The organism is Rothia mucilaginosa (genome assembly GCF_001061665.1).
GTDB classification, from domain to species: Bacteria; Actinomycetota; Actinomycetes; order Actinomycetales; family Micrococcaceae; genus Rothia; species Rothia mucilaginosa_A.
The window spans coordinates 115344-172369 of the sequence record NZ_JVSP01000014.1 but is presented as its reverse complement, the minus strand read 5'-3'; the positions used below and the strand labels follow the sequence as shown (position 1 = coordinate 172369).

General features: G+C 61.7%; 50 protein-coding genes, 3 tRNA genes, 1 pseudogene and 3 riboswitches (2 of these 57 cut by a window edge). Of the genes and pseudogenes, 22 read left to right on the top strand and 32 right to left on the bottom strand.

Features of this window, described 5'->3' with window-relative positions:
• The 9 genes from ADJ95_RS07095 to ADJ95_RS07055 all read right to left on the bottom strand — a co-directional run.
• On the bottom strand, positions 1-259 hold the beginning of the coding sequence (locus ADJ95_RS07095; protein WP_049334016.1) for an ABC transporter substrate-binding protein. The gene continues 707 nt to the left of window position 1, outside the view; the window shows 259 of its 966 coding nt (coding positions 1-259); the start codon lies at positions 257-259; its stop codon lies beyond the left edge, outside the window.
• A 5-nt stretch (positions 260-264) separates the two neighbouring features.
• Positions 265-963: an ABC transporter permease gene (locus ADJ95_RS07090; RefSeq protein ID WP_049333941.1), complete on the bottom strand. Its 699-nt coding sequence runs from the start codon at positions 961-963 to the stop codon at positions 265-267.
• A gap of 3 nt (positions 964-966) precedes the next feature.
• Positions 967-1731 (bottom strand): ABC transporter permease, encoded by a 765-nt coding sequence (locus ADJ95_RS07085; protein WP_049333940.1) that lies wholly within the window; start codon positions 1729-1731, stop codon positions 967-969.
• On the bottom strand, positions 1728-2678 hold the full coding sequence (locus ADJ95_RS07080; protein ID WP_049333939.1) for an ABC transporter ATP-binding protein: 951 nt from the start codon (positions 2676-2678) through the stop codon (positions 1728-1730). Before ADJ95_RS07080 ends, ADJ95_RS07085 begins: the two co-directional genes overlap by 4 nt.
• Before the next feature lie 257 nt (positions 2679-2935).
• Positions 2936-3008: transfer RNA gene (locus ADJ95_RS07075), tRNA-Phe, on the bottom strand.
• Positions 3009-3081: 73 nt separating this feature from the next.
• A tRNA-Asp gene (locus ADJ95_RS07070) sits at positions 3082-3155 on the bottom strand.
• A 69-nt stretch (positions 3156-3224) separates the two neighbouring features.
• Positions 3225-3297: transfer RNA gene (locus tag ADJ95_RS07065), tRNA-Glu, on the bottom strand.
• Between the two features lie 1485 nt (positions 3298-4782).
• Entirely contained in the window at positions 4783-6186 is a 1404-nt protein-coding gene (locus ADJ95_RS07060) for an FAD-dependent oxidoreductase (RefSeq protein WP_049333938.1), read from the bottom strand.
• Between the two features lie 277 nt (positions 6187-6463).
• On the bottom strand, positions 6464-6853 hold the full coding sequence (locus ADJ95_RS07055; protein WP_049333937.1) for a DUF2218 domain-containing protein: 390 nt from the start codon (positions 6851-6853) through the stop codon (positions 6464-6466).
• Between the two features lie 389 nt (positions 6854-7242).
• Between ADJ95_RS07055 and ADJ95_RS07050 the strand changes: the two genes are divergently transcribed.
• The 4 genes from ADJ95_RS07050 to ADJ95_RS09145 all read left to right on the top strand — a co-directional run bounded on the left by ADJ95_RS07050 (position 7243) and on the right by ADJ95_RS09145 (position 12053).
• Complete coding sequence (locus ADJ95_RS07050) at positions 7243-8709, top strand: NCS2 family permease (RefSeq protein WP_049333936.1); 1467 nt, start codon at positions 7243-7245, stop codon at positions 8707-8709.
• A 319-nt stretch (positions 8710-9028) separates the two neighbouring features.
• Entirely contained in the window at positions 9029-10477 is a 1449-nt protein-coding gene (locus ADJ95_RS07045; RefSeq protein ID WP_049333935.1) for an NCS2 family permease, read from the top strand.
• Between the two features lie 140 nt (positions 10478-10617).
• The gene (locus ADJ95_RS09150; protein WP_044143869.1) at positions 10618-11301 is read left to right on the top strand and encodes a hypothetical protein; all 684 of its coding nucleotides are present in this window, start codon (positions 10618-10620) and stop codon (positions 11299-11301) included.
• Between the two features lie 116 nt (positions 11302-11417).
• Entirely contained in the window at positions 11418-12053 is a 636-nt protein-coding gene (locus ADJ95_RS09145) for a hypothetical protein (RefSeq protein WP_239662815.1), read from the top strand.
• A 102-nt stretch (positions 12054-12155) separates the two neighbouring features.
• Here the strand turns inward: ADJ95_RS09145 and ADJ95_RS07035 are convergent, their stop codons facing one another.
• Entirely contained in the window at positions 12156-12584 is a 429-nt protein-coding gene (locus tag ADJ95_RS07035; protein WP_049333933.1) for a YchJ family protein, read from the bottom strand.
• 183 nt (positions 12585-12767) lie between these two features.
• Complete coding sequence (locus ADJ95_RS07030) at positions 12768-14195, bottom strand: LLM class flavin-dependent oxidoreductase (protein WP_049333932.1); 1428 nt, start codon at positions 14193-14195, stop codon at positions 12768-12770.
• Positions 14196-14299: 104 nt separating this feature from the next.
• A riboswitch (SAM riboswitch) is annotated at positions 14300-14408 on the bottom strand.
• A gap of 176 nt (positions 14409-14584) precedes the next feature.
• A riboswitch (SAM riboswitch) is annotated at positions 14585-14681 on the top strand.
• Between the two features lie 5 nt (positions 14682-14686).
• On the opposite strand from ADJ95_RS07030, the gene ADJ95_RS07025 reads away from it, so the two are divergent.
• The 4 genes from ADJ95_RS07025 (at position 14687) to ADJ95_RS07010 (ending at position 20065) form a co-directional block, all read left to right on the top strand.
• Positions 14687-15526: an ABC transporter ATP-binding protein gene (locus ADJ95_RS07025; protein WP_049333931.1), complete on the top strand. Its 840-nt coding sequence runs from the start codon at positions 14687-14689 to the stop codon at positions 15524-15526.
• A gap of 119 nt (positions 15527-15645) precedes the next feature.
• On the top strand, positions 15646-16707 hold the full coding sequence (locus tag ADJ95_RS07020; RefSeq protein ID WP_049333930.1) for an aliphatic sulfonate ABC transporter substrate-binding protein: 1062 nt from the start codon (positions 15646-15648) through the stop codon (positions 16705-16707).
• Positions 16707-17534, top strand: a complete 828-nt coding sequence (locus ADJ95_RS07015; protein ID WP_049333929.1) for an ABC transporter permease — start codon at positions 16707-16709, stop codon at positions 17532-17534. Before ADJ95_RS07020 ends, ADJ95_RS07015 begins: the two co-directional genes overlap by 1 nt.
• 270 nt (positions 17535-17804) lie before the next feature.
• Positions 17805-17922: riboswitch (SAM riboswitch) on the top strand.
• 4 nt (positions 17923-17926) lie between these two features.
• A complete protein-coding gene (locus tag ADJ95_RS07010) occupies positions 17927-20065 on the top strand; it encodes an AMP-binding protein (protein ID WP_049333928.1) in 2139 nt (712 codons plus the stop codon).
• Positions 20066-20234: 169 nt separating this feature from the next.
• Here ADJ95_RS07010 and ADJ95_RS07005 read toward each other — a convergent pair whose 3' ends face one another.
• Positions 20235-21323, bottom strand: a complete 1089-nt coding sequence (locus tag ADJ95_RS07005) for a C4-dicarboxylate ABC transporter substrate-binding protein (protein ID WP_049333927.1) — start codon at positions 21321-21323, stop codon at positions 20235-20237.
• 293 nt (positions 21324-21616) lie between these two features.
• Here ADJ95_RS07005 and ADJ95_RS07000 point away from each other — a divergent pair, with 293 nt between their 5' ends.
• From ADJ95_RS07000 to ADJ95_RS06990, 3 genes are all read left to right on the top strand, one after another.
• On the top strand, positions 21617-22489 hold the full coding sequence (locus ADJ95_RS07000) for a hypothetical protein (RefSeq protein ID WP_049333926.1): 873 nt from the start codon (positions 21617-21619) through the stop codon (positions 22487-22489).
• Positions 22490-22892: 403 nt separating this feature from the next.
• Positions 22893-23585: an SDR family oxidoreductase gene (locus ADJ95_RS06995; RefSeq protein ID WP_044151027.1), complete on the top strand. Its 693-nt coding sequence runs from the start codon at positions 22893-22895 to the stop codon at positions 23583-23585.
• A 449-nt stretch (positions 23586-24034) separates the two neighbouring features.
• Positions 24035-24643 (top strand): DUF1269 domain-containing protein, encoded by a 609-nt coding sequence (locus tag ADJ95_RS06990; protein ID WP_044150839.1) that lies wholly within the window; start codon positions 24035-24037, stop codon positions 24641-24643.
• Between the two features lie 176 nt (positions 24644-24819).
• On the opposite strand, the pseudogene ADJ95_RS06985 reads toward ADJ95_RS06990, so the two are convergent.
• Positions 24820-24957, bottom strand: a pseudogene (locus ADJ95_RS06985) (C4-dicarboxylate ABC transporter substrate-binding protein); the annotation flags it as partial.
• Positions 24958-25112: 155 nt separating this feature from the next.
• A complete protein-coding gene (locus tag ADJ95_RS06980; protein ID WP_049333925.1) occupies positions 25113-26684 on the bottom strand; it encodes a DHA2 family efflux MFS transporter permease subunit in 1572 nt (523 codons plus the stop codon).
• A 225-nt stretch (positions 26685-26909) separates the two neighbouring features.
• Between ADJ95_RS06980 and ADJ95_RS06975 the strand changes: the two genes are divergently transcribed.
• Positions 26910-27599 (top strand): NAD(P)H-binding protein, encoded by a 690-nt coding sequence (locus ADJ95_RS06975; RefSeq protein WP_049333924.1) that lies wholly within the window; start codon positions 26910-26912, stop codon positions 27597-27599.
• Between the two features lie 68 nt (positions 27600-27667).
• Complete coding sequence (locus ADJ95_RS06970; protein WP_399539751.1) at positions 27668-28009, top strand: acylphosphatase; 342 nt, start codon at positions 27668-27670, stop codon at positions 28007-28009.
• A 36-nt stretch (positions 28010-28045) separates the two neighbouring features.
• Here the strand turns inward: ADJ95_RS06970 and ADJ95_RS06965 are convergent, their stop codons facing one another.
• Positions 28046-28678 carry a GNAT family N-acetyltransferase gene (locus tag ADJ95_RS06965; RefSeq protein ID WP_049333923.1) on the bottom strand — a complete coding sequence of 211 codons (633 nt, stop codon included), beginning with the start codon at positions 28676-28678 and terminating at the stop codon, positions 28046-28048.
• Between the two features lie 226 nt (positions 28679-28904).
• Here ADJ95_RS06965 and ADJ95_RS06960 point away from each other — a divergent pair, with 226 nt between their 5' ends.
• The 3 genes from ADJ95_RS06960 (at position 28905) to ADJ95_RS09140 (ending at position 30747) form a co-directional block, all read left to right on the top strand.
• On the top strand, positions 28905-29486 hold the full coding sequence (locus tag ADJ95_RS06960; RefSeq protein WP_049333922.1) for a peroxiredoxin: 582 nt from the start codon (positions 28905-28907) through the stop codon (positions 29484-29486).
• Between the two features lie 3 nt (positions 29487-29489).
• Positions 29490-30020 carry a carboxymuconolactone decarboxylase family protein gene (locus ADJ95_RS06955; RefSeq protein ID WP_049333921.1) on the top strand — a complete coding sequence of 177 codons (531 nt, stop codon included), beginning with the start codon at positions 29490-29492 and terminating at the stop codon, positions 30018-30020.
• 286 nt (positions 30021-30306) lie between these two features.
• Complete coding sequence (locus tag ADJ95_RS09140) at positions 30307-30747, top strand: GNAT family N-acetyltransferase (protein ID WP_080974965.1); 441 nt, start codon at positions 30307-30309, stop codon at positions 30745-30747.
• A gap of 127 nt (positions 30748-30874) precedes the next feature.
• Here the strand turns inward: ADJ95_RS09140 and ADJ95_RS06950 are convergent, their stop codons facing one another.
• Positions 30875-31510, bottom strand: a complete 636-nt coding sequence (locus ADJ95_RS06950) for a hypothetical protein (protein ID WP_049333919.1) — start codon at positions 31508-31510, stop codon at positions 30875-30877.
• A 97-nt stretch (positions 31511-31607) separates the two neighbouring features.
• The gene (locus tag ADJ95_RS06945; RefSeq protein WP_239662814.1) at positions 31608-32903 is read right to left on the bottom strand and encodes a multidrug effflux MFS transporter; all 1296 of its coding nucleotides are present in this window, start codon (positions 32901-32903) and stop codon (positions 31608-31610) included.
• A 427-nt stretch (positions 32904-33330) separates the two neighbouring features.
• On the opposite strand from ADJ95_RS06945, the gene ADJ95_RS06940 reads away from it, so the two are divergent.
• Entirely contained in the window at positions 33331-34140 is an 810-nt protein-coding gene (locus ADJ95_RS06940) for a trimeric intracellular cation channel family protein (RefSeq protein ID WP_049333917.1), read from the top strand.
• 93 nt (positions 34141-34233) lie between these two features.
• Here the strand turns inward: ADJ95_RS06940 and ADJ95_RS06935 are convergent, their stop codons facing one another.
• From ADJ95_RS06935 to ADJ95_RS06900, 8 genes are all read right to left on the bottom strand, one after another.
• Positions 34234-34983 (bottom strand): amino acid ABC transporter ATP-binding protein, encoded by a 750-nt coding sequence (locus tag ADJ95_RS06935; RefSeq protein WP_049333915.1) that lies wholly within the window; start codon positions 34981-34983, stop codon positions 34234-34236.
• Positions 34976-35650 carry an amino acid ABC transporter permease gene (locus ADJ95_RS06930; protein ID WP_049333913.1) on the bottom strand — a complete coding sequence of 225 codons (675 nt, stop codon included), beginning with the start codon at positions 35648-35650 and terminating at the stop codon, positions 34976-34978. Before ADJ95_RS06930 ends, ADJ95_RS06935 begins: the two co-directional genes overlap by 8 nt.
• Before the next feature lie 29 nt (positions 35651-35679).
• Positions 35680-36498 (bottom strand): transporter substrate-binding domain-containing protein, encoded by an 819-nt coding sequence (locus ADJ95_RS06925; protein ID WP_049333911.1) that lies wholly within the window; start codon positions 36496-36498, stop codon positions 35680-35682.
• A gap of 268 nt (positions 36499-36766) precedes the next feature.
• The gene (locus ADJ95_RS06920; RefSeq protein ID WP_049333909.1) at positions 36767-37612 is read right to left on the bottom strand and encodes a transporter substrate-binding domain-containing protein; all 846 of its coding nucleotides are present in this window, start codon (positions 37610-37612) and stop codon (positions 36767-36769) included.
• A gap of 72 nt (positions 37613-37684) precedes the next feature.
• A complete protein-coding gene (locus tag ADJ95_RS06915; protein WP_049333906.1) occupies positions 37685-38845 on the bottom strand; it encodes a trans-sulfuration enzyme family protein in 1161 nt (386 codons plus the stop codon).
• 298 nt (positions 38846-39143) lie between these two features.
• Positions 39144-40295 (bottom strand): trans-sulfuration enzyme family protein, encoded by a 1152-nt coding sequence (locus ADJ95_RS06910; protein WP_049333904.1) that lies wholly within the window; start codon positions 40293-40295, stop codon positions 39144-39146.
• A 459-nt stretch (positions 40296-40754) separates the two neighbouring features.
• On the bottom strand, positions 40755-41261 hold the full coding sequence (locus ADJ95_RS06905; protein ID WP_005509183.1) for a CoA-binding protein: 507 nt from the start codon (positions 41259-41261) through the stop codon (positions 40755-40757).
• A complete protein-coding gene (locus tag ADJ95_RS06900) occupies positions 41261-42718 on the bottom strand; it encodes an O-acetylhomoserine aminocarboxypropyltransferase/cysteine synthase family protein (RefSeq protein ID WP_049333901.1) in 1458 nt (485 codons plus the stop codon). Before ADJ95_RS06900 ends, ADJ95_RS06905 begins: the two co-directional genes overlap by 1 nt.
• Before the next feature lie 395 nt (positions 42719-43113).
• Here ADJ95_RS06900 and ADJ95_RS06895 point away from each other — a divergent pair, with 395 nt between their 5' ends.
• Positions 43114-44715: an ATP-binding protein gene (locus tag ADJ95_RS06895; protein WP_049333899.1), complete on the top strand. Its 1602-nt coding sequence runs from the start codon at positions 43114-43116 to the stop codon at positions 44713-44715.
• Positions 44716-44808: 93 nt separating this feature from the next.
• Here ADJ95_RS06895 and ADJ95_RS06890 read toward each other — a convergent pair whose 3' ends face one another.
• Positions 44809-45708, bottom strand: a complete 900-nt coding sequence (locus ADJ95_RS06890; protein WP_049333898.1) for a YwqG family protein — start codon at positions 45706-45708, stop codon at positions 44809-44811.
• Positions 45709-45977: 269 nt separating this feature from the next.
• Complete coding sequence (locus ADJ95_RS06885) at positions 45978-47000, bottom strand: iron-siderophore ABC transporter substrate-binding protein (protein WP_065423996.1); 1023 nt, start codon at positions 46998-47000, stop codon at positions 45978-45980.
• A gap of 157 nt (positions 47001-47157) precedes the next feature.
• On the opposite strand from ADJ95_RS06885, the gene ADJ95_RS06880 reads away from it, so the two are divergent.
• The 3 genes from ADJ95_RS06880 (at position 47158) to ADJ95_RS06870 (ending at position 50411) form a co-directional block, all read left to right on the top strand.
• Positions 47158-48405: a FecCD family ABC transporter permease gene (locus ADJ95_RS06880; protein WP_049333893.1), complete on the top strand. Its 1248-nt coding sequence runs from the start codon at positions 47158-47160 to the stop codon at positions 48403-48405.
• Positions 48406-48445: 40 nt separating this feature from the next.
• Positions 48446-49495: a FecCD family ABC transporter permease gene (locus ADJ95_RS06875; RefSeq protein WP_053088820.1), complete on the top strand. Its 1050-nt coding sequence runs from the start codon at positions 48446-48448 to the stop codon at positions 49493-49495.
• A gap of 232 nt (positions 49496-49727) precedes the next feature.
• Positions 49728-50411, top strand: coding sequence for a hypothetical protein (locus ADJ95_RS06870; protein ID WP_049333889.1), 684 nt, complete (start codon positions 49728-49730; stop codon positions 50409-50411).
• A 66-nt stretch (positions 50412-50477) separates the two neighbouring features.
• Here the strand turns inward: ADJ95_RS06870 and ADJ95_RS06865 are convergent, their stop codons facing one another.
• From ADJ95_RS06865 to ADJ95_RS06845, 5 genes are all read right to left on the bottom strand, one after another.
• Positions 50478-51503 (bottom strand): magnesium and cobalt transport protein CorA, encoded by a 1026-nt coding sequence (locus tag ADJ95_RS06865; protein WP_049333886.1) that lies wholly within the window; start codon positions 51501-51503, stop codon positions 50478-50480.
• A gap of 204 nt (positions 51504-51707) precedes the next feature.
• Complete coding sequence (locus ADJ95_RS06860) at positions 51708-53000, bottom strand: adenylosuccinate synthase (RefSeq protein WP_049333885.1); 1293 nt, start codon at positions 52998-53000, stop codon at positions 51708-51710.
• 225 nt (positions 53001-53225) lie between these two features.
• Positions 53226-53723 (bottom strand): DUF4870 domain-containing protein, encoded by a 498-nt coding sequence (locus ADJ95_RS06855; protein ID WP_049333883.1) that lies wholly within the window; start codon positions 53721-53723, stop codon positions 53226-53228.
• A gap of 174 nt (positions 53724-53897) precedes the next feature.
• Entirely contained in the window at positions 53898-54083 is a 186-nt protein-coding gene (locus ADJ95_RS06850; RefSeq protein ID WP_152691723.1) for a hypothetical protein, read from the bottom strand.
• Between the two features lie 92 nt (positions 54084-54175).
• Positions 54176-54607, bottom strand: coding sequence for a hypothetical protein (locus ADJ95_RS06845; protein ID WP_049333879.1), 432 nt, complete (start codon positions 54605-54607; stop codon positions 54176-54178).
• Positions 54608-55001: 394 nt separating this feature from the next.
• Between ADJ95_RS06845 and ADJ95_RS06840 the strand changes: the two genes are divergently transcribed.
• Positions 55002-57026, top strand: the 5' portion of a protein-coding gene (locus tag ADJ95_RS06840) for a S8 family serine peptidase (protein ID WP_053088819.1). It continues 2016 nt past the right edge of the window; only the first 2025 of its 4041 coding nucleotides appear in the window; it begins with the start codon at positions 55002-55004; its stop codon lies off the right edge, out of view.

The window sequence follows — 57026 nt, the reverse complement described above, 5'->3', positions numbered from 1 at the left end:
CGCGGGCGCCGATGCTCAGCTGGGTGCGGGCGTTGAATCCCGCCCGGGCGAGGGCTCCGGCGTAGATTTCGGCGAGGATTTGGGATTCGGCGAAGGCCGCTGAGCCGACGATGATTCCTTCGTGTTCGCCGCTGAAGACTTTATCGCCGCTGAGCCCGCAGGCGCTGAGGATACCCGCCATGCCGAGTGCACCGGCGGCGGTGAGAGCAGTGCGACGAGATACGGTACGGCGCGAGAAGGTTTTAGGTGCCTGATTCATCGGGTTCATGCCTTCTTCCGGTTGATGGTGAGCCCCGCGGGAGTGAGCACACGCTGAACAAGACCCATGAGCGCATCCACGGCGAAGGCGAGAAGCGCTACGAGCAGGGTTGCGACGAGCATGCGCGGGTAATCGCGCACGGCGAGCCCGTCGAAGAGGTACCTGCCGAGGGTTCCGCCGCTCAGGTAGGCGACGATGGTCGCGGTTGCGATGACTTGCACGAGTGCGGAGCGGAGCCCGCCGAGCATCATGTTGGCGGCGAGCGGGATTTCGAGGCGGGTCAGAATCTGCCATTCGGTGAGTCCCTGGGCGCGGGCTGCGTCCACGAGGTCTTCCGGTACGGCGGCGAGGCCTTCAAGAACTCCGGCGAGCAGGGGTGCCGCCGCAATAATAATGAGCACGATGAGGGAGGGCAGGGTCGAGACACCCAGCCAGAGCGCCAGGATGGTGAGCAGACCGAGCGCGGGTAGCGCGCGGGTGGCGGCTACGGCGCTCATGAGCAGGTTGCTACGGCCGCGGTTGGTGCCGTAACCCGGGCGGTGGTGTCCAGCCCAGAGACCGAGAGGCATGACGATGAGTGCCGCGCAGGCGGTGGCGAGGGCGGTGACGCTCAGGTGTTCGAGCAGGCGCACGAGGATTCCGCCGCTTCCCTGCCAGTTGGCGCCGTCCATGAGGTAGGCGAAGGTTCGTTCTATGACGTTCACGGGTTATGCCTTCCTTTCGGGGCTGCGGCGGTTCGCAACCGTAGCCGCCTGCCAGGGCGTAAGTGCCCTCGTCAGAAGGATAAGGAGCAGGTCGAGGACCAGTGCCAGCAGCAGGCTGAGGATTACGCCAGCCAGGATTTCCGAAGGGATATTGCGCGCGAGGCCGTCGGTGAATAGCGTGCCGAGCGAGGGTACACCGATGAGGGCACCCACGGACACCATCGCAATATTTGCCACGGTTGCCACGCGGATTCCCGCCATAATGACGGGCGTAGCGAGGGGCAGGTAGAGCTCCATCAGCGCCTGTCGGGGCGTGTATCCGAGGGCGCGTGCAGATTCGTGCACGCTATCGGGTACGGAGTCGAAGGCATCCACACCGGAGCGCACCATGAGCGAGAAGGAGTAGACGCTCAGGGCGACGAGCACGTTCAGCGGGGAAATAATGGAGGTTCCCAGGATGAGCGGCATCAGCACGAACAGTGCGATCGAGGGGATGGTGTACAGCAGCGAGGAGAGGTGCATGAGGGTTCGCGCACCGATGCGGCGTTCGGAACCGCGGTCACGGCGACGGCTCGCGTAGTAGGCGACCGGCAGCGCGACGAGAGCACCAATCGCGACGGGCACGACGCCCTGGTAGAGGTGGCTGAGGGTCAGCTCGAGGATACGCTGACTATTGGCGGCGACCCATTCCCAGTGCATGTCGCTTGCGGTGAGGGGTGATGCGGCAATAGGTGGTGCCGCCAGCACACTGCTTTCTAGAAGGCTCATTCGCTTTTCTCGCCTTCTGCCGCGCTATTCTGCTCTTCTCGGGAGGCGGCAAGTCGGCGTGCACGCGCCTGGCGCACCGTCTGCTCGTCCAGCAGACCGGCAACGGAGCGGCTCACGAAGGAGCGCACAAAATCATCGGCGGGGCTGTACAGAATCTCTTCGGGAGTGCCGAACTGCGCGAGGCGACCGCCCTCCGCGAAGACGGCGATTGTATCGCCGAGCAGGAGCGCCTCGTCAATGTCGTGGGTGACGAACACGATCGTCTTGGCGAGGCGAGCCTGTAGGCGCAGCAGCTCTTTCTGCAGGCCGGTGCGTACCACGGGATCCACCGCGGAGAACGGCTCGTCCATCAGCAGGACGGGTGCATCGGCGGCGAGAGCACGCGCCACACCAACGCGCTGCACCTGACCGCCCGAAAGCTGGGAGGGGTAGCGCTTGGCGTACGAAGAATCCAGACCGACGACCTCAAGCAGTTCGAGGGCGCGAGCCTGCGCCTCCTTGCGGGAGGCGCCGAGCAGGCGCGGTACGGTGGCAATATTCTGCGCGACGGTGCGGTGCGGCATGAGCCCACCCTGCTGCATGACGTAGCCAATGCCGCGGCGCAGCTCGTAGGGGTTCTTTTCGTGCACGTTCACGCCGTCAATGGTGATGGTGCCGCTATTGGGCTCTACCATGCGGTTAATCATGCGTAGACTAGTGGTTTTACCGCAGCCGGAGGGTCCGACGAACACGGTAATCTGCCCGGCGGGGATGTGCAGGTTCAGGTCCTGCAGTACCGTGGTGGGTTCGCCGGTTTGGCTCGGGTAGTTCTTGGTGATGTTCTCGAAGCGGATTCCGCCTGCGGGGTTGCTGTCAGCGGCAGAATTTTTTGCCCAGGGAATCTGGGCTGAGCTCGGAATCTGAGGTGAGCTCTCCGGAGGCTGTGAGCTGGGATTCTGAGCGGTCATGGGTGCGGTGGTCCTTTCTGCTGGCCATCGTGTATGTGTGTGCCTGTGCGCAGGAATTACCCGGTTAGGTTCCGGCGCGGAGCTATCTACAGGAGCTATCCGCAGCAGTGCGGTGGGTCCGTACTGTATAGAAGAAGGCGGCATCTCAGGGTTTTATTCCCAATATGCCGCCTTTTCGACGGTTTTGCAGTATCTGCAACCGCAAGTTTTTTAAAAACAAAACCCGCCCCACTGTAGAAGCCTGGAGGCGGATTTCGTGGCTCCGACCGGCGTCGATCCGGTGACCTTACGATTTTCAGTCGTACGCTCTACCAACTGAGCTACAGAGCCTTGCGTATTTTGTTTTAGATACGCAATGACCGCGTCTTTCGATGATCTCTCATCTGAAATTACGCGGCCAGAGCGACCCCGACGGGACTTGAACCCGCGACCTCCGCCGTGACAGGGCGGCGCGCTAACCAACTGCGCTACGGGGCCTTGTTGGAATCAACAGGAGTAAATCCTACGTCATCTAACTTGGCTTTGCAAATCAAGGTGATTTGCAAGTACCCCCAACGGGATTTGAACCCGTGCTACCGCCGTGAAAGGGCGGCGTCCTAGGCCGCTAGACGATGGGGGCCTAGTCGATCGAACAGGTTCTTTGTTCATCCCGTCGTTCGAACCTCCACTAGTCTACGCCAGGTTCAAAAGGGTGCGCAAATCGTTTTGTTCGATTTTGGGTGTTTTCAAGGCCGAAATGCAGGTATTTATGCCCCATAACACCATCATTCCAACAGGTCAGAAAGGATTAAGCGGATATCAAAAAAAATTTTAAATTTTCTTCAAAAACCCCTCTTGAGTGCACTTTTGAGGTTGCAAACCCCCTCCCCACTTCCCAAACCACCCTCAAATTACCCCCTGTCCTCCATAAAGAGGTCGGTGCCGTCCTCCCTCCGACATCCCGAATTAGAAACCCCGAGAAGATGCGCTCCCCCGTCGTGAACTCGCGGAGGGGCCAGCAAGAGGAACCCAGGAAAGCTAGAGAAAGGAACCGGCGAGAGCTCGCGCAAACCCAAAATCCCCACCGTCCCGGTCGTCTCGGCCCCCGCGCAATCCCGTGCCCTCGGTGCCACCGAAAGACCCCCACCGATATTCCCCTATTTGCGAGGCGAACCCGGATTACTTTTATTCTTTTTGACATTTACCAAAAATGCACTTTGTGCATATTAAATAAAAATGGCGGTTTACCCGTCGCGCATATCAAGTACCCATCCAACAATGCACCGAGTGAAAATGCACTTTTGGTAGAAATTTACGTCTCTTGCCTCACAGTATGCACCATAATGCAAATATTCACTCCAGGGAATACAATAAACTGGCTTGTCAGAGGTATATTTTTATAGCCGTGCACTTAAATTGAGATTTATGACGACACACAAATATAAAGATTTGATAAACCTCCAGCGATTGACAAGGCGAGATAATATCCGCCCCGAAATAGCCCCCAATATTGCTTGAAGCACTCTCTTTGAGCACCGTACTATAGGAGACGTGAGATCACTTCCGGACCTCACGGGACTGCTTCCGATAAGTCCCAATGACGAAAGTCGCCGCACATTATTTACCGATAAACCGCATAGAGATCTGATGGGGGATCCAGCGTCAGCAGCAACGCCTGCCACGAATCACCGCGTGAGGGGCACGGGCACCATCCCGTACGAAGCATGCAACCCTGGATCCTCCAACTGTGTCCCTAGCTCGCTGAGCGCGTCGATCATGCCGCGCCGCCAGTAGCATCCCAGGTTTGAATAAGTGTGCGCGGTCTACACACCGTAGGACCGCGTGCTTGTTTAGAGAGCTAATCTTGGTGTTTCTTTAGCTTTCTAGACCCCGTTAGAGGACGCGCCGCACGTGGAGCCACTGCATGGGTTCGCCGCGCGTTCAGGGTAGCCGGAGGGTATGTCCTCGAGTGTCTTCGGCACCTACCCCGCCCACCCCGCATTACCTCATGATGCGGGGTGGGTTTTCTTTAACCTCCCCCGCATCCCTGCAGAGACAAAAATCGACCCCGCACCGGCTCACGGTGCGGGGTCGATTTCTACGCTCTACGTTCTAAACGCGAGGATTACTCGCCACGAGAGATGTTAATCATCTCGTCGCGGTCCACAACCTTCACGCGAGCGCGAGGCTCACCGGCAGCGTCCTTGGATGCTGCGCCCAGTGCCTTCTCGTGGTCGTCCAGGCGGTGCCAGCCTTCCCAGGTGGTGTACTTGATGCCCTTGGAATCCAGGTAGGCGCTGAAGGTTTCGGCGTCCGGCTCGGGCGCGGTGTAGAGGTTCTCGCGGTCCTCGAGCAGGTGGGTAATGGTCTCGAGTGCGTCAGACTTGGTGGAGCCGATTAGGCCCACGGGGCCGCGCTTGATCCAGCCGGTTGCGTACAGGCCGGGAACAACCTCGCCATTCTCGTCCACGACGCGACCCTCAACGTTGGTGACCACACCGCGTTTGCTGTCGTAACCGACCTCGGGCAGCTCGGAACCAAAGTAGCCGATGGCGCGGTAGACGGCCTGCACGGGGTAATCCACGTACTCGCCGGTGCCGATGATGCCGCCCTTGCCGTCCAGTTTGTTGCGCTCCATGCGCAGACCCACGACCTTGCCGTCTTCGCCGAGAATCTCGTGCGGTGACTGCAGGAAGTGCAGGTGCAGGCGGCGGGATGCGGTCTGCTCGTTGTTCTTCTGGTCTTCCAGCCAGCCGCGCAGGGTCTTCATCATGACCTTGGTCTGCGCGTTCTTTTCCATTGCTTCCTCGGAAGCCTCGTCGAACTGGAAGTCTTCCTCGTACAGGACGATGTCCACGTCGCGGGAGTGCGCGAGTTCGCGTAGCTCGAGCGGGGTGAACTTCATCTGTGCGGGGCCGCGGCGACCGAAGACGTGCACGTCGGTCACGGGGGAAGCCTTCAGACCCTCGTAGACGTTGTCGGGGATTTCGGTGACGAGCAGGTCGTCAGCGTGCTTGGAGAGGATGCGGGAGACGTCCAGGGCGACGTTGCCGTTACCGAGCACCGCAACCTGCTCAGCTTCGAGCGGCCAGGTGCGGGGGTAGTCGGGGTGGCCGTCGTACCAGGAGACGAAGTCGGCTGCACCGTAGGAGCCGTCCAGGTCGATACCCTCAATGTTCAGCGCTGCGTCGTGGATGGCGCCGGTCGCGAAGATAATGGCGTCGTAGTGCTCGCGCAGGTCGGCGAGGGTTAGGTCCTTACCGTACTCGACGTTACCGAAGAAACGGATGTCGCCGCGGTCCAGGACCTTGTGCAGTGCGGTGATGATGCCCTTAATGCGGGGGTGATCCGGTGCCACACCGTAACGAATCAGGCCGAAGGGGGCGGGGTAGCGGTCGAAGATGTCGATGGCGACCTCAACGGCGCCGGTGCGGACCTCTTCGGACTTGGTGAGGATGTCGGCGGTGTAAATACCGGCAGGACCTGCACCGATAACGGCGACGCGCAGGGGGCGTGCTGCTTCAGACACGAATATCTTCCTTTCAAAGTTCACCGGCAAACGCCAGGTACGGCGTGAAGGCGCGGTGAGCTTAGTGTTCACTTCGTGCCTATTTTACCGGGCAGGAGCGCCCCTTTACGGGGAAAAGGGGACAAGCTCAGCAAATAGGATAATTTTCTATCACCTAATCTGGCCTCGGTGGAGAACCGCGGGACGGGTTGCGGGCGAGCCGCTCCGCACAGAAAACCGCCCCGCCCTCCGAGGTGCAGGAGGGCGGGGCAGGGTAACGAAGACTAGAAAGCAGGGACTAGGAGGCGGGTACCGCCTCAAAGTTCACGGTCAGTTCGTCGCGCTCACCGAAGCGGACCAGGTGGCGGTCCAGCACATCCGCCAGGTGAGCAGCCTGCTCGTCGCTTTCGGCGCGCACCTCCATGACGAGTGCGCCGTCGGTTTCGCGCAGGTCACCGTAGCCGCGGAAAATACCGTCGCGGTTGAAGGTGAGACGGATGCCGTCGGGCAGTTCTGCGGTGCCGAGCTTGCGGCCCATGTGCGAGCCGAGCTGCTTGATGTATCGGGTGGGGCGGTCGGTTGCTACGACGGCGCGCTGGCGGACCGGCAGGGATTCTGCGGCAGGGTAGTTCTCGGCAGGCTGGTTTTCAGCGGGGACTGCAGTGTTTCCCTGCGGGGTTTCAGTCACGGTGGACTCCTTCTCATCTATGCCGGAAAAGGCTCACCACACGGAACCCTGCAGCCGGCGACACGTTACACTTCGAATATAACAGGTAGTTAGGGTTCACTAACCTAATAATTCGTCGATGTTCGCGCAGGGGCGAGAGATAAAACTACCTCTATGACGCATCCTCCCTCGACAACCTCGCAGGCACCGTGAGAAGGGCTCCGAGGACGGTTCCAACGGCTGAAAACTACCTGAAAGTTTGCTGAACTAGCGAAGAAAATACCTTTAGCCGTAAAATATCGTGGTAACAACAGCGTCACATCCCCACTTTGCGGGACGTGACGCTTTTCTTATGCGGGCTCGGAACCCCGGCGCCCGCCCCTACTAAGAGTATCTACGGATTTTCACGAATGTCTTCTGAGAACACCGCGGCTCCCCAGAACCCCAAGGCAGAAGCCAAGGGCGCACTGGACCGTTACTTCAAGATCACTGAACGAGGCTCCACCATCGCCGCAGAATTCCGCGGCGGCCTCGCCACCTTCTTCGCGATGAGCTACATCGTCGTGCTGAACCCCCTCATCATCGGCCTCGGCAAGGACGCATCCGGCAACGCGCTCGGCGTGCCGCAGGTCGCAGCAATGACCGCACTGGTCGCAGGCGTTATGACCATCCTCATGGGCGTCATCGCCAAGCAGCCCTTCGCCATGGCAGCAGGCCTCGGCGTGAACGCGCTGCTGGCAACCACCATCGCCTCCACCCCCGGACTGACCTGGCCCGCCATCATGGGCCTCGTCGTATGGGCTGGTGTGCTGATGACCATCCTCGTGCTGACCGGCTTCCGCACCGCAGTGTTCAACGCGGTCCCCGAATCGCTCAAGGTCGCAATCGTCGTCGGTATCGGCTTCTTCATCGCCTTTATCGGCCTCGTCAACGCAGGTATCATCCGCCGCATGCCCGACGCAGCAGGCACCACCGTGCCCGTCTCCTTCGGTGTCAGCGGCCACCTGCTCGGCTGGCCCACCCTGGTCTTCCTCTTCGGCCTGTTCCTCACCATTGCGCTGTTCATCCGCAACGTGAAGGGTGCAATCCTCTACGGCGTGCTCGCCTCCACCGCCCTCTCCATCATCCTGGAGCAGGTCGTGCCCTCCGGCAGCTCGGTTAAGTCCCCCACCGGCTGGTCCCTGAACGTCCCCGTCTGGGACTCCAACACCAGCAAGCTGCCCGACTTCTCCCTGTTCGGCTCCGCTGACCTGTTCGCTGCCTTCGGCACCCTCGGCGGCATGGCAGCTGTTCTGCTGATCTTCACCATCCTCATCTCCGCGTTCTTCGACGCAATGGGCACCTCCGTCGGTCTCGCAACCGAGGCAGGCACCATCAAGGACGGCCAGATCGAGAACGTCGACAAGGTCCTGCTCGTGGACGCCCTCGGCTCCGTAGCCGGCGGTGGCACCTCCTCCTCCTCGAGCCAGATCTTCGTGGAGTCCGCAACCGGTATCGGCGCGGGCGCACGCACCGGCTTCGCAAACATCGTCACCGGCGTGCTGTTCCTCGTCGCGATCTTCCTGACCCCCCTGGTCACCATCGTGCCCTTCGAAGCTGTTGCACCCGCAATGGTGTTCGTCGGCTTCCTGATGATTCGCCAGGCAGTGAACATCGAGTGGACCGACTGGGGCCTGGGTATCCCCGCGTTCATGACCATCATCTTCATGCCCCTGGCATACTCCATCGCGGACGGTATCGGCGCAGGCTTCCTGTCCTACGTCTTCATCCGCCTGGTGCAGGGTCGCGGCAAGGAAGTTCACTGGCTCATGTACGTGGTTTCCGCAGTGTTCCTCATCTTCTTCGCTAACGGCCTGATTACCGGCTGGATGCACTAAACACATCAGGTGCCTCACCCTCCCACGTGGAGGCGCGGGCACCGGCAGGGCGGGGTACCGGCACCTTCGAGTGTTGGCGCCCCGCCCTGGGCTATTCTCCCCTCTGCCCCCAACTACCCCATTCTGGTTGCAGGGGCCGGGAAACACCGCATCACCGACTGAACCGTCGCACACAACGCGTTTCACCGGCACGAGCCGCTCGGCGGCGCCTACAATGGTTGAACCATTGTGACGCCCGGTTATGAGCCTAGCCCGCGAGCTTCGCCCGCGAAACCGGCGGCGCAACAGTACACACCGAACAACATCAACGGATCCTTACATGTCTGAACCTCAGAAGGCGGCCGCACCCACCGGTGCGCTCGACCGCTACTTCAAGATTTCCGAGCGCGGCTCCTCCATCGCCGCAGAATTCCGCGGCGGCCTCGCCGCATTCTTCGCCATGAGCTACATCGTGGTGCTGAACCCCCTCGTCATCGGTACCGGTGCTGACGCATCCGAACGCACCCTCGGCATCGCACCCGTCGCGGCTGTGACCGCGCTGGTTGCCGGCGTGATGACCATCCTCATGGGTGTTATCGCTAAGCAGCCCTTCGCCATGGCGGCTGGCCTGGGCGTGAACGCGCTACTCGCCTCCACCATTGCCACCACCCCGAACCTGACCTGGGCAGACATCATGGGCCTGGTCGTTCTTGCCGGTCTGATCATGACCGTTCTGGTGCTCACCGGCTTCCGTACCGCGGTGTTTGAGGCGGTCCCCGAGTCGCTCAAGACCGCGATTGTGGTCGGTATCGGTTTCTTCATTTCCTTTATCGGTCTGGTCGACTCCGGCATTATCCGCCGCATGCCCGACGCCGCCGGCACCACCGTTCCGGTGACCCTCGGTGCGGGCGGTCACCTGCTCGGCTGGCCCACCCTCGTCTTCCTCTTCGGCCTGTTCTTCACCATCGCCCTGTTCATCCGTAACGTGAAGGGCGCGATCCTGTGGGGCGTGCTCGCCTCCACCGCGCTGTCCCTGATTCTGGAGGCGGTTGTCCCCTCCGGTTCCGTGAAGAAGGCTGCAACCGGCTGGTCCCTGAACGTGCCTTCCCTGGCGGACATGAAGTTCACCACCCCGAACTTCTCCCTCATCGGTTCCGCTGATCTGTTCGGCGCGTTCACCCACATCGGTCCGCTGGCCGCATCGCTGCTGGTGTTCACCATTCTGCTGTCCGTGTTCTTCGACGCGATGGGCGTTTCGGTTGGTCTTGCCGCAGAGGCTGGCACCATGAAGGACGGCAAGGTCGAGGACATCGACAAGGTCCTGCTCGTGGACGCTTTCGGTTCCGTTGTTGGTGGTGGTGCATCCGGTTCCGCCAACCAGATTTTCGTTGAGTCCGCTACCGGTATTGGTGCGGGCGCACGCACCGGTTTCGCAAACATTGTGACCGGTGTGCTGTTCCTGCTGGCGATTTTCATTTCACCGCTGGTCACCATCGTTCCTTTCGAGGCGGTCGCCCCGGCTCTGGTCGTGGTCGGCTTCCTGATGATCCGCCAGGCCGTGAACATCGACTGGACCGACTGGGGTCTGGGCATCCCGGCGTTCCTGACCATTATCTTCATGCCGCTGTCGTACTCGATTGCGAACGGTATCGGTGCCGGTTTCGTGTCCTACACCTTCATTCGCCTGGTGCAGGGCCGCGGCAAGGACGTGCACTGGCTGATGTACCTGGTCTCCGCAGTGTTCGTGATTTACTTCGGTATGGGCATCATTAACGGCTGGACTAGCTAAGTCCGACAATCTACATATTTGCTGAAGGCAGGTTCCTGATGCGGCTGAGAATGTAAGTTTTCAAGCTGCCGAAGGGCCTGCCTTTGGCGTATCTGGTTCGCTCTTGCTTGTTCCTTATCGCTTCCGGGCGCGAGAAAATCATGGCAGAATCATTCCGTTTTCGGTATGATTCTGCCATGATGTCCGTTCAAGAGTATGCTCAAGAAGCTAAGGTTTCAGAGCGAAGCGTGCGTGCCCGCTTGGAACGTGGAATGCTCCAAGGTCGTAAATTGGGAAGCCGCTGGGTTGTCGATGCTCTTCCCGCTGCGCACCGCAGTAATGCTGGCCGTCCTATTTCCTTCGATGCATTCAACGCTTTGGCGCGTTACTGCGATGGTCAGTCATCTGTCCTATCGGCTGAGGAACGCCGCAGGGCAAAAGAACGCGCCTCAGCAATTCAGGTGCAAGGGCCTGCGTCTGTTGAGCGATACCGAGCTCGCCGCGGTCTGAAAGTGCATCATCTGCAGGCTCCTCCCGCTGAAATTCCTGCAATTTTGGAAGACCCTGCATTGTCGCTTACCGGCATTAGTAGCGATATTTCTCAGGTGTACGGCTCAATGGTTGATGCATATGTTTCAAGCCAGGATTTAGAGAACATCATTTTTCTGTACAATCTGCTCCCAGCGTCTGTAGATTCGGCGAACATTATCTTGCGTGAATGCGATGAGCCGCCCCATATTCTGCCCTTGCATGTGGCGGTAGATCTTCTAGATTTGGGGGATCCGCGAAGCTCCGCTGAGGCAGAGCGCATTCTTCAAGATTCTGTTTTCAAGAAAGCGTCTTAGTCATAACCGCATCCCCTATTTTGATTCCTGCTATTGGGGCAGAGCGTGCCTCTTGGCTTGGTCTGGCTGATATCTCAGAGATTATGTCGCAAGGATGGTCCCTGGCAGGCGGAAGCATGATGCGTCTGTTGGCTGCAGAGCGAAGCTACGCGGGTTCTCGATCCACTCACGATATCGACGTTATTCTTGATATCCGCGCATCACGGGCGTATGTTCGTCAGTTCCATGAGGCTCTTAGCAATGCCGGATTTTCAATTGCCGGGTTCAATGCATCCGGCCAAAATCACCGGTGGGTTCGCGGCGAAGCTCAGATAGATATCCTCATCCCTTCGGGACAGTCGGAGTCCGCTCGCACCTATGAGTATCCAGGGTTTGGTCGCCTACTAGAGACTCGGGGCGCCCAGTTTGGGCTTGAACGCACCCGTAAAGCATCTGTACTCTGCGCTAACCGCCAATTTACAGTCAACGTTCCTGATGGTTTGGGCGCCCTGTACGAGAAAGTATCGGCTCTGCTCAATAATGGAGATTCCGATAAAAGTCGACATTTCCGAGACATTATTCTTTTATCTTCAGTTCTTAATTCTCAAGAGCGTCGAGATATCCCGACGCTTTCTGGAAAACAGATATATCGCCTTCATGACGGTATTTCGAGGTCGCTCCAGGAATACACCGGCATTATTTCTGACCGCGAGCTGGAGGTAACCTTTCGTTTAGAGAACTATCTTGAAAATCTTCTAAAAGACAGAAGCTAACAAAAACAAAGAATGGCAGAATCATTCCGTTTTCGGTATGATTCTGCCATTTCTTTATATGCTCTTTATGCGCCCTCCCCACAGGAGGCGAGAGCGGGAAAGCTAACGAACGTCGCCGTCCACGTAGAGCCAGGTGCCGCCCACCTTCTCAAAGCGCGACAGCTCATGCATGCTGCCCTTCACCCGCTCCTCCGCAGGAACACCCGGCACCGAACGGTAATACGCAACGAACTCCACCGTACCGGATACATCAAACGGGCCGCCCGAAGAGCCCAGAATATCCAGGCGGTACCAGCGGATACCATCCTCCAGCTCCAGGGTGCTCGGGCGGGTACTCGGATGCCAGCTCGCCAACAGGTACGCCGCATCGCCAATCGCAAAGGCGGTAAAACGCGAGCGCATCAGCTGCTCCGGCGCGGGGGCGGTCAGCGTTCCGGAGGCGGCAAACTCGCCCAGGAACCTGCCGCAGCAGGCGCCGTACACCTCGCCGCTCGAGCAGGGGCAGCGATCATCGTGGTTAAGTTCAGTCATGCCACCCAGTATAGGGAACGCGCCGCACCAAGGAAGCCCCGCGTCAAGAAAGCACAGCGGCAAGAAGGCACAGCGCAGAGAAACGCCCGTTCCGCCGGGGACACTGTCCTCAGCAGAACGGGCGTTCTTGTTTTCAATCGTTAAGTTTGAGCGAACCTACACGGTACGCATCAGCGGCACCGCTTATTCAGCGATTGCGCGAGCCGGGGTGTCAGCAGCCGAAGGCTTGCCCACGTATGCGCCGCGGTACTTAGCGGCCGGGTGGGAGTCAGCGACCTTGGTGTGGCCCTTGCCGAAGATGTTCTCGCGCAGGGTGTTGCCCTCGTACTCGGTGCGGTAGCGGCCGCGCTTCTGCAGCTCGGGAACAACGTACTCGATGAAGTCCTCGAAGGAACCCGGGGAGACGTGGTACGCCAGGTTGATGCCGTCCAGGCCGCCCTCGTCGATCCAGCGCTCCAGCTCGTCAGCAACCTGAACCGGGTCACCAACAATGACCTCGCCCATGCCGCCGAGGGTGGTGTGCTCAGCGATGTCCTTGCGGGTCCACTTCTTGTCCTTCGCCTGCAGGGTGAAGGGGGTCAGGAAGGACTGAATCGACTCGGTCTGCACGTAGTTCAGGACCTCGTCCTCGTCGAACTGGGACAGGTCAACACCGGACCAGCCGCCGACAATAGCCTGTGCAGAGTCGAGGTTCACGTACTTCTTGTAATCCTCGTACTTTGCCTTTGCCTTCTCTTCGGTCTCATCCACGATGACCGAGAGCATTGCCAGGATCTTCACGTCGTCGCGGCTACGACCCTGCTCCTCGACAGCGGCGCGAATACGGTCGGTCACAACGCGGGTCAGGTCCGGGCGCAGGGCGCTGATGAACACAGCCTCAGCGTGCTTACCGGAGAACTTCTGGCCGCGGCTGGATGCACCAGCCTGGAAAATCACGGGGGTGCGCTGCGGGCTCGGCTCGGTCAGGGAGATGCCGGGTACGGAGAAGTACTTGCCCTTGTGACCAATCGGGTGGACCTTGGAGGGGTCAGCGTAGATGCCGCGCTCGCGATCCTTGATGACTGCGCCGTCTTCCCAGGAGCCTTCCCACAGCTTGTAGCAGACGTCCAGGAACTCGTCGGCGATTTCGTAGCGCTCGTCGTGCGGGATCTGGGTGGGCAGGCCCTGGTTCTCAGCAGCCGACGGCAGGTAAGAGGTCACAACGTTGAAGCCGACGCGGCCCTCAGTGAGGTGGTCGAGGGAGGCGTAGCGGCGAGCCAGAGTGTAGGGCTGCTCGAAAGTAGCGGCAGCAGTCACACCGAAGCCGAGGTGCTCGGTCACTGCAGCCATTGCAGAAATCTGGGTTGCGGGGTCATTCACGGGAACCTGAGCGGCACCTTCAATGGCGGGAGCGGCAGAGTTCTTGTACACGTCGTAGATACCAACAACGTCAGCGATGAACACGGCGTCAAACAGGCCGCGCTCAAGGGTCTTAGCCAGGTCAGTCCAGTACTTGATGGTGTTGTACTCGGTTGCGCGGGAGCGCGGGTGACGCCAGAGGTCGAAGCTCTGGTGACCAATGCAGGTCATCTCGAATGCGTTAACTACGATGCGCTTCTTCTGCTCAGCCATCGATTTTCCTTTCGCGAATGATCGGGTTAGTGCCCTGCACCCCGCGCGCCGCCTCCTTCTTGCCTTCTGCGTTCGGTGGTGGCCTTCGTGCAGGTGGCGCGTTCGCGCCGTACTTGCCTCTTTCCGTTGAGGCCAGATCATCATCTGGGGCACCCCGCTACGGGAGAGGGTTGCCGCCCGGCCAGCCAGAGCTTAGCGCCGGGACTCATGATCTCGTGGTTCCGAGTCTACGGTGCGCGCGGGAGGGAGAGCACGTTTGTGACGAAAAAATATTTTTGTGACGCGGGACCGAAATATTTCGTGATAAATGCGAAATATACGGTCATAGAAATTCATACGCGCCCGTCGGGTTGATTGAGGCGTGGCACAGCCCATAGGGTGAGTAGAGCAAACCATCCAGAGCGACCGAGAGACCTGGCTCCACGACGTCGCAGCAACCGATAGCGGCTTCCCCACCGCCGGTGCTAACGCCAGGAACGATGGAAGTGACTATGACACTCAACAGTGCAGTAACTCCCGGCGCATCCGAATCCTCAGCGAACCGGCACGCCGTATCCAGTGCCGCAGTGCCCCTCGTCTTCGATGCCGTTGGCCAGTCCTTTGCTGTGCCCGGCGGAACCCACGAGGTTCTGCGCGAGGTCACCTTCACCGCCGAACCCGGCGAAATTATCTCGGTGATTGGCTCCTCGGGATGCGGCAAGTCCACCCTCCTGCGCGCTGCGGCCGGCCTGAACCGCATCACCGCAGGCACCGTGCGCATCGGCGAGAAGGCCGTGACCGGACTCGACCCCCGCGTGGCCATTGGTTTTCAGGAACCGCGCCTGCTCCCCTGGCGCACCGTCGCCGACAACGTGGCGCTCGGCCTGCCGCAGGGCACCAAGAAGGCCGAGGGCGAGGCGACCGTAACCCGCCTGCTGAGCCTGGTCGGCCTGAGCGAGTACGCCGACCACCGCCCAAAGGAAATTTCGGGCGGCATGGCGCAGCGCGTCTCCCTGGCCCGAGCACTCGCCCGCACCCCCGGCGTGCTGCTGCTCGACGAGCCCTTCGGAGCCCTCGACGCGCTGACCCGCATCAACATGCAGGACCTGCTGCTGGACGTGCACCGTCAGGATCCGACCACGATCCTGCTGGTCACCCACGATGTGGAGGAGGCGCTCTACCTCTCCGATCGAGTCATCGTGCTCGGCAAGGACACCCCGGAGGGCCCCGCGACCATTCAGCGCATCGTGACCGTTGACCGTGCCCACCCCCGCGACCGCGCGGATGCAGAAATCACCGCGTTGCGTAGCGAACTGCTCGCCGAGCTCGGCGTGGAGGAAGCCGCGGTCTAAGCCTTCCCAAGCTCTCTCGGTATTTGCGCTGTCTAGGGTATATAGCCAATTAGCTATACCCTGCGGGCCGCGCTCCCCATCTCATCACATCATCATCTTCAGAAGCGAAAAGAACCATCATGACTTTCTCCCCGTCTCGCCGTACCGCCCTCAAGTCCCTGGCCGCAGCCGCCGCCTTCGCAACCCTGCTCAGCGGTTGCGCCGGTGAGGGTTCCGGCTCCTCCAACGCCTCCGGTGCGGCCGGCGGCGGCAAGGACACCGTGACCATTGACTACGCCACCTACAACCCGCTCTCGCTGATTATCCACAAGAAGGGCTGGCTCGAGACCGCCCTGTCCGCCGAGGGCAAGAAGGTTGAGTGGGTCAAGTCGGCCGGCTCGAACAAGGCCAACGAGGCGCTGCGCAGCGGCAACATCGACGTCGGCTCCACCGCGGGCTCGGCGGCGCTGCTGGCCCGCGCGAACGGCTCCCCCATCAAGGTCATCAGCCTCTACTCGCAGCCCGAGTGGTCGGCGCTCGTCACCCGCAAGGACTCGGGCATCACCAAGGTCACCGATCTGAAGGGTAAGAGCGTGGCCGTCACCAAGGGTACCGACCCCTACTTCCTGCTCCTGCAGGCCCTCAAGCAGGCCGGCGTTTCCGCCTCCGACGTGAACATTCAGAACCTGCAGCACGCCGACGGCCGCACCGCCCTGGACAACGGCCAGGTCAACGCGTGGAGCGGTCTGGACCCGATTATGGCTGCCGCCGAGGTGGAGAGCGGCGACGTGCTCTTCTACCGCAACCTGGACTTCAACACCTACGGCTTCCTGAACGCCACCGAGAAGTTCATTCAGTCCAACCCGACCGCCGCGCAGGTCATCGTGGACGTGTACGAGTACGCTCGCGCCTGGGCCAAGAAGAACCCCGAAGAGGCCGTGAAGATCGTGGAGGAAGAGTCCGGCATTAAGCACGAGACCGCCCAGGTCGTCATGGACCGCACCCACCTGGACATCGACCCGGTTCCGGGCGCCAAGCAGGTTGAGGTACTCAAGGGCGTTGGCCCGATTCTGGTCGAGTCCGGCGACGTCCCCTCCCAGTCCGACGTGGACAAGGCCCTGAACAGCATCGTGGACGACCAGTTCGCGAAGAAGGCTGACAGCGCCGCAGTCGAGAAGATTGCCAAGGCGGTGGAGAAGTAATGAGCGCCGCAACCATTGCCCCCGCGCAGGAGAGCGCGGCCAAGCTCCCGACGCCGAAGCTTCCCTCGAACCCCTTCGCCGGCAAGCAGTACCTGGGCCTGATCCTGCCCCTGGCGCTCATTGCGCTCTGGTATATTCTGAGCACCAACGGCGTGTTCACGCAGGTCCAGCTGCCCTCCCCCGACCGTGTGGTGGGCGCCGGTATCGAGCTGGCGCAGCGCGGTGAGCTGGCCAAGCACGTCGCGATTTCGACCCAGCGCGTGCTGATTGGCTTCGGCATCGGCGCGGTACTCGGACTGGTGCTGGGATCGCTGATTGGCCTGTCGGCCCCGGTGCGCGTGTTCGTCGCCCCGACTATCGGCGCTCTGCGCGCGGTCCCCTCGCTCGCGTGGGTCCCGCTGCTTCTGCTGTGGATTGGCATCGGCGAGAACTCGAAGGTGACCCTCGTGGCCATCGGCGCGTTCTTCCCCGTGTACACCACGGTTTCCGCAGCCCTCGCCCACGTGGACCCCAAGCTCGTGGAGATGGCCCGCGCCTTCGGCCTGAAGGGCCTGCGCCTGTTCACCACGGTTCAGCTTCCCGCGGTTCTGCCCGCCGTCATCTCGGGTCTGCGCCTCGCGCTCGCTCAGGCGTGGCTGTTCCTGGTCGCCGCCGAGCTGCTGGGCGCCTCCATGGGCCTGGGTTACCTGCTGACCGACTCACAGAACAACGGCCGCACCGACCGCCTGCTGCTCGCCATCGTGGCGTTGGCCATCCTGGGCAAGATTACGGACGCCCTCGTCGGCCTGTTTGAGCGCTGGGTCAAGGCAAAGTACCCCAGTAACTAGCGCCACCGGCAGCTAAACACAACGCTCAGCACGCGCTGAGTTTTCAGGAGAGATGTCCGCGCGTCAGTCATCGTGACGCGCCGGAAAAAGAAGTCGGCGGGGAAACCTGTCGCCTACTGAATGATGATGATGTGCCCCGCCCCGCGCCCCACAGTAGTGAGCGCGGGGCGGGGTTCTTAATGTGTCGTTATATTACGAAGCGCTACACAGTGTGCCTTTTATGACGGGAACCTTTGCATCGGGCCCCGCGGCGCGCTTTACTAAGAAGGCAAACCATCCAGAGCGACCGAGAGACCTGGCTCCATGACGTCGCAGCAACCCCCTCGCGCATCTGCACACACGAGTAGGCAGCGCGAGCAAGGGTGCTAATGCCAGCTACCGATGGGAGAGATATGGGACTGCCCACCCCCTTTTCGTTCACCGACCCGCTGAACCCCACCCCGAACCCCGCGCTCGAATCTGACGAGGCACGCGTCGCGTTCTGGGAGAAGCAGGCGCAGCGACTCACCTGGGCTGAGCCCTGGCACACCGCGCACCGCTTCGAGAAGCCGAAGTCCCTCGGCTTCGACGAGGAGGGCATCGAGCAGTTCACTGTTCCCGAGATTAAGTGGTTCGAGGGCGGCAAGCTCAACGTCGCCTACAACTGCGTGGACCGCCACGTGGAGGCGGGTCGCGGCGACAAGGTCGCCCTCTACTTCGAGGGTGAGCCCGGCGACCGCGAGGCCATCACCTACGCCGAGCTGCAGCGCCGCATCGCGAAGGCCGCCAACGGTCTGCTGTCCCTGGGCGTGCGCAAGGGTGACCGCGTGGTCATCTACCTGCCCGTCATTCCCGAAACCATTATTTTTACCCTGGCCTGCGCGCGTATTGGCGCGATCCACTCCCTCGTGTTCGGCGGTTTCTCCGCCGAGGCACTGAAATTCCGTGTTGAGGACACCGGTGCGAAGGTGCTCGTCACCACCGACGGCCAGAACCGCCGCGGCAAGGTTGTTCCCGTGAAGGTGAACGCCGACGAGGCCTGCTCGGGCGAGAACAACATCGAGCACGTCATCGTGGTGGACCGCACCAGCGCCTCCGACCCCGTAGCGCACGCTGAGGTTCCCTGGACCGAGGGCCGCGACGTCTGGTACCACGACCTGGTGGACGACCAGCCCGACACCCACGCCTACGAGCTGCACGACGCAGAGGATCCGCTGTTCATCATCTACACCTCCGGCACAACCGGCAAGCCCAAGGGCCTGGTGCACACGATGGGCGGCTACCTGGTGCAGACCGCGTACACCCACGCTTTGCTCTACGATCTGCTGCCGGATTACGTGGATGAGAACGGCGTGCTGCGCCCCGACGAGCTGTCGGCCGTCAACGACCCCGAGAAGGTGGAGTCCACCGTTCACTGGTGCACCGCCGACCTCGCTTGGGTGACCGCGCACACCTACGAAATCTACGGCCCGCTGGTTAACGGCGTATCCGAGGTGATTTACGAGGGTACCCCGAACACCCCGCACTACGGTCGCCACTTCGAGGTCATCGAACGTTACGGCGTGACCAACTACTACACCGCCCCCACCCTGATTCGTTCCCTCATGGGCGCGTTCCCCGACGGCCCCGAGCCCGGCAAGTACGACTTCTCGACCGTGCGCCTGCTCGGTTCGGTGGGTGAGTCCATCAACCCGGAGGCGTGGCGCTGGCTGCGCAAGCACGTGGGTGGCGGCACCGCATCCTTCATCGACACCTGGTGGCAGTCCGAGACCGGTTCGACCGTGTGCTCCCCGCGCCCGCACGACCCGGCTTTCGCCTCCGCCGGCACCTACCCGGTGGGCACCCCGCACTGCACTCCCCTGCCCGGTTGCGCTACCCGCGCCGTTCCGGGCGTGTCCACCCGCGTGGTGGATGAGCACGGCAACCCGGTGGAGCCGGGCAAGCAGGGCTTTATTGTGGTCGATAAGATTGGCCCCTCCATGGCCCGCACCGTGTGGAAGAACCCGCAGCGATTCCTGGACTCCTACTGGCGCCACTACGGCGAGCGCGGCTGGTTCCTGGCCGGTGACGGCGCGAAGGAAGACGAGGAAGGCAACGTGTACATCCTCGGCCGTATCGACGACGTGATTAACATTTCGGGTCACCGCCTGTCCACGATTGAGATTGAGTCGGCTCTGGTCACCCACCCGGCTGTGGTGGAGGCCGGCGTCTGCCCTGTGGAGGACGACCTGACCGGTCACCAGGCGGTCGCTTACGTGACGCTCACCGACGAGGGCAAGGCCCTGACCGAGGACGAGCTGAAGGCGGCGCTCACGGCGCACGTGCGTGAGCACATCGGTCCGATTGCCAAGCCCAAGGATGTTGTGGCAGTTGCCGATATCCCGAAGACCCGTTCGGGTAAGATTACCCGCCGTCTGCTCGGCGAGCTGTACCAGGGCCGCTCCCTGGGTGATGTTTCCTCGCTGCAGAATGAGGAGGCGCTGGGCCACATCGCGCAGGTGCTGGTGGAGACCGGCCGCGTGCAGCGAGAAGAGGAGCGCGAGGCGGCGTAGCCTCCCCCCCCCCTGCCGGCACGGCCCCTACAAGACTCCGGCACAGCCCCGGTGCGGCCCCTGCATAGGAGTCGCGATACATAACAAGGGTGCGGATACCGAACGATGATTCGGTATCCGCACCCTGTTGTTTAACGGTACTGACGAGGCCTTTCGCCCCGGCGACCGCCTAGTTAATCAGGCCCAGGGAACGAGCGTACTCGGCGGTAATACCGCTCGGCTCAATCTGCTTGGGGCCCTTCTCGAGCTCGGGGTGCTCGGTCGCCTGGAAGCGGATCATCTTCAGGTCGTTCGCCGCGCCCAGGTTCGAGATCATGCCGTCACCGTTCAGGTCCACCGAGACCGGCTCGGCATCAATCTTTCCGTTACCGTTGAAGTCGATGGGACCGTCAGCGGGCTTGCCCTTGTACAGGAAGCCGGCCGCGCGGGGACCGAAGCCGCGCGCCTCGTAGAGCTTCGCCTCGTTCAGCATGCGGTACTCGGCGGTGGAGTAGCCAAAGTAGCGGCTACCGTCGGCCATGGGCACGCCGGTGAGGGTGTACTGGTAGTTCATGACGCTCAGGTAGTTGGGCTTGTAGTTGATTTCATCCCAGCCGCCGTGGCTCAGCGCCAGGTTGTGGCCGAGCTCGTGTACGAACACCGCCACGCGGATATCGCTGGTTGCCTTACCCCAGAAGTGCGGGCCCACGGTCACCATGAGGTTACGGCCACCGAAAATAGCGATGCCGGAGGAGGTGCTGTTGTCGTAGTAGTCGCCCCAGATGACGTAGTGGAAGGTGCCTTCGCGGGCGGGGTTGAACTTACCTTCGGAGGCCTTAATCCTGTTGAGGGCGTTGAACTCGCTGTCGAGCTCCTGGTGGGTGATTTCGTTGCCGCCGCCGAGGTTGTACTTGGCGCTGCGGGCGCTACCGGCGTCCAGGTGAATGTTCACGCCGGTGGTGCCGTCGGGGTTGCGCATGGGCAGGTCGGCGTAAATCTTGGTGATGCGGTCCAGCTCCTCTTCGCTGGGGAGCAGGCCGGGCATGTAGTCCATCTCGACGAAGATGTCCTTGTGGTTGGGATCGGCGCCCAGTGCGGGGAAGTCGACGTCGATCTTGCCGTCGCCATCGGCGTCGTAACCCTTCATCTCCCAGGTGTTGGGGATGCCGTCACCGTCGATGTCGGGGTTGTAGGCGTTGGCTGCCGGGGCGGCGACCGCGCCCAGGCAGAGGACCGCCAGGGAGGCAAACGCGATACGTGCGCGCTTCAGAGAGGCCATGAATCTGTCCTTTGATGTGATGGTGTGAGGATGCGATACCCGTGACGGGCACGCGGGATGGACGGCAGTGTTCGTTCTTCGGTGTTCGCACCCGTGCGGGTAGCGAGTCGTTTGCAGGCCGGCGGGGCGCCTCGTGAGCTACCGCCGCATCACTTCGTGAGCTTTAGCCGAAGATTGCAGAAAACCTGCTTTAAAGTTGAGACAATTTTGAAGTTGAGCTGAATTACACTACAGTATCAGTAATTCGTATCACGTGCATCACCGTATTCACCCGTGGAAGAAAGAATAATTACATGTCTCAACAGCAGACCAGTCACAGCACCCCCGCTTCCGGCAAGCGCGGCGTAAACCGCCGCTCCCTCGTCAAGGGTGCTCTCTGGAGCGCGCCGGTCGTCGCAACCGCCGCAACCGTACCCGCCTACGCGGCCTCCACCGACGTGCCGGAGACCCCGACCCTGCAGTTCGGTGTCTTCACCCAGGCCTTCAACTCCAACCCCTCCAACGATTTCGACACCCGCTACGGTCTGGACTCCTACACCGTGCAGGTGCCCAACGTGACCGCAACCTCCACGAGCCCGAAGAGCGCAGGCGGCGGCACCTTCACCCCCGGCGGTAGCGTCGGTGCGGGCCTGTACGGCGGTGCCGGCCTGTGGATTTCCGCCCCCATCAATTCCAAGGGCGAGTTCCAGGGCAGCACCTACCTGTACGGCTCGGCGCACCTGCAGGTGACCTTCGAGTTCACTTTCCCCACCGCCGAAGACGTCACCGCGCCGCTGCTGTGGGACACCGACAACGACGCCGAGGTGGCCGCGCTGGCCAAGAGCGAGGGCGGCGCCAAGACCAATAACCCGGCAGTGAGCGCCTTCAACGGCGTGGCCTACGCGGCGAAGTTCTACGAGCCGGTCATCGAGGGCAACACCTGGACCGGCGTGCTGGATATCCGCACCTCGGACTTCCTGACCGCGACCGCCAACGGCCCCGTGCGCTACGCACAGGTGCTGGCCTCGCAGGTTCCGGTGTACTTCACCGAGGTGACCTCCAGCTACACCCTGACCACGACCGTTCAGCTCACCAGCGGCACCGTTGCGATGCAGCTGACCGATGACGGCGAGTACACCTACCGGGATCTGGCGGGTGCAAGCGCCTCCGCAACCATTACCCGATAGCGCGGCCGCCACAGTAGGCAGAAAGGGGCCCGGCATCCATATTGGATGCCGGGCCCCTCGCCGTGTTTAAGGCTTGGACTATCGGGCACCGCCGGTAGCTGCTAGAGGCTAGTCCTTCGCGGGAACCAGACCCTCAGCTGGTAGCAATAGTTCATGACGCTCAGGTAGTTCGGCTTGTCGTTCACGTCATCGGTGCCGCCGGGCAATAAAAACCTAGCACTTCATCATAACGCCGTCTTGAGCCCCGCACGAGAATTCTCATCATGCGGTGCTGTTTGAGCGCATCAGCACAGGGAATGCGGGTATCTGTCGTTCTCGGGAAGCATAAGAAAAACCATAGACGTTGCGGCACAGCAAGCCTATTCTGGATATACAAGTATTTTTCAACATACAGGAGGATACGATGGCTAACGTTACGATCATTGGCGGGCACGGCAAGGTTGCTCTTCTGGCCGAGCCGCTGCTGGTGGAGCGCGGGCATGCGGTCAATGCGCTTATTCGCAGGCCGGAGCAGTCAGAGGATATTGTCACGCGCGGGGCGAACCCTGTGGTCGCTGACATTACCGCGTTGAGCACCGAGGAGATGGCGAAGCTCTTCAAGGATTTACATACAGAAGTGCTGGTGTGGTCCGCGGGTGCGGGCGGTGTAGGTGGCCCCGAACGCACCTATGCGATTGACCGTGACGCTGCGATCCGGTCGATGGATGCGGCGCGGCTGGCCGGTATTAAACGGTACGTGATGGTATCGTACCTGGGCGCGGGTTCCGGGCACGGCATCGACCCTGATGACAGTTTTTACGCCTACGCCGAGTCGAAGACGATCGCCGATGAGCACCTGCGCGGCTCGGGGCTGGATTACACGATTCTGGGGCCGGGGACGCTCACCCTTGAGGAGGCAGGCGGCATTACTCTGGGGATTGAGCCCGCCCACACGCCCGGCGCCGAATCTAATACTCCGCGGGCCACCGTTGCCCAGGTGCTGGCGGCGGTTCTTGAGGACCCGTCCACGGTTGGGAAGGCGCTCCCGTTTATTGGCGGGCCCACCCCGATAGCTCAGGCTCTCGCATCGGCGCCTAACAGCAATAAGCTGCGCTAGGGTTTGCCGGATGCACCCGCCCCGGCTGAGTGCGGACGCGTCCCGAGCCTCTTCACGGGTTTGGGGCGTGTTTTTCTCTCACGCAAGGTTGGTGCCGCATCGCTCAGTATCCTAAAGTACCATGTATTTTTAGAGCAACTGCAAGAGGTTCCCGTGGGATTCTTCGATCTCTTCGCCGACAAAACCCCGGACGAGCCCGCCGAGGCGTAGCTTACCAGGACATTTCTGGTCTGACTGCTTCGGCGACCATTACCCGCTAAGGGGCATGATCCGCTAAGACAGCGAATTTAAAACACCAGGGGCCCGGCATCCATTATGGATACCGGGCCCCTCTGCTTTAGGACTCAGCCTACCGGCTGCCACCGAGGTAAATTGTCGCAAAAAGTAGTTCCCAAAAAAGAGAACTGTATTACAATGTATATATAGTCTTTAGGAACGAGGTACCAACTATGGAAAACCTAGTAATTTCAGTCTTTAACACCGAAAGCGAAGCTTATCAGTCCTTTGCAGATTTGAAGGCTTTCCGCCAAACTCAGACGACCAAGGTTGCTCAAATCGCCCTGGTCAAAAATGAAAACGGTCATATCGTTGAAAAAGAACGCTATGATTTTGAAGATTCAACGACGGATGCAACCCTAAAAGGTGGCTTGCTCGGTGCAGTTATCGGGCTTTTGGGTGGTCCTATCGGCGTCTTGTTTGGTTATGGTATTGGTAGCCTCAATGGTTTGGTTGCTGGTGCTACCGTTGATACGGCAGAAGCTGGCCTGATTGACGTTGTTTCTCAAAAATTGACTAACGGTGAAACAGCCGTTGTTGCCTTGGTGCAAGAAGACAACGAAGCAGTCATCGATGCTTACTTCACCAAGTACGACACCCAAATCGTGCGTTGGGATGTAGCAACCGTCGTAGCCGAAATCGAAGCAGCTCTGCAAGTCCAAGAAGACCTCTACAACCAGGCGCGTGCACAGATGAAGGCTGAACGTAAAGCCGAACGCAAGGCTAAGCTTGAAGAATTCAAGGCGAATGTCAAAGCAAAGTTTGACAAATTGAAAGCGTAAGCACCCAAGCATCTCATAAAAAATAGGCTATCTACTTCTGGTAGATAGCCTATTTTTTTTAAAAACTAGATTTTAGAAAGAGGAAGTGAGGATTTTGGCTCAAGATCTTGAACAAATCAAGGAAGACAATGGCAAAAATACCAAACTCAAGGTGGGGATTTTAGCCATCTCTCTTTCTCCAGGTGGATGTTGATGCCGGTGGTGCCGTTGGGGTTGCGCAGGGGAAGCTGGGCGAAGGATTCGGTGATACGGTCCAGCTCATCCTCGCTAGCGAGCAGGCCGGGCATGTAATCCATCTCCACGAAGATGTCCTTCTACAGCGGGTTATTGCGCTCTCACGAGGTTTCAACACCTCAGGGCAACAATAACCCGCTTCATCATACACAGAGTGCATATAGATTTTCTCCGGTATAGCACCATATCTCAGGTTATGCACCGCTTATGCCGTAAAAGCGCTCTGATAAGCCTTCTACTTGGTGGTCTCCACCCCAGCGTTCTGCGCGGCAGCCTTCGCCTCGGAGGTCTTCTTGGAGGCGTAGAACAGGCACACGACCGCGCCCACCGCCGCGGCAACCAGGGGCAGCATCATGGAATCAGCCATTGCCACCGCGTAGGGTTCACGTAGAATCTGCGGAAGCACGCCTCCAGCAGCGCTGCCGTGAGAGCTACCGCCCGCTGCGGCAGCCGGGCCCAAGGCGGACAGGTGCGAAGTAATCGCAGAAGCCATGATGGTCGTAATCGCAGCCGAACCCAGCACCGACGCCATCTGGCGGGTCTCGTTGTACACGCCCGAACCGGCACCGGCACGCTGCGGCGGCAGGTTACGGGTCGCCGACACCGACAGCGGACCCCAAATGCAGGAGTTCGCCGCGCCCAGAATAATCATCGGGCCAACCATCAGCCACAGGTTGCCGTCCGCAACCATCGTCGGGCGGAGCAGAGCAAAACCAACAACCATCAGCGTAAAACCAATTACCGCAATCCACTTCGGGTCGTTACGGTTCAGACGCGCACCCACCACCGGCGCCAACGCGCCCGAGAACAACGCCATCGGGGCGGTCATCAGCGCAGCCTGGGTCGGGTCCAGGCCCTCCACTTGCTGCAGGTACAGGGTCAGCGGGAACGCCATACTGATAGCGACCACGCCCATAGCCGAGATAGCCACATTCGACACGGAGAAGTTACGGTCACTGAACAGGCTCAGAGGAACCAGCGGCTCACGCGGGTTAATGGCCTGCCACCCGATGAACAGGCCCAGCACCAGAATGCCGGCAATAATCAGGCCCCACACGCTCACCGGAACACCGGTACCCATAAACGAGTCAGTGATGGTGCCCCAGTCGTAGGTGGCGCCTTCCTGAATACCGAAAACCAGCAGAAACAGACCGACCGCCGAAAGCACCACACCCAACCAGTCGAAGCTGTGCTTCTTCTGCTCGAACACCGGCACGTTACGCCACGCCAAGAACAGGCCGACCAGGCCGACCGGAATGTTGATGAAGAAAATCCAGCCCCAGCTGAGGGTGTCTACCAGCACGCCGCCCAGAATCGGGCCGACCAGCGAGGCGATACCCGCAGTCGCACCCCAAATGCTCATGGCAACACCACGCGCATTCGGCGGGAACATCAGCGTAATCAGAGACATGGTCTGCGGGGTCATCAGCGACGCGCCCAAACCCTGCACCACACGGGCGGTAATCAGCGACTCAACGTTCGGCGCCAGACCACACCACAGGGAGGCAAGCGTAAAGATGCCCATACCGATTATGTACAGGTTCTTCTGCCCGAAGCGGTCACCCATACGGCCGGTAATGAGCAGCGGCACCGCATACGCCAGCAGGTAGGCGCTCGTCACCCACATACCCGCCGACAGGGATGCATCCAAATCCTGCAGCATGTGCGGCAGGGCGATGGTGACAATATTGCCGTCCACCAGAATCATGAAGAAGCCAACAACCAGGGACCAGAGAGCAGGCCAGGGCTTGTACGGTGCCTTCGCCGGGTTACCGACGAGAGGCGCTTTCTTGGGGCGGGAACTCATGATCCTCCAGTGGATGAGCGTTGCGGGTACAGTCTGCGTGTTCAGCGTTGCCGCTAATAAATATCACCCCATCTTACTCCCCTTGTGGGCACGGCTCCGGTTGCTCTACCCTAATCAGCGCTCAGCAGCCGCTGACCGGCGAGCGCGCGGCACCTCGCCGGGCGCGGGCCGAACCCTCTAGACTGGAAATGAACACACATCGCCCTTCAGCCTGAGGAGTACACCATGGCACGAGTAACAATTATTGGCGGTCACGGCAAGATCGCGCTGCTGGCCGAACCCATGCTGGTTGATGCCGGCCATCAGGTGACCGGCATCATCCGTGCCGAATCGCAGAGTGCCGACCTTATGGCACGCGGCGCAACTCCCGAGGTCGTTGATATCACCTCGTTGAGTGTCGAGCAGATGACTGAGCTTTTCGCCCGCCTGGGGACCGAGGTGCTCATCTGGTCTGCTGGCGCGGGCGGCGTGGGCGGTCCCGAACGCACCTATGCCATCGACCGCGACGCCGCCATCCGCTCCATGGATGCGGCGCAGGCAGCCGGCGTAAAACGCTACATTATGGTCTCGTACCTGGGTGCCGGAGCCGACCACGGAGTCCCTTCCGACCACGGTTTCTACGCCTACGCCGAGGCGAAGGCCGCCGCTGACGAGTACCTACGCTCCTCCGGCTTGGACTTCACGATTCTGGGCCCTGGCACTCTCACCCTGGAGGATGAGGGCGGCATCGAGGTGACCACCGCACCGGCGCACAACGGAGACTCTTCGGACACCTCACGTGCTACCGTGGCCCGCGTGCTCACCGCGACCGTGGCCGATGACTCGACCATTGGCAAGGCCATTCCCTTCCGCAATGGTTCCACCCCCGTGGCTGAGGCGCTCGCCGCCGCACCGGCGGGAACCTCGCTACGCTAGCAAAAACCCGCATCCTGCCCGGGCCACACTCCTTACCCGCCAAGTCAGGAGAATGAGCTCACCACACGATGAACACCCCCAAGGAGGCACTCGTGGGTTTCTTTGATTTCTTCACCGACCGCACCCCGGCAGAACCCGCCGAAATCCGCCTCGTCGCTTTCGTCAGCGGCAAAGTGCAGGGCGTGGGCTTCCGCTGGTGGTGCGCCGGAACCGCCAAGCCCATGGGGCTGACCGGCTACGCCGAAAACCTCGACGACGGGCGCGTGAAAGTCGTTGCGGAAGGTACCGCCGTCTCCTGCGCTCGCCTGGTAGATATTCTGCGCGGCGGCGACACCGCGGGCCGCGTGGATGAGGTGCTCGTCGAGTGGGAGGAGCCGTCCGGCTCGTTCCGCGGCTTCGGCATCAGGTAGCGCGGACTAAAGTAGCGCGGTTTAGCTAGCCCAGAGCTAGTCAGACCAGAGCGCCGCGAACTGGGCGCGGGTCATATCGGCGCGGCGCACCCGATACTGCACCGGGTGGCCGTTCTCGTCGGGGCGGCCGGAGCTCGGGTCAATATCGTCGTAGATGCCGGTGAAACCCGCCTTAACCGCCACCCGTTCCGAGGGCTCGTTACCCGCCAGGGCGGTCCAGCGCACACTCTCAAGACCCAAGCCAAGCGGGTCGAAAGCGTAGCCGAGGACGGCACGCAGCGCCTCGGTCATGTAGCCCTTGCCGCGCACTTTCGGGGCGGCATAATAGCCCAGTTCGGCGCGGGTTCCGGGGCTTTCGGGGGTGCCCTCGGGCAGGCGCAGTTCAATGGTCCCGGCAAACACGCCGGAGGCGTCAATCGCCCAGCGTTGAATCTGCCCGGCGGCAATCTGGCGGGCGGTGGTGAGCAGGTAGTCTTCGGCGTCGGCGCGCGTGTAGTTCAACGGGAGGCGGGTGTAGCGGAGGGTTTCTTCGTCGCGGCAGGATTCCACGATGTCGGGGATGTCCGCCTCGCACAGGTGGCGGAGGGTGAGGCGTTCGGTAATGAGTTCGGGCTGGTTGGGCTCTACGTGTTCGCTGTGCTCAGAAAAGTCGCTGTGTTCGGGGGTCATGGTTCGAGCTTAAACCCTCGGGTTTGTGCGTCGGAAAAGCTTTTGTGAACATCCCAGAATATTCAGTGACGCAAATCACGACTTAATACTCGCATTTTCACCCGTCATCACTTGATTATTATGAATTATTCATAATAAAATAGTCATCGAGCCCGCTCATTGGGCACCACTTAGAACAAGCGCCGCGCAACGAATCAGCGCGGCACGAAATAGAAAGAAGAACACCATGGCAGTTCTGACCATCGGCGACCAGTTCCCCGCATACGAGCTCACCGGCGTTGTCCCCGGTAAGCTGGCTGACATCGAAGCAACCAAGCCCGAAGACTACTTCACCACCGTCTCCTCCGAGGGTCTGGACGAAGGCACCTGGCGCGTCGTCTTCTTCTGGCCGAAGGACTTCACCTTCGTTTGCCCCACCGAGATTGCAGCATTCGGCAAGCTCGCTGACGAGTTCGAGGCGCGCGACACCCAGGTAGTCGGTGTTTCCGTTGACAACGAGTACACCCACTACGCATGGCGCCGCTCCCACGAAGAGCTCCTGGACCTGCCCATCGTCATGGCATCCGACCTCAAGCGTGAGCTGGTCAGCGCCCTCGGCGTCCTGAACAAGGACGGCGTTGCAGACCGCGCAACCTTCATCATCGACCCCCACAACACCATCCAGTCGGTCTCCATTACCGCTGACTCCGTCGGCCGTAACACCGACGAGGTGCTCCGCCAGCTGGACGCACTGCAGTCCGACGAGCTGTGCGCATGCAACTGGCAGAAGGGTGCAGCGACCATCGACGCATTCAAGGAGATGAAGTAATCCATGAGCATCGATAACCTGCGTTCGGCTCTGCCTTCCTACGCGAAGGACATGAACCTCAACCTGTCCTCCCTGCCCCGCATCACCTCCCTGACCGAGCAGCAGCTCTGGGGCGCAATCCTCGCAACCGCAGCAGCAACCAAGGTTGACTCTGTTGTTGTTGAGATTGCTGCAGAGGCTAAGGAGCACCTGAGCGACACCGCTTACGAGGCTGCTCTGGGCGCTGCAACCATCATGGGCATGAACAACATCTTCTACCGCACCCGTGGCTTCCTGCACGGTGCATACGATGACCAGCGTGCAAACCTGCGCATGCAGATCATCGGCAAGAACGGTGGCATTGAGAAGCTGGACTTCGAGATGTTCGCACTGGCAGTATCCGCAGTCAACGGCTGCTCCCACTGCGTTGAGGCTCACGAGCACACCCTGCGCGAAGAGGGCGCAACCAAGGAGCAGGTCAATGACCTGATCCGTATTGCTGCAACCCTCGGTGGCGTGGCACAGGGCATTCAGCTGGCTGAGGCACTGGGCTAAAACCCGCCACCTCAGCGGCCTGGTTCGGCACATCGAACCCCGGCACACCGAGGCGAGGTCCGCGCAGGCGCGCACCGGGTAGAGCACACACAGGGCCCGGTAGCCTCTTCGCACCGCCTCGGTGACGCATCCATAGCGATGCAGGAGAGATGAGAAGCGGCGCATCCACCCCTTTACGGGTCGGATGCGCCGCTTCCTTTATGCACAGATTATGCCCTGCAGTAGCTAAAAACGCGTTGGACGGCGGTTTCCTAGCTCCCCCGATTTGGCGCTATACAATGCCTGTATGCGGTACTGTATTTTGGACTCCACCAGCCCCCTTCCCAGCGTGGAAGAACTTACTGAGCTTTACGATTCTGTGGGCTGGAGTGCCTATACCAAAACACCCGAACGCCTCATCCCGATGTTGGAAGGGTCGCGGTATCTCTACACAGCACGAGAGGTGACACCGCAAGGAACGGGACGGCTTATTGGGCTAGTACGCGCCGTCGGGGATGGATACTCTATCGCCTACATTCAGGACCTTTTGGTACATCCGCACGCCCAGCGTCAGGGCGTTGGTTCTGCGCTTCTAAAGCGTGTCATTGAGGACTTTGACCGAGCAGACATTCGACAGCGACTCATTACCACCGACGTCGCTAGTGAACACGCCGTTGCGCTCTACAAACGCTACGGTTACGCCCCCGTAGAGGCGGCAGGATGCATCACCCTTGCATGCTATCGATGAGGCAATATCTCATACGGCTCGACTCGTTCAAGCTGGCTGAGGCACTGGGCTAAACCACTAAACGTTAGAGCATACACAGAAGCGGCGCATCCACCCGTCACGGGTCGGATGCGCCGCTTTGTTTTAACTACTTTTGGCTGTCCGCAGCGCCAGTGCGCAGGGCGGCATCCCAGCCGCTCGCCAGGCGCGTCGCCGCGGCAACCAGAGACGCCAGGTCCTCGGCGTACACCGGGGTCGAGCGCACGCCCGCGCACCAGTCAATCGTGCCCAGACCCAGCCAGGGTTTGCCGGGGAAGAACTCGCGCCGCAGCGCCACACGGCGTTTCCCCAAAGCCCGACGACCGGGCACATAACCGCCGCGGCTGATGAACAGCGCCTCGCGGCCCTCGGACTCGACCAGAGCCTCCAGGGCCCTCAACGCGGGAACCCAGCTCGGTTCCCCCACTCTCGCCAGGTCGGCCAGTTCGGGGTACTCGCTCTCGTGCTCCGCCACGCTCACGCCCAGGATGTACTGGTAACGCACCTGCCCCAGCTCCTGCGGCAGGCCGCGGTCGGCGGTCTGAATCGTGCCGCACAGGTGCCGCGCGACCGGCTCACCCTCGACGTTCACGCCGGCCAGGGGCAGATCGGGACCGTCCAGATAGAGCCCCACCGCGCCGGTCCCCGTGATGTTGGGACGCACCGACCAGCCGGGAAGCGCCTCCTCCAGACGGGGTACAATCCCCTGCAGGACCCCGAAAACTTCGCCGCGAGATACCGCCACGGCGGCTCCTTTCACCTTACGCAGATAACGATTTGCGATGTGGCCCGGTCTATCAAACGACCGGGCCACATGCCTCTAGTATTCGTCTAGCTCCAGCTTAGCGAGCGTTCCGGCTACGCGAGGGCAACCACACCATGAGCGCCGACAGCGCCGTACCGGCAAACATCATGATTGCCATGGACTCCACCGCGTTCAGGGGGCTCAACGCCAACAGCAGCGAAGAAATGATGCCGCTACCGTACTGGAAGGAACCCAGCAGCGCCGCGGCGGTACCGGCAACAGCGGGCTCCACCGAGTTCAAAGCTGCCGCGTTCGTGCAGGCCGCCACCACACCGTTCATGCCGAACACGAAGAACACCGTGACCACCACACCCCACAGGCCACCCACACCGGTCACGCCAGTGGTAGCAAGCGCCACACCCGCCACAGTGGCAACCAGGGTGGCGACCTTGAGGATGCCGCGCAGGCTGTAGTTCTTCACCCACCGCTTGTTGAAAGCGGTCAGGCTCATCACGCCAATCATGTTCATTCCGAACAGCAGACCGTAGTAGCGCGGATCCACGCCGAAGTGGGTGATGTACACGGTCGAAGAGTTCGTGATAAACGCGTAAATGGAAATGTAGTAGAAGCACACGCACAGCACGTAACGCATGAACGGGCCGTTCTTAAAGAGCACCGGGTAGTTCACAAACGCCGAAAGAATCGAGCCGCTATCGCGCTTAGCCGGGGGCAGGGACTCGGGCAGGAACAGAATCAGCCCGAAAATAATGAGCGCTACGGCAGCAATAGCCCAGAAAGTCCAGCGCCAGCCGCCAGCCACCACCAGGAAACCGCCCATGAGCGGCCCGAGAATCGGGGCGAGCGCCATAATCAGCATGAGCGTGGAGAGCACCTGCGCGGCGCGAGTTCCCTCGTAGAGGTCACGCACGATGGCGCGCGCCAGCATGGGTCCGGTGCATGCGCCAACGGCCTGCAGAATACGGGCGATGATGAGCTCCGGCATGGTGTCAGCAACAGCACACCATGCGGCGCCGAGGGCAAAAACAATCATGCCCGCAGAGAGTGGAATCTTACGGCCAACGCGGTCGCTCACCGGGCCCAGAATCAGCTGAGCCAGCGCGAAACCCAGCAGGAAGCTGGTAATCATGAGTTCTTCGCCGGAACCGAGTTCCGCGGTGATTTCGGGAACGCCCGGCAGGAAAATATCCGTCGCGAGGGCCGTGCAGGCCATGAGAGCACTGAGCGTGATGTACAGCAGAAGGGTGCGCTTCGCCCCGTAGCTATCGGGGTGGGCCGTGTGGGGCTCTGCTGCGCCCCGAGAGGTTGAGTGAGAAGTGGACGAGGCGGTGGATGCGTCAGTAGCCGTCTCAGAATTCGTTAGAGATGAGGCCATATGTCCTTAATTCTTGAGGCGCGGGGCATGCTCGCGCCTCAGCGATACTGTATGAGATTATGTCTGCGTGGTACCGCCCGTGGCCCTCGCGGCGAGGTGATTCCTCCGCAAGAGGGCATAGAAAAACCCGTGGGCGGATAAAACGGGCGGTTAACCAGTGTACGCCCGCGCGGGGCCCCACGGAAATGAAACATCCGCCCGCCGAACCGCTCGAGGCTCGGGGCTTGGGGTCCGTTCCCCGATTTGACTCGCTCTCAACTAGGAGCGTTGCCGAACCCGGGGCTACAATAAATCGGTGCCAATTCAGGTACGCGCACAGGCAAACAGAGCCGGATGCGGTGATAACGTCGTCACCCGACCCCCCCGTTGCGCGCACTTCCCCTACCGACACCCACAGCACACGCATCACATACGCAGGAGAACGCCCATGCATGAGTTCTTTGACCCCGACCAGGTATTCCGCATCGTCGACATTGCCGCCGTTGTCGCCAACGGCCTGCTCGGCGGTGCCGTGGCGCGCGCCTTCCGGTTCGACATTGTGGGCTTCCTGCTGCTCGCCGTTGCCTGCGGTATGGGCGGCGGCCTGATTCGTGACGTGCTGCTGAACTCGGGCCTGCCCGTGGCGCTCACCGACGGCGGCTACTGGATTGGCGCAATCGGCTCGTCCATCCTGGCGTACAGCATTGATCTGAGCGCCCGCTGGGCAACCCGCACCCTGCTCGTCGTGGACTTCGTGGGCATGGGGTGTTGGGCTGCGACCGGCACCATCAAGTCCCTGAACCTGGGCCTGCACTGGCTGCCGTCCATTACCCTGGGCATCACCACCGCCGTGGGTGGCGGCCTGATTCGCGACATCATGGTCAACCGTATTCCCGCGATTTTTGGCGGTAACTCCCTGTACGCGACCGTCGCCCTAGTCGGCGCCGCGGAGACGGCCCTCGTGACGGGCCTTTTCCACCGCCCAAACCTGGCGATGGCGCTGTCCATCCTCCTGTGCCTGATACTGGGCGTGCTCTCCCACGCGCGGAACTGGCAGCTGCCCACCACCCCGGGCGGCCTGCATGTGCACCGCCCGCGCCTGTTCACCTTCTTCAACCGCAAAGAAAGCGCGGTGCATAACGAGGGCTGGTCGCCGGGTGAGCCGCTCACCGATCAGCTGCAGGTGGTCAGCCCCGAGCAACTGGATGAGTACCGCCGCGCTAAGGCGCGAACCAGGCCCCGCAGGGACGAAAAATAGCGGAAGGGTGGGTCGGTATCCCCGTAGGGAACCGGCCCACCCTTCCGTTTTGGGCTCCGCCGCCATGCGCTGAGGCAGGGCTAGTGCGGCAGGCTAGATGGTGTACTCGGTGCTGTCGTACACGGTCAGGAACTTGCGGATGCGCTCGTCGTCCGAGGCAAAGAAGCCGGTCGGCTCGCCGTTGTAGCGCAGCGTACCGTTCTCCAGGAACACGATGCGGTCCGCGACCTTCTTCGCGAACGCCATATTGTGCGTCACGATGACCAGGGAGCGGCCTTCCTTCGCCAGCTGCATGAGCACGCGAATCACCTCGGCCTCAAGCTCGGGGTCCAGGGCGCTCGTCGGCTCGTCGAAGAGCAGGTATGCCGGTTCCAGCGCCAGGGCGCGGGCAATCGCCACGCGCTGCTGCTGACCGCCCGAGAGCGACTCCGGGTAGGAGCCGGTCTTATCGGCTAGGCCCACCTTGGCGAGCAGCTCGCGGGCACGCTCCTGCGCCTGCTTGGCGTCCAGGGTGCCGTTGAGGGTCGGGGCGAGCGCCACGTTCTTCAGCGCCGTGTAGTTCGGGAACAGGTTGAACTGCTGGAACACCATGGCCGAGCGGGAGCGGATATCACGCACCTGCGCGTCGGTGAGCTTCTGGCTGTAGTCCACCTGCGCGTCGTCAATGGTGAGCGTGCCGGACTGCGGGGTTTCCAGCAGGTTCAGGCAGCGCAGCAGGGTCGACTTGCCGCTACCGGAGGGGCCCAGAATGACGGTGGTTTCGCCGCTGGGGATGTCCAGGTTGATGTTCTTGAGAACCTGCGTCTCACCGAAGCTCTTCGAGAGGGATTCCACGCTAAGCATTGCGGCTCCTTACGTAACGGTTGCTGTACTTCTCCAGAGCCGACTGCGCGGCGGTCAGCACGGTAAAAATCACCAGGTAGACGAGGGCGACCTCAGAGTACATTGCCAGCGGCTCGAAGGTACGCGAAGCAATCTGCTTGCCGGTCTGGAACAGATCGACCATCGAGATGACCGACACCAGCGAGGTGCCCTTGATCAGGTCGATGAAGTTGTTGCCCAGGTTCGGCAGTGCGATGCGCACCGCCTGCGGAATCACGACGTAGCGCAGGGTCTGCATGCGGGTGAAGTTCAGGGTCGCTGCCGCCTCAAACTGGCCGCCGGGGATAGCCGCCACGGCGGAACGGAAGGTCTCAGCCACGTACGCGCCGGTGTGCAGGCTCATCGTGATGATGGCGGCGCTCCACACGTCCAGGGCGATACCGACTTTCGGCAGGCCGTAGAAGACGATGAACAGCTGCACCAGCAGCGGGGTGCCGCGGAAGACCCAGATGTACAGCCACGCCAGCCAGTTCACCGGGGCAAAGCGGCTCGTGCGCGCGCCGGCGGACACGATGCCCACCAGCAGCGCCAGCGCGAAGGAGATGAGCGATAGCGGAATGGTCACTGCCACCGTTGCGGTCAGCAGTTGCGGCAGCGATTCTGCCCAGAGGTTGAGGTAGCGTTCCATGCGCGGAACTCAGCTCCTTATAGAAAGTATTAGTTCTTCGGGGAGAGGTCTTCGCCCACGTACTTCTCGTAAATCGCCTTGATGTCGCCGTTCTCCAGGTGCTTCTTCAGCGACTCGTCGATGGCGTTGCGCAGGGCGTCCTGGCCCTTAGCCATCAGGATGGAGGAGTTGCTGCCGGTGCCCAGGTCACCGGAGAGCAGGCGCAGGTTGGCGTCCGGGTGCTCCTTGAAGTACTCAGCGAAGGACACGGAGTCGTTCGCGGTCATCTCGGCGCGCCCCGAGAGGACCTGCTCGATGGCCTCATCGAAACCGGAAACAACCACGATCGAGGCGCCCTTAGCCTCCACCATCTTGCGGAAGTTCGAAGTCTCGGACTGCGCCGAGGAGTGGCCGGAAATCTCGCTCACGTTCTGCAGGGAAGAGTCCTTCTTCACGGCGACCTTCGGCTCGGAGTACAGGTAAGGTACGGAGAAGTCGTACTTCTGCTTACGCTCGTCGGTTGCGGAGACGTTGTTGATGACGATGTCGTAGCGGTCGGCGTCCACACCTGCAATCAGCGAATCCCAGGGGGTTTCGATGAACTCGGCGGTCACGCCCAGGTCCTTGGCGATCAGGTCGACGATTTCCTTCTCGAAACCGACCAGGGTACCGTTCGAGTCGTGGAAGGAGAAGGGGCGGTAAGTACCCTCCAGGCCCACACGAATCTTGCCGGCAGACTTAATAGCCTCCAGCTTGTTGGTGCTGGATGCGGTGCTGCCGCCGTTGGAGCCGCAGGCGGCGAGCAGGGCTGCCAGGCCGGTGAAGGCGGTGCCTGCGAGGACGGTGCGGCGGTTAATCATTGCGGACATGGTTCTTCCTTTGCGTCGTAGTTGATGCTCTTGTAGTTGCGGGCTGTCACCCTGTGTTTACTCGGGGCATCATGCGGGGTGCCCCTTCTTAGCGGGTGCAACGCTGGCTATCCTACAGCTATTCCCAACCCGAGAGAATTCAACGTAATATTCCGTCATATTCTCTCATCAATACGGGAAAAGCGGCTGAGACATCAACCACGAGCGGTGTCGGAAGTCCTGGAAGGCTGGGCTTTTTCGAGCCTCCGAGAAGGCTGCTCCAAGAAGCTTAGGAGGCGGGGCTCAGGTCCTCGCTCACGTGCTTCTCGAAGATTGCCTTGAAATCGCCGTTGCTCAGGTGCTTCTTGATGGAGGCGTCAATCGCATCCTTCAGCGCGGTCTGGTTCTTGGGCAGCAGAACGGCGACGTTGGTGCCGGGGCCGACCTCACCCTCCAGCAGGCGCAGGTTGGCGTCCGGGTGCTCCTTGAAGTACTCGGCGAAGGACACGGAGTCGTTGGCGGTCAGCTCGGCACGGCCGGTGAGCACCTGCTCGATAGCCTCGTCAAAGCCGGTGACTTCGATGATGGTGGCGCCGCGTTCCTCTACGAGCTTGCGGTAGTTGCTGGTGGCGCTCTGGGCGGCGGTGTGGCCGGAGATTTCGGAGGCGTTCTTCAGGCTCGAGTCCTTCTTCACGCCCACGCGGGCACGGGAGTGCGCGTAGGGCACGGAGAAGTCGTACTTCTTCTTGCGCTCCTCGGTGGGTGCCACGTTATTGAGCACGATGTCGTAGCGGCCCGCGTCCACGCCGGCGATAAGTGAGTCCCAGGGAGTTTCGATGTACTCGGCGGTCACGCCCAGGTCCTTGGCGAGGGTTTCGGCGATGTCGTACTCGAAGCCGGCGAGCTTACCGGAGGCGTCGTGGTAGGTGTAGGGGCGGTAGGTACCCTCCACACCGATGCGGATTTTGCCCGCGGACTTGATGGACTCCAGCAGGTTGGAGGAGCTCTGTGCGGAGCCCGAGCTGGATCCGTTACCGCCGGAGCAGGCGGCGAGCAGGCCGGTGGTTCCGGCGAGGGCCGCGCCCAGTAGCAGGGAGCGTCGGTTCAGCACGGCGGAGGTGTTGAGAACGGTCATTCTTGGTTCCTTAATCTACGTTGATGTGTGGTGTGAAAGTTGAAATCCGCGGTATGGACCGGCGGCACGAACCTAGCCGGCGAAGGCGGCCTTCAAGCCAATCTCCAGGGCCGCGATGAGGTCCTGAACATCCTCAATGCCGATGGCCAGGCGCATGAGGCGGTCATCCACGCCGAACTCGTCGCGGTGCTCCTGGGCGTAGGCGCCGTGCGTGGTGTGCGCGGGCAGGCTCACGAGCGATTCGATGCCACCCAGGCTCACGGCGTTCACGAAGATGGGCAGGGCACGGGCGAAGGCCTGCGCATCGCCGCCGTCCTTGAGCAGCAGCGAAAAGACGGAGCCGATGCCGCGGGCCTGGCGGGACTGCACCTCCGTCTGTTCCTCGGAGGAGTTGCCGGCGTAGAAAATCTTCTCGACCTCGGGGCGCTCGGAGAGGAACTCGATGAGCTCGCGGGCGTTCTGCTGCTGGCGTTCCAGGCGCAGGGCCAGGGTCTTCACGTCCTGCAGCAGGCGGTAGGAGTCAATCGGGGGCAGCAGCGCGCCGCTGACGAGCTGACCGCGGTGCAGCAGAACGGCCAGGTCGGGGTCGTTCGTCGCCGCAACACCGGCGAGCAGGTCTGCGTGGCCGGCCAGGAACTTGGTGGCAGATTGCACGGTGATGTCCGCGCCGAGTTCCAGGGGACGCTGCAGGTAGGGCGTCATGAAGGTATTGTCCACGATCAGCAGGGCGCCGTGGCGGTGCACCAGCTCCGCAATAGCGGCAATGTCGGTGACCTGCAGGGTGGGGTTCGTGGGAGTCTCGAGGAAGACGACCTTCACGTCCGGGGTGAAGTCCTCATCGCTCAGGGTCGTGAAGTCGCTGATGAAGCGGGTCTTCACGGCGCGCTTAGTCAGCTCGGTGGTCGCGAAGCGGTAGGTGCCGCCGTAGGTCGGCATGCCCAGCAGCAGGGTGTCGCCCGCCTCCAGAACGCCAAGAGCCGCCGCGGTTGCCGCCATGCCGGAGGGGTACGCGTAGGCGTGCTCCGCACCCTCGAGGGCGGCGAGGGTCGCCTGCAGGTCATCGCGGGTGGGGTTCGCGCCGCGCTGGTACATGTAGGTGGTGTCCTCGCCGGCGGTACCGAAGGTGCTCGCCAAGTAGACCGGCGGCACGGACGCATCGTAGCGGGCATCGTGCACGGCGTGGATGGTGCGGGTCGTGAAACCGGTCGGTTCGAGCTGGTTCTGCTGGCTCATGGTGGTTCTCTTCCGTTCGGGCTACCCCGAACGCGGGTGTAGCTGCTGGGTGTCGTCGTGTATCCGGGATTTACCCTACCCGCATTTTTTATGCCGTTCTAGCCCCGAGTCACGGGGGTTAATATGTTCACGCAACGTCATATAAAAATGCGTTGAGGGCGCACAAAATACCCGCATTAAAACATTCTTTTACGGTGAAAGAAATATATTAATCCGGGTATTTTGAGTGACATTACACCGCGTATTTGGGGCACCTCGAATCACGCGATACGGTCGTGCAGTGCCTCATGTTCAGGGACTATGCCTGATGCGCCAGGGCTGCGGTCAGGCCGCGCTCCAAATCCTCGATGATGTCCTCAATCTCCTCGATGCCGATGGCCAGGCGAATGAGGTTGTCGCTCACGCCGTACTCGTCGCGGTGCGCCTGAGTGTAGGCGGCCTGCACCATAAGCGCGGGACGAACCACCAGCGACTCGATACCGCCCAGGCTCACCGCGTGGCTGAAAATCTTCAGGGCTTCGAGGAAGGCGGGCAGATCAGCGCCGTCCACCAGCTCCATGGAGATGAGCGCGCCCAGGCCGTTCGCCTGGCGGGCGTGCACCTGCGCCTCGTACTCGCTGTGCGAACCCGCGTAGAGCACGCGCTTCACGGCGGGGTGCGCCTCCAGGTAGTTGATGACCTCGATGGTGTTCTTCTGCTGCTGGGTCAGGCGCAGCTTGAGGGTCTTGACCTCCTGCAGCAGGCGGTAGGAGTCGGTGGGCGAAAGCATTGCGCCGGTAATCATCTGCAGGTGCCAGAGGCGCTCGGCGAGCGCGTCGTCGTTGGTTGCGGCGACGCCTCCGAGCAGGTCGGCATGGCCGCCCAGGTACTTAGTGGCGGACTGCACGCTGATGTCTGCGCCCAGGTCGAGGGGCTTCTGCAGCAGCGGGGTCATGAAGGTGTTGTCGACGACCACGATTGCGCCGTTGCGGTGGGCGATTTCGGCGATGGCGGCGATGTCGCTCACGCGCAGCAGCGGGTTGGAGGGGCTCTCCAGGAACACCATGGTCACGTTGTCGGCGAAGTCCTCGTCGGTGAGGGCCGTGAAGTCGCCGATGAAGCGGGTCTTGACGCCGCGAGCGGGCAGCTCGATGGTCGCGAAGCGGTAGGTGCCGCCGTAGGAGGGCATGCCCAGCAGCAGGGTTTCGCCTTCCTTGAGGATGCCGAGGGCGGCAGCGGTGGCGCCCATTCCGGAGGGGTAGGCGAAGGCGTGCTTGGCGCCTTCGAGGGTTGCGAGCGTGGTTTCGAGGGCCGCGCGGGTGGGGTTGCCGCCGCGCTGGTAATCGTAGGGGCCTTCGGTGCCGTCACAGGGCTGGGCGTAGGTGGTGGTCGTGTAGATCGGAGGCAGGATGGAGCCGTACGGGTTGTCGCGGTCCGTGGTGTGAATTGCCTTCGTCGTGAATCCGGTCATGCTGTCCTCGGCTAAGGTTGGGCATAAAATGCAGGGATAAATACACTGTCAGCTTAGGGCTCTTTTGGGGTGCTGACTAGTTTTTTCTTTTCTGTGACCGAGTGACTTTTTATGACCGAAAAACGGCGTTATATTTCGACATTTTAGACATATATTTCGTCATATTTCGCGCGTGAAAAGACCCGGCAGTCGGTACACGTGTGTGCTGAGTACCGGCCCCCGGGCTTCCATCTAGGATACCGGCTCACGGCGCGAAAGCGTAAGGGTAGGTTTACCTTCAAGCTGAACCGCTCCCCCACAAGGGGCGATACCGCTTGCAGAGGAGCCCCCCCGACACATCGGACACATAAGAGGGGCGCACCCGGGAATCACCCCGGGCACGCCCCTCTCCATTCAAACGCTTGCAAGCGCCTGATTTTTGTAATTACAAGCCGCAGCGGCTTACACAGCACAGGCTGCTTACTTCGACAGCACCTGACGCTTCGAAGAAATCACGCCCGTATTGAAACCAGCCAGGTGCAGGCCACCGTGGAAACGCGCATGCTCAATCTTCACGCACTTATCCATCACCACGTTCAGGCCGGCAGCCTCACCAATCGCGGCAGCCTCCTCACTCCAGGAGCCCAACTGCATCCACACGGTCTTCGCGCCCAGATCCACGGCCTCCTGAACCACGCCCGGCAGGTCCTCGTTACGGCGGAAAATCTCCACCAGGTCAGGGACCTCCGGCAGGTCCTGCAGCGACGGGTACACCGGCTGACCCAGCACAAGCTTGCCCTTCGCCGCCAGAATCGGGTTCACAAAATACAGCTTGTACGGCGATGCCGACTGCAGATATGTCGCCACGAAGTAGGAGGCGCGCGAAATCTTATCGCTCATACCCACGATCGCGATGGTGCGGGTATTACGCAGAATGTTCAGACGCTCAGGGGCGGAAGGACCCACCCAGGTACGCTTCTCAGTCATTACTTCTCCTCCTGAGTGGTAGTAGGCAGGGAGCAGGATGCGCCAGCAGCTTCAGCGGCGGCAGCGTCCTCGGCGGCCTTGGCGGCGGCAACCGCCTCCTCGGCCTCCACGAGCTTGTCTGCGCTGGACTCGCCCACACGCTCACCGGCGTGGTTCAGGCCGGTCGCGTAGGTCAGCGCCTGATCCAGGTCCCAGACGATGTCTTCCACGTCTTCCAGACCCACAGAGATGCGGATCAGGTCCTCGCCCACGCCGGCGGCCTCAAGCTGCTCGCTCGAAAGCTGCTGGTGCGTGGTCGAACCCGGGTGCAGAACCAGGGTGCGGGAGTCACCGATGTTCGCCAGGTGGCTTGCCAGCTGCAGCGCACCGATGAACTCGCCACCGACCAGGCGACCCGAGGCCTTCTCGGTGCCCTTCACACCGAAGGAGAACACGGAACCAACACCCAGCGGCAGCAGCTTCTTCGCGCGCTCGTGGTGCGGGTGGTCTTCCAGGCCGGCATAGTTCACGTAGGCGATGCGCTCATCCTCAACCAGCCAGTTGACGATCTGCTTGGCGTTAGCCAGGTGAGCGTCCATGCGCTGCGGCAGGGTCTCGACGCCCTGAAGCAGGTAGAACGCGGCCTGCGGGCTCAGCGACGGGCCGAAGTCACGCAGCTGCTCGGAACGCAGCTTGGTGAGGAAGCCGTACTCGCCGAAGTTACCCCACCAGGACACGCCGTTGTAGGAGGGCACGGGCTCGGTCATGGACGGGAAGTTGCCGTTGCCCCAGTTGAAGCGGCCGGACTCGACGACGACACCGCCGAGGGTGGTGCCGTGGCCACCCAGGAACTTGGTGACCGAGTGGATAACGATGTCCGCGCCGTGCTCGAGGGGGCGAACCAGGTAGGGGGTGGAGATGGTAGCGTCCACGACCAGGGGGATGCCGGCCTCGTGGGCGACCTCTGCGAGACCTTCCAGGTCGGCAACCTCGCCGGAGGGGTTGGCGACAACCTCGGTGTAGATTGCCTTGGTGTTCTCGGTCAGCGCCGCCTTGTAGTCGGCGGGGTCGGTACCGGGCACGAAGGTGGTTTCAATGCCGAAGCGGCGCAGGGACACGTCCAGCTGGGTGACGGTGCCGCCGTACAGCTGCGAGGAGGCGACGATGTGGTCGCCCTGCTGGCAGAGCGCCGCGAAGGTGATGAACTCGGCGGCCATGCCGGAGGCGGTGGCCACCGCACCGATGCCGCCTTCGAGGGAGGCGATGCGCTCCTCCAGGGCGGCGACGGTGGGGTTCGACAGGCGCGAGTAGATGTTGCCGTACTTCTGCAGGGAGAAGAGGTTCGCGGCGTCGTCAGCGTCTTTGAAGACGAAGGAGGTGGTCTGGTAGATAGGGACCGCGCGGGCACCGTGCTCGGCGTCGGGGGTACCGCCCGCGTGCAGTGCGCGGGTTCGGAAGCCGAAAGTGTGTTCAGCCATTGGTTTGCTCCTGGTGTATCTGCCCGCCTGTGTGCGGGGAGTCGATAGTGGCTCGACTTTATACTGTGCCACCGGCGCGGGGGTGCACCAAGTGCGGGTACCTATGTGTCGTTTGTTGCGGATTATGACGGGCTGTTTTCGGTGAGGCGGGGCATCATATCAGCCGTCATAACAGAAGTTGTTATGACGATTGTTATGATGCGCGGTCAATGAGACCGATGGAAACACCCGGTTTTAGCCTGCAATTCCGGTGTTTTTAAGATTCTAAAAGTGGTGAGAATACCGCATCATAGCAACATCATCGCAGGATCATAACAACATCATCGCAGAACTTGTTATGATGCTGTTATGACGTTGCTATGACGTTCACCAAGAAGTAGCCATCGGGAGCATGCATGGAAACAAACACCGCCGAACTCATCGAAAACCTACGCCGTAGCCAGGCTGAAAACGGGCGAGTAGAAGTCAAAGCTGCAGCTGGCGGGTTCCCCAAGTCCGTTCTTGAAACCGTTAGTGCCTTCGCCAATGGAGACGGTGGCACCATTCTTCTTGGCCTCACCGACCCGGCTGAAGGTCTACAGCCAGTTGAAGGTTTCAACGCACAGGCAGTCCACGACGCATCCGTTGAGGCAATCCGTTCCAAGATCACACCTCGACCCCCGGTAGATATTCAGATTGAGGCGGCAGACGAGCAGCACCGTATCGTGCGCATCGATGTGCTCCCCGGCGACCCGACGCAGAAGCCCTACTACATCGAAGCACACGGCATGTATAACGGCTCCTACCAGCGCGTCGGCGAGGCCGATATTCGCCTCACCAAGTACGAGATTGACCGCCTCCTAGAGAACCGCAGTCAGCCCCGCTACGACGAGGAGCTGGTCAGCGAGGCAAGCTTCAAGGACCTCTCTCCCACCCTTGTGAGTGCCTATGTCGCTCGCCTCCGGGAGGAGCAACCTCGCGTTTTTGCGGCGCTTTCTGACCGTGAGGTTCTTCTGCAGGCACGCATTCTACGCATCGATTCTGAGGGCCGAGAAGTGCCCACTCTTGGGGCGCTTCTCGCCATGGGATCCTACCCGCAGGCGTTCTTCCCGCAGCTGATGATGAGCGTTGTTGTTCTTCCCGGTGAAGAGCTTGGTGAGGTCACTGAGGACGGTCGACGTTTTCTGGACAATCACAGCTGTACCGGGTCTATCCCCTCCATGTTGGATGAAGCTATGGGCGTTTTGGTTCGCAATATGCGCAAAACGTCCACGATGGAGGGCCTCAACAGTAGCGGTATCGGGCGGGTTGAGCGCTACGAGTATCCGCTGGAGGCTATCCGCGAGCTCTTGGTTAACGCTCTCATGCACCGCGACTACTCGCCGGGTGCGCGCGGCTCGCAGGTGCAGGTTGAGCTCTACACCAACCGCCTGGTGGTGCGTAGCCCGGGCGGTATCTACGGTGCTGTGACTATCCGAGATTTTGGTCAGCCCGGTGTTTCTTCAACCCGTAACAGCTACTTGGCAAGTATTCTGACTGATCTGCCCGACCCGGGTACGGGGCGTTTGATTGCAGAGAATAGGGCTTCCGGTATTCCCACGGTTCTGCGCGCGCTGAAGGAGGCGGGTCTACCCGCTCCCCAGTTTGCTGACCGTCTACTCTATGTGCAGGTCACTCTGATGCAGCCCTCGCAGGATGTATCTTCTACGGAACAGAAGACCGCGCCTGAGGATAAGACTCAGCAAGCACCCCATTCCACGGGCAAACATTCAGCCGACGCCGTCGAACCGGCGGGCGCCGATGCGTCGCTTGACGACCTTAGCGAACGCCAGGCTGGTATTGTGCGCGGCCTGCGTTTACAGGGCGAGGCTGTTTCCACGGCGTATATCCAAGAGCATTGGGGTCGGGGCGCTTCACGTACCTCCATTACGAATGATCTGCGCCGTCTTGTGGAGGCGAAGCTGATTGTTCCTACGGCTCCGCCGCGTAGTAAGAACCGTAAGTATCGCGCTGCTTAGACGTGCCCGATAAAAGGTATACAAAAAAGGGGAGGAAAATAGAGCGGTTATTCTCTATTTCCCTCCCCTGCGGCTACTCAGCCAAGACCTTACTTAGCCGCAAGCCCACTCAAAGACGACCTGCGAGAAATCGCGGGCGGCCAGCGCCTCCGGAGTAATCAGCCAGTTCGCCGCACCGGCGTCACCCCACATCACGTACACGCCCTCCTCGGCGTCCTCGCCCCACTCCGATTCGATGGTCAGCAGGTTCACGGTGTGGCCGCGCAACTCCTCGAACTCGTCGCGCGGGTCCTCCTGCACGAACGAGGGGTAGCCACCAATATGCGAGTAATCCCTCTCCTCCGATTCGAAGGGCTCCAGCAGGTTGTAGGAGGCGTCATCGCGTGCGTTCGGTTCCTCGGGCAGCTTCTGGTCCGGGTACATCTCGTCCCAGGCGTCAGCGAACCGGTCGTAGATTTCGAAGCCACCGTCCAGGAAGCCCTGCTCCCAGGCCTCGAAGGCGAGCGCGTACTCGACGACCTCCTCGGCAGTACCCTTGCCGTCACGGCCAAAGGGCCAGCCGCCTTCGTCCCAGTCCACGTTCGGGAACGGGGCATCCGGGTTCGGCTCACCCAACGTCTCGTAGTAGACAATGCGGTGGTTCTTCTGCGAAAGAGGGTTCTCGTAGTCAAAGCCCCACAAGCACTCCTCGTCGTTGGGGTTAATCCAGAACTGCAGCAGACCGGTCGCCGGGTAGATGTCATTCTCGGGCAGGTCGGCGCAGTTAATCTGCGCAATCATGCCCAGCGGTTCACCCTTCTCATTGGTCGGCGCAGACTCCCCAGCGGGCAGATACGGTCGGCCACCAAACTTGGATGCGGTCTGCGGCAAGGGCTCGGCGGGAACGAAGGGCTTTAGGGCAATAGCCTTCTTACGGGCGCCACGCTCGTTGAGTGCGTCGATGACGCGGCGTGCCTGCGCCAGGGTCTCTTCGGAGGGCTTGTTCTTCGGCATTGCGTGCTCGTTTCGTCGGTGAATTAATCGGTGTGGAAGATTCGGTGTATCAGGCGCGGGCAACGGTACCGCTACGCCTTCTACCCCCATTAGACCCTATTTCGGGCGGGCGCGCACCAATTCTGGTCACGAGTGCATCCGGCGGCGACAACCAGGTGCGAAAGCAGGTGCCAAGCGTGCAGAAAGCCCCGCCTCCTCACCCTCATGCGCAGGCATGAGAGGTAAGAATGCGGGGCTTCCCGGCGAATCTCTACGAGAGGCTAGAACCTTTAGAGTGCCTTCTCGATGGTCTCCAGAACACCAAGCGCGGCAGCCGGGCCAGCGTTCAGGAAGAACATGTCAGAATCCACGCTGTGCGCGTGCTTCTCGGTAACAGCCTTGAGGGTGCTCCACAGCGCCTCACCGGTCAGCTTGGACTCGTCGCCGCCCTGCACACCGTAGAACAGGTAGTCGCCGTCAGCCTGGTCAAGCTGCTCGGAGCTCAAGTCGATGGAGGTCTTCTCAACCTGCGCAGCTGCGGGACGTGCCAGGGACGCATCCGCGCAGATGGAGCCCACGAACGAGGACTTCGCGAAGATGCGGGTGCGGTCAGCGGAAGCGTACAGGAAGGAGAAGGTCTTCTCACTGCCAGCCTTCTGACCGACCGACTTCGCCTTGGTGTTGTACTCCTCCATGAGCTTCTCAGCCTTCTCGGTGGTGCCCAGCGCGGCGGCAATCAGCAGGAAGTCCTGCTTCCAGTTGACGCCGGTGCCCTCGGTGACCACGGTCGGCGCGATTTTCGCGAGGGACTCGTACAGCTCGCCCTTCTTGTTGGTGTTGTTGATGAGGATCAGGTCGGGCTTGAGGTTTGCGATGGCCTCAACGTCCGGGTCGGTGCGCTTGCCGACCTTAGCAATCTTGTCGAGCTCTGCGGACTTATCGGAGAACTTAGTCTTCAGGTAGGTGGGGACCAGGTCGGCGTCACCGGCGGTTGCTGCGCCGACCGGCACGACGCCCAGGGAGAGCACGCCGTCGAGCTGACCGGTGGAGAGAATCACGACCTTGGAGGGTGCGGATTTGATGGTGGTTTCACCGCGGAAGTGCTTGACGGTGCGGGGGAATTCGCCGTCAACGGTGGTGGTGCCCATGCCGGAGGGCAGGGCGGAGGGTGCCACCTTCTTACCGGTCGCAGAAGCAGACGCGGAGGAGGAAGAGCCGGAAGTGTTGGAGGAGCCGCATGCCGCCAGGGCGAGGGCGCCGAAGGAGCCGAGTGCGAGTGCGCCGAAGGAGCGGCGGGTGATCTTATTTGTCATATTTGCCATGCATATTAGGATAGCCTCATCTAAACCTGTAGGATACTAAAGGGCTCAGATTTTATTGCATATCTCACGTTTAGGACTGCCTGAACATCGTAATAATTCACCCTCACCTCCTGTACGGTAACCGCACGACAACCCACAAGCAGCCACGATGACACCACAGAACACCGCAGCCACCCCGGCAAGCGCCCCCGCGCGCACCACGGCCTACCGCGCCGCCCCCAGCAAGGAATCCATCGCGGCGGTTCGGGCGCTCTCCGGCTCCTCCGACCAGCTCGGCGGCAAGAACGGTAAGGGGCCGTCTATCTCGCGCGTCACCATCGCGCTCATCCTCGGATGCCTGCTGCTCGTGTTCCTCTGCGCTCTCTCCTTCGCGGTGGGTTCGCACATGTTCGCTCTGGATAGGTCCGTCGATGGCTTCCTGAAACCGGACGCGAACACCATCGAGTCCAAGCTCATCTGGGCCAAACGCGCACCGCGCACCGCCGCGGCGCTGCTGGTGGGTGCGGCCCTGGCGGTATCGGGCGTGCTCATGCAGGCGCTGAGCCGCAACCCGCTGGCCGAGCCGGGCCTGCTGGGCGTGAACTCGGGTGCGGCCGCCTCCGTGGTCGTGGGCGTGGGTGTCTTCGGAGTGTCCTCCCCATTCGTGCAGCTGTGGCTGGCCTTGCTGGGTTCCGGCGTGGCCGCAACCCTCGTCTTCATGATGGGCCTGGTCGACTCCAAACCCAACCTGGACTCGACGGCCCGTCTCGTGCTGACCGGCGTGGCGGTCAACGCCTGCCTGGGAACCGTTACCGGCGTCATCACGATGTTTAACTCCAAAGCCTTCGACTCGCACCGCTTCTGGGTGGTCGGCTCCCTGGAAAACCGCACCTTCGAGCAGGTGCTCTCGGCCCTGCCGTTCGTGGCGGTGGGCCTGGTGCTTTCCTTCATGCTGATCGGCCCGCTGCGCGCGCTGGCTCTCGGTGAGGATGCGGCCGCCGGCCTGGGCGTGCCCGTCACCTTGGTGCGCGCCGCGACCATCATGGCCATCATGGCGCTCTGCGGCGCCTCGACCGCAATCGCCGGCCCCATCGGCTTCGTGGGTCTGGTTGTGCCCCACGTCATCCGCCTGCTGGCCGGCGCCGATATCGGGCGGGTGCTACCGCTCTCGCTCGTGTACGGCCCGGCGCTCGTGCTCGCCGCCGATATTCTAGGCCGCGTGCTGGTTGTGCCCAGCGAGCTTGAGGTGGGCATCGTGACCGCGTTCATCGGCGCACCCGTGCTCATGCTCCTGGTGATGCATCTGAGCACCGGTCCGAGGGGCGCGAAGAAGAGCCGCATGGGCGCGAAGGCGCAGGCCCACGACGAGGCGGGCCCCGCCCACTCCCCCGAGCACGGCCACAGCCCCGTATTCTAGACTCCCGTTTGGCGCAACGATTTAGCGTGGTGAAAGACGTATGAGCACTGTTTCAATGTCCTCCCGCACTGCGGGCGGGCGCATCCGCATCCCGGGACGCTACCGCACCCCGATTCCCCGCACCCTGCTGGTGGTGGCACTCATTCTGGTGGTGGCCGCCGCATCCCTGATCTACGGGAGCTACGAGATGACCCCCGAGCAGGTCTTCCGCCTGATATTCCAGGGCGAGGGAACCGAGATTGAGCGTCAGCTGGTGCTCAATCAGCGACTGCCCCGCATGCTCGCGGCCCTTGTCGTGGGTGCGGCCCTGGGCCTGTCGGGCGCGATTTTCCAGTCGGTGTCGCGCAATGCTCTGGGTTCGCCGGATATTATCGGCTTCACGGTGGGCTCCGCGACCGGCGCCCTGTCGGTGGTGCTCATCGGCCCGTTGGCCGCAACCGGCGTGGGCATGGGCATGGGCGCCATCCTGGGTGGTTTCGTGACGGCGGCCGTGGTGATGCTATTGGCCGGCCTGGGCGGCGGCGCCACGATGGGTCAGAAGATGGTGCTCATCGGTATCGCGGTGAGCGCGATGCTCAGCTCCGTGAACGACTACCTGATTACGCGCGGCGACCTGGAGAAGGCCGAAGCCGCGAAGACCTGGCAGCACGGTTCGCTCAATGCCATCTCGTGGGGGCAGATGGAGGTGCAGTCCGTCATCCTGGTGATTGCGATTCCCCTGATTTTGATGCTGACGCGCCGCCTGCGCACCCTGGAGCTCGGCGACGACCTGGCGGCGGGTCTGGGCCTGCCGGTCAGGAGGAGCGTGAACCTGCTGGTGGCCGCCGCCGTGTTGCTGGTGGCTATTGCGATTTCCGTCGCGGGCCCGATTGGCTTCCTGGCGCTGATTGCCCCGCAGCTGGCGCGCCGCTTCTGGCGCACGCCGGGCACGGCCATGTGGCATTCGGCCCTGATGGGTGCGGCAATCCTGGTGCTGGCCGATTTTGTGGCGGCCCGCGCGCTGGCGCCCTTCCAGATTCCAGTGGGCCTGGTGACGGGTGCGATTGGTGGCCTGTATATGCTGTGGTTGCTGAACCGTCAGCGCCACTAGCCTTCGCCGCAAACCACGAACCTGTAACGCGCCGCCGGGTGCCTCTCAGCGAGGTGCCCGGCGGCGCGTTAAATATTTTCTAGATTTACCCGGGGGTAAAACAAAGAACGCTTATCGTGTCAGGGGTCGCTCATAGAGTGTAGGTGTTGGAAGGGACGATCCTTCCGGCCGAGCACACCGCCTCCCGCGGTGTTGCCAGCGGATTAATTCAGCATCTACGGAAGGAACGGTCATGGAAAACACCACTCGCGAGGGCCAGTACGCACAGGCGCAGATTTCTTGCACTGCCGATGAGCAGCTTCGTCGTGATGAAGAGTTCAACTGGCTGATGCAGTGCGGCACCGTGGTGCGTATGGAACGCTTCGAGGTGGAGGAGTTCCGCACCGTTCTGGAACAGCTGGTTGCCGAAGGTTCGTGCTTCCGTACCGCGCCGGTATCTTCCACTATGGGCCGCGTGATGCGTCAGCTGACTCAGGGTGCTTCCGGTTACGAGGCGAACCTGACTGAGCTTCGTGCGGCAGCGCAGAACGCTCTGCTGTTCGTGTTCCCCCTGGAGAAGGACCTGGAGATGTGCCTGCGTTTTGAGCGCGTGCAGGGTACCGGGCTGGCGCTGACCCGCCTGGGCGTGAGCCCGGTCAATGGTGACCTGTGGGTCAAGCACTGGGCCATGCGTTCTCTGGAGTGCACCGATGCGGTATTCGCGGTGGAATCCGCTCCGGGTGCCTGCAATTTTGAGCTGCGCCGCAAGACGTTCTACGCGATGCTTTCGATGGTTGAGCTGTCGACCTTGGGTCTGGCGGCTGAGCCGAAGGACTTCTCCATGTTCGACGACCCGAAGGCTGTGTGCACGAAGTTCAAGCGTGAGCGCCGCGATTGCCGCCGCGCGATGCGCGCCCAGTACGACCGCGCCGCGTAAGGCATGTGTGTATGCCCTACTCGGCATACGCGTTCAAAGGCCTAGCCAGTGCCGTTTTGTGGACTGTTAGAGCCACTTATTCTTCTTGAAGAACCAGTAGAGGAGCAGACAGGAGACCAGCATCAGCAGCAGGGCTGCGGGGTAGCCGAACTCCCACTTGAGCTCGGGCATAACCTCAAAGTTCATACCGTACACCGAGCCAACGATAGTGGGCACCATGAGGAGTGCCGCGTAGGCGGAGATTCGTTTGGTGTCGTCGTTCTGTTGCTGGCCGAGCAGGGTGTCGTGCACGCGCAGGGCGTTTTCGAGGGAGCTGCGAAGGTCTTCGAGGCGTTCTTTTGTTTGGGTTACGTGGTCGAGCACGTTGCGGAACTGGCGGGCCAGCTCCACGGCCTCGTCTTCAACCTCGCCCTGGCTCGCGCCCGGGTAGGGGGACGGGTCGAGCGCGCCGGTGCGTAGGCCTTCAATGATGCGACCCATCATCGGTTCGAGGGGTCGGCAGGCTCGCTGAAAGTCGATGACCTGGTTGAGCAGCTCGTAGATGCGCTGGGCGAGGGAGTTGGCGTCTCGCCGCTCGTTGGTGGAGAAGAGGATGTCTTCAATCTCGTCGTTGTCGTTCTCGAGTCCCTCGAGCACGGGGGCGTACCTGTCGACAGTGCTGTCGAGGATGCGGTGCAGCAGTCGGGCGGGGGATGCATCGGGGGTGGCGTAGAGCAGGTTGAACTTGTCGTTGATGCGCTGTTCGTCGCGAACGAGTGCGAGGGTGTAGCGGGGGCCAGTGAAGAGGTGCAGTTCGCTAAGACGCACTTCTTCTTCTTTGTCGAGGTAGATGGCGGGGCGGATGACCGCGAAGAGGGAGTCTCCGTAGCGTTCGAGCTTGGCGCGCTGGTGGCCGCGGGTGGCGTCTTCGATGGCGAGTTCGTGCAGGTTGAAGGTTTTTTGCAGGGCGTGTAGTTCGTGGATGTCGGGGTTGGCGTATCCGAGGGCTACGGCGGTGTTCTTGTCCGCGTAGGCGCGGAGGGTTTCTTCCTCGGTGGCACCCAGCTGAGGGCGGTCCGAGCTCGGGTAGATAGCTCCGGTGATATAGGACATCGTTTTTCTCCTCTGAACGCACTAGCACCACTTTTGTGGCCCTTACCCAGCATACGGGATGCACCTCTCCGCAGTCACCCGCAGGCGCCTCCCACCCGCCATGTGATAAGTCTCCGATCACGCTCCTGTCGATAGTATGGGAAAGCCCCCGGAAGACACCTATAAGGTAGCCTCCGGGGGCTTTCGCGTATTGAGCTTTTGAGCTTAGTCTTCGTTGATGAGGTCGCGAACCACAATGGTCTGGTCGCGGTCCGGGCCCACACCAATCGCGGAAATACGGCAGCCAGAGAGCTCCTCCAGCTTCAGCACGTACTTGCGGGCGTTCTCGGGCAGCTCATCCAGGCTCTTCGCATCCGAAATGTTTTCGGTCCAGCCGTCAAAGTACTCGTAAATCGGCTTGGCGTGGTGGAAATCGGTCTGGGTCATCGGCATCTCGTCGTGACGCACGCCGTCCACATCGTAGGCCACGCAGACCGGAATCTTCTCCAGGCCGGTCAGCACGTCCAGCTTGGTGATGAACAGGTCGGTGAAGCCGTTGATGCGCACGGCCTGGCGTGCCAGCACGGAATCGTACCAGCCGCAGCGGCGGGGGCGGCCGGTGTTCACACCGAACTCGCCGCCGGTGGTGCGCAGGTAGTCGCCCATCTCATCGAACAGCTCGGTCGGGAAGGGGCCGGCACCCACGCGGGTGGTGTACGCCTTCTGGATACCGATTACGCGGGTGATGCGGGTCGGGCCCACACCCGAACCCACGCAGGCGCCGCCGGCGGTCGGGTTCGAGGAGGTCACGAACGGGTAGGTGCCGTGGTCCACGTCCAGGAAGGTGGCCTGGCCGCCCTCCATCAGCAGGGTCTTACCCTCGTCCAGCGCCTTGTTCAGCAGCTGGGTGGTGTCCACGATCATGGGCTTGAGGCGCTCGGCGTAGGACATGAAGTACTCGACGATTTCCTCAACCTCAACGTGGCGGCGGTTGTAGACCTTCACCAGCAGCTGGTTCTTCTGGCGCAGCGCGCCCTCAACCTTCTGGCGCAGGATGGATTCGTCGAGGATGTCCTGCACGCGCACGCCGAGGCGGCCAACCTTGTCCATGTAGGCGGGGCCGATACCGCGGCCGGTGGTGCCGATGGCGCGCTTGCCGAGGAAGCGCTCGGTCACCTTGTCCATGGTCTGGTGGTAGGGTGCCACCAGGTGCGCGTTAGCGGAAATCTTCAGGCGGGAGGTGTCAGCGCCGCGGGCCTCGAGGCCTTCGATCTCTGCGAAGAGAGCCTCGGGGTTCACGACCACGCCGTTACCAATCACGGGGACGGCGTTGTCGCTCAGAATACCGGCGGGCAGCAGCTTCAGCTCAAACTTCTGGCCGTTCACCACCACGGTGTGACCGGCGTTGTTACCGCCGTTGGGCTTGACCACGTAGTCTACGCGGGGGCCGAGCAGGTCGGTAGCCTTGCCCTTACCCTCATCGCCCCACTGGGCGCCCACAATCACGACAGCTGACATTTTGTGCTCCTTGAAAGCTTCGAAGAGACGCACCGGATTTCACGGCGCGGCGGCGTCCCATCATCCGTAGAGTGAATGTGGAGTGAATAGGCACACCTCTTCCCATGATACCGTGCCGTTCCCTTTAAGTCCCGTGTGAACGGTCAACAGGCGTGCCATACCCGGGCACAGCAACGCCCCCATCCGATATTCGGGCGGGGGCGCTACCGGTATAAGCCGTGAAGACTACTTGATGATCTTGATGAAGGTCATCGGGTACTCGTACAGGTCGCAGCGAGCGGCTGCGACGGCGGCCAGCGAGTGGAAGACGACCATCAGGATGGTCACCACCGCGGGCACCACCCACAGGATGAGGCCGAGGATGCCGAAGGTCAGCACAATCGCCAGCCAGGCGGCGGCGCTAATGACCCACAGGGAGAAGTTGAAGTTGAACGCGCGGCGGGCGGATTCCTTCGTGAAGTTGTAGCCGGGCTTGTCCTTGTAGATGAACCACATCACGAGCGGAGCAATCACGCTCAGGGTTGAGAAGGACAGCAGCGAGAGAATGGCCGAGGCCAGGTGGGCCAGAATCGCCATGTTCTTATCGTCCGCCGAGGAGGGGGCGAGAGTGTAGGAATCCTGCGGGTAATAGTTCTGCTGGTAACCGGCCTGGTAGTTCGGCACCTGCTGGCCATAGGGAGGCTGCTGGGGTTGGTTGTACTGGTCGTCGGGATACTGCGACATTGTCTTCGTTCTTTCTTTAATCAATGAGCGAATACGGCGGGGAGGGGCGCCCATCCGGTGCCCCCGGAGCCCTTATGATGCCTCCACCCTATCAGCGCAAGGTAAATAGAGCGTTAACCTCGGTGGGATGGCGGATAAAAACTTCACGGCTCGCCGGGTTTGCGGTCTGCGGGGTTAGCCGATATACACGGGGTAGTACCAGAACGCGGGGGCATCCTCGGCGTTCCAGCGCTGTTCCCTCACCTCGGAGTATTTCTTGCACACCTTGCTGATGGCCATAATCAAGAAGACGAACCAGAGAATCACCGGAATACCGTAGGTGCCCAGCGCCAGAATGGCCCCAAGAAAGGAGAGTGACACGGCCGCCTGATTATCAAAGGGATAGATGATCAAAGCGTCAATCAGCGGGTTGCAGAAGACTACGATGGCGAAAAAGAGCCATGCGCCGCGGGTTATTTCCCAGGTGGTGGGGCGCCGTCGGGGTACAGCGCATCCACCTCGCGAATATAGCCGACCGTTCCTTCCGGTAACCGCTGGTTGGTGGCGGCGCCGGGGCCCTTCATGGCGCTCTCGGGGGCGGGGCGGGTGCCCGGAATATCCTGAATGTGCATCCGCTGGAGGGAGGGGTCGGGCGTGCCAAAGATTGGCGTGGGCGTCACCTTGAGGGTGGGGGTGTAAGAGTAGACTCCCGGCTCCCGCTCCGGCGCGCTCTCGGCGGTCGGTAATGCGGTGTTCTCCGAGGCTTGCTGCGGGGAAGCTTCGGCCGGGGCCTCGCCATTCCCCAGGGAGATGTTCATGTAGCTCGGAACGGGCAAGGAGTCATCCCACAGGGGCTGGTAGGACTCTTGCTCTTTTCGCGACTGTTGCGAAGCGTGCTCGGTCATCGCAATCTCCTTCGGCGGTGGTCGTAACTTAATCCTATCCCTGCCACGTGTTTGCGCAGGTGGAACACTTTTTAGTGCGCGTATATTACGCGGATCCATCGGATCCAGAACGCGAACGCCGGAGGCGGGCTCCCCGCCCGGCCCCGGTTCCCTTCGACACCGACGGTTCTTCTTTCACCATCCCACACGGACCTGGCAGAACTCTCAATGTTCACAATGTGTCATGAGAGTCTATTTTGTGGCGCGCACAACCGAAAATCCCTTTATCAACCCCTTAAAGGTGTATTGTGGTTCACATCTGAGGGTTTATTCTCAGGTATAACCTGCGGGACAACCCGCACCATATTCACAAACGCCTCCCAGAAACACCACAGGAGCCAAGCAAAGGAGCACCGTGACCACCACCGACTCCCCCACCCCGCGTGCACCACGTCGGCGCACGCAGACCCGCCGCAGGGTCTACAGCGGCGTCCTCACCCTCAGCATGGCGCTGAGCCCCCTGGCCGCACTCGGCGGCACCGCCCAGGCCGCCGAAGACCCCGACGCAATCAAGCAGCAGGTCATCAGTGACAGCATGAAGAACGCCAGCGGCACCGTGACCGCCTTCGTCCGCTTCAAGGGTAAGGGCGCCTTTGAACAGACCCAGCCCGCAGGCGTACGCGCCGGCACGCAGGCACCCGTCAACACCAGCTCACAGGTGCAGGCCATCGCCTCGCAGGTGCAGAGCCAGGCACAGCAGGTCAGCAGCCAGTCCGGCGCGCAGGTCCTCTACACCACCCACAACGCAGTACGCGGCGTGGCAGTGCGCGGTGACGCAGAGTCCATTAGGGCACTCGCCAGCCGCTCCGACGTGGAGAAGATCTCGCCCATCCTGCCCAAGTACCGCCAGAACGCGGGTGCCGCCATTGACGCGGGCTCCCTCGCCACCTGGACCGGCACCACCAACCCCGCCGGCGCGGGCGGATACACCGGCAAGGGCGTGAAGATCGCCGTCATCGACTCCGGCATCGACTACACCCACACCGACTTCGGCGGTAGCGGCAAGCTCGAAGACTATGAGAAGGCATCCAAGCTCACCGAGCTGCCCTCCGCAGACTCCGGGCTCATCAACCGCACCAAGGTTGCTGGCGGCTACGACCTCGTCGGTGACGCCTACGACGGCAGCAACACCGCAACCCCCGACGGCAACCCGCTCGACTGCACCACCGGCGGCCACGGTACCCACGTGGCGGGCACCGCAGCGGGCTACGGCGTGAACGCCGACGGCACCACCTTCACCGGCGACTACAGCAAGCTCACCGCAGAGCAGCTCAAGACCATGAAGATCGGCCCCGGCGTCGCCCCCGACGCTGAAATCTACGCCTTCCGCGTCTTCGGCTGCAGCGGCAGCACCAACGTGGTGATCGAGGCGCTCGACCGCGCCCTCGACCCCAACGGTGACGGCGACTTCTCCGACCGCGTGAACGTGGTCAACATGTCCCTCGGCGGCGAATTCTCCCCGCAGGACGACCCCGAAGCCTACGCCGTTGACGCGCTCACCCGCGCCGGCGTGCTCTCCGTGATCTCCGCGGGTAACGCCAACGACTACAGCCTGCGCGGCGACACCTACTCCAACTCCGGTCACCCCGCCACCGCAGCCAGCGCAATCACCGTAGCTAACGCCTACGGCTCCACCCGCGCCGTGGATGCGGCAGAACTGACCGACCCCGCCACCGGCACCACCCGCAAGGTACGCGGCGACTACAGCGTCTCCTACCCCTGGGCACAGGCAGGTAGCAAGGAATTCACCGGTGAACTCACCGCAATCTCCGAGAACAACCGCTACGCCTGCAACGCCCTCAGCGCCGACGAAGCGGCAGCTGTAAAGGGCAAGTGGGTGCTCATCGACTGGGCTAAAGATGACGGTGAACTCGCCTGCGGCTCCAAGGTGCGCTTCGACAACCTGCAGGCGGCAGGCGCCAAGGGCGTGCTGCTTGCAGGCAATGACGAGGAGCCCGGCCTGGGTATTGCCGGTAACGAGACCCTGCCCGGTTTCCGCCTGGCAGCATCCGCCGCTAAGGACCTGCGTGCACAGATCACCGCAGCAGAAGCGGCAGGTAAGCCCCTGACCGTGCGCCTCGGCAACGAGCTGAAGTCCTCCCTGCGCGTGGACACCGATAAGCTGGATCAGCTGAACCCCATGAGTGCCCGCGGTTTCCACGGCAGCTATGGCTACACCAAGCCCGACATTGCGGCGCCCGGTTCGTACATCACCTCCGCGGCGGTGGCGACCGGTAACGGCTCCGTGACCTTCAGCGGCACCTCCATGGCCGCCCCCTACGTGACCGGTTCCGCGGCCCTGGTCATTCAGAGCCACCCGAGCTACACCCCCGCACAGGTCAAGTCGGCCCTCGTCAACACCGCAACCCACGATGTGCGC

Excerpts from the sequence above, each read along its gene's own strand:
- ADJ95_RS07085 (WP_049333940.1), bottom strand. The coding sequence starts at position 1,731 with ATGAGCCTTCTAGAAAGCAGTGTGCTGGCGGCACCACCTATTGCCGCA.
- ADJ95_RS07080 (WP_049333939.1), bottom strand. The coding sequence starts at position 2,678 with ATGACCGCTCAGAATCCCAGCTCACAGCCTCCGGAGAGCTCACCTCAG.
- ADJ95_RS07050 (WP_049333936.1), top strand. The coding sequence starts at position 7,243 with ATGTCTTCTGAGAACACCGCGGCTCCCCAGAACCCCAAGGCAGAAGCC.
- ADJ95_RS07045 (WP_049333935.1), top strand. The coding sequence starts at position 9,029 with ATGTCTGAACCTCAGAAGGCGGCCGCACCCACCGGTGCGCTCGACCGC.
- ADJ95_RS09150 (WP_044143869.1), top strand. The coding sequence starts at position 10,618 with ATGGCAGAATCATTCCGTTTTCGGTATGATTCTGCCATGATGTCCGTT.
- ADJ95_RS09145 (WP_239662815.1), top strand. The coding sequence starts at position 11,418 with ATGATGCGTCTGTTGGCTGCAGAGCGAAGCTACGCGGGTTCTCGATCC.
- ADJ95_RS07035 (WP_049333933.1), bottom strand. The coding sequence starts at position 12,584 with ATGACTGAACTTAACCACGATGATCGCTGCCCCTGCTCGAGCGGCGAG.
- ADJ95_RS07030 (WP_049333932.1), bottom strand. The coding sequence starts at position 14,195 with ATGGCTGAGCAGAAGAAGCGCATCGTAGTTAACGCATTCGAGATGACC.
- ADJ95_RS07025 (WP_049333931.1), top strand. The coding sequence starts at position 14,687 with ATGACACTCAACAGTGCAGTAACTCCCGGCGCATCCGAATCCTCAGCG.
- ADJ95_RS07020 (WP_049333930.1), top strand. The coding sequence starts at position 15,646 with ATGACTTTCTCCCCGTCTCGCCGTACCGCCCTCAAGTCCCTGGCCGCA.
- ADJ95_RS07015 (WP_049333929.1), top strand. The coding sequence starts at position 16,707 with ATGAGCGCCGCAACCATTGCCCCCGCGCAGGAGAGCGCGGCCAAGCTC.
- ADJ95_RS07010 (WP_049333928.1), top strand. The coding sequence starts at position 17,927 with ATGGGACTGCCCACCCCCTTTTCGTTCACCGACCCGCTGAACCCCACC.
- ADJ95_RS07005 (WP_049333927.1), bottom strand. The coding sequence starts at position 21,323 with ATGGCCTCTCTGAAGCGCGCACGTATCGCGTTTGCCTCCCTGGCGGTC.
- ADJ95_RS07000 (WP_049333926.1), top strand. The coding sequence starts at position 21,617 with ATGTCTCAACAGCAGACCAGTCACAGCACCCCCGCTTCCGGCAAGCGC.
- ADJ95_RS06995 (WP_044151027.1), top strand. The coding sequence starts at position 22,893 with ATGGCTAACGTTACGATCATTGGCGGGCACGGCAAGGTTGCTCTTCTG.
- ADJ95_RS06990 (WP_044150839.1), top strand. The coding sequence starts at position 24,035 with ATGGAAAACCTAGTAATTTCAGTCTTTAACACCGAAAGCGAAGCTTAT.
- ADJ95_RS06980 (WP_049333925.1), bottom strand. The coding sequence starts at position 26,684 with ATGAGTTCCCGCCCCAAGAAAGCGCCTCTCGTCGGTAACCCGGCGAAG.
- ADJ95_RS06975 (WP_049333924.1), top strand. The coding sequence starts at position 26,910 with ATGGCACGAGTAACAATTATTGGCGGTCACGGCAAGATCGCGCTGCTG.
- ADJ95_RS06970 (WP_399539751.1), top strand. The coding sequence starts at position 27,668 with ATGAACACCCCCAAGGAGGCACTCGTGGGTTTCTTTGATTTCTTCACC.
- ADJ95_RS06965 (WP_049333923.1), bottom strand. The coding sequence starts at position 28,678 with ATGACCCCCGAACACAGCGACTTTTCTGAGCACAGCGAACACGTAGAG.
- ADJ95_RS06960 (WP_049333922.1), top strand. The coding sequence starts at position 28,905 with ATGGCAGTTCTGACCATCGGCGACCAGTTCCCCGCATACGAGCTCACC.
- ADJ95_RS06955 (WP_049333921.1), top strand. The coding sequence starts at position 29,490 with ATGAGCATCGATAACCTGCGTTCGGCTCTGCCTTCCTACGCGAAGGAC.
- ADJ95_RS09140 (WP_080974965.1), top strand. The coding sequence starts at position 30,307 with ATGCGGTACTGTATTTTGGACTCCACCAGCCCCCTTCCCAGCGTGGAA.
- ADJ95_RS06945 (WP_239662814.1), bottom strand. The coding sequence starts at position 32,903 with ATGGCCTCATCTCTAACGAATTCTGAGACGGCTACTGACGCATCCACC.
- ADJ95_RS06940 (WP_049333917.1), top strand. The coding sequence starts at position 33,331 with ATGCATGAGTTCTTTGACCCCGACCAGGTATTCCGCATCGTCGACATT.
- ADJ95_RS06935 (WP_049333915.1), bottom strand. The coding sequence starts at position 34,983 with ATGCTTAGCGTGGAATCCCTCTCGAAGAGCTTCGGTGAGACGCAGGTT.
- ADJ95_RS06930 (WP_049333913.1), bottom strand. The coding sequence starts at position 35,650 with ATGGAACGCTACCTCAACCTCTGGGCAGAATCGCTGCCGCAACTGCTG.
- ADJ95_RS06925 (WP_049333911.1), bottom strand. The coding sequence starts at position 36,498 with ATGTCCGCAATGATTAACCGCCGCACCGTCCTCGCAGGCACCGCCTTC.
- ADJ95_RS06920 (WP_049333909.1), bottom strand. The coding sequence starts at position 37,612 with ATGACCGTTCTCAACACCTCCGCCGTGCTGAACCGACGCTCCCTGCTA.
- ADJ95_RS06915 (WP_049333906.1), bottom strand. The coding sequence starts at position 38,845 with ATGAGCCAGCAGAACCAGCTCGAACCGACCGGTTTCACGACCCGCACC.
- ADJ95_RS06910 (WP_049333904.1), bottom strand. The coding sequence starts at position 40,295 with ATGACCGGATTCACGACGAAGGCAATTCACACCACGGACCGCGACAAC.
- ADJ95_RS06905 (WP_005509183.1), bottom strand. The coding sequence starts at position 41,261 with ATGACTGAGAAGCGTACCTGGGTGGGTCCTTCCGCCCCTGAGCGTCTG.
- ADJ95_RS06900 (WP_049333901.1), bottom strand. The coding sequence starts at position 42,718 with ATGGCTGAACACACTTTCGGCTTCCGAACCCGCGCACTGCACGCGGGC.
- ADJ95_RS06895 (WP_049333899.1), top strand. The coding sequence starts at position 43,114 with ATGGAAACAAACACCGCCGAACTCATCGAAAACCTACGCCGTAGCCAG.
- ADJ95_RS06890 (WP_049333898.1), bottom strand. The coding sequence starts at position 45,708 with ATGCCGAAGAACAAGCCCTCCGAAGAGACCCTGGCGCAGGCACGCCGC.
- ADJ95_RS06885 (WP_065423996.1), bottom strand. The coding sequence starts at position 47,000 with ATGACAAATAAGATCACCCGCCGCTCCTTCGGCGCACTCGCACTCGGC.
- ADJ95_RS06880 (WP_049333893.1), top strand. The coding sequence starts at position 47,158 with ATGACACCACAGAACACCGCAGCCACCCCGGCAAGCGCCCCCGCGCGC.
- ADJ95_RS06875 (WP_053088820.1), top strand. The coding sequence starts at position 48,446 with ATGAGCACTGTTTCAATGTCCTCCCGCACTGCGGGCGGGCGCATCCGC.
- ADJ95_RS06870 (WP_049333889.1), top strand. The coding sequence starts at position 49,728 with ATGGAAAACACCACTCGCGAGGGCCAGTACGCACAGGCGCAGATTTCT.
- ADJ95_RS06865 (WP_049333886.1), bottom strand. The coding sequence starts at position 51,503 with ATGTCCTATATCACCGGAGCTATCTACCCGAGCTCGGACCGCCCTCAG.
- ADJ95_RS06860 (WP_049333885.1), bottom strand. The coding sequence starts at position 53,000 with ATGTCAGCTGTCGTGATTGTGGGCGCCCAGTGGGGCGATGAGGGTAAG.
- ADJ95_RS06855 (WP_049333883.1), bottom strand. The coding sequence starts at position 53,723 with ATGTCGCAGTATCCCGACGACCAGTACAACCAACCCCAGCAGCCTCCC.
- ADJ95_RS06845 (WP_049333879.1), bottom strand. The coding sequence starts at position 54,607 with ATGACCGAGCACGCTTCGCAACAGTCGCGAAAAGAGCAAGAGTCCTAC.